Here is a 57,671-nt window from a genome sequence, read left to right on the forward strand (position 1 = left end):
ATCAATCCGAAATCCACAGTGTATCTCGAAATCAACCTTTTTATCTTCTGACAATGTCTCATTGTAATATCGAATTGTATAACCTCCAATCAACCGCTGATCCACAATTAACATCCAATCTACAGCCTCAGCAATCAAAATACTATGGACCTCGTTGTTTTCTGGCAACACGCCGTGGTAACGGCCGTTCTCAACTCTGACATTTTCCAACCACACAAAAATTTCGCTCTTATTCTTAAATTTAATGGCCGAATAACCGCAATAACCATCACCAATTATTTCATTGAAATACCAAATTGTGTTTTTTGCCTTATATAATAAGTAGAGATAATCGTCATTTATCTCGAATTCTAAGATATTTTTCATTTAATGGGTCAAACTAGGCGGGGGTTAAATTCTTGTATTAAGATGCCTAAGAAAGCTCCTAACACTTTAAGTTTTTTACAAGATGTATACAGTTTTTATTACTTCACAGCAATCTGCCATCCATCAAAAACACTACTATTCTTTTCTGCTATTTTAGACATTTCTTTTGCCCATCCAACAACTGCCTCTTCGTTAATTGAGACAGGCTTTGTGTAACCAATTACGGCAAAATCCTTTTTATCATGCATCTGCCTATATCCAGCTGTATACCCCATAAGTTCTAAGTATTTATTTAATTTCTTTGCATTTTCCGCACTTGAACTTATAAAGAAGAATTCAATTTTATGTTTTGAATTCCTTTCAATTCCATTTTTGTACAAATCAATAACCGCCTTTCTATCTAACTCCTCTATGGCCTTTTCGGCATCAGAATACGTCGACTCAATAATCTTGTAGTCTACAACAGAAGACGAATCAACAATCACTTTGTCTGTCTTCTTATCGCAAGAAAGACTAATTGCAAGAACAAATAATACAACTAATACTCTAATCATCTCTGCGTTTTTTAAGAAAAGTCTGGATAAACGAAATTATATTTTCCAATCTTTATTCTTTCTACTATAGCAAATGGGGGAATTACAATTCCTACCTCCGCATTGGTATTCTCCCCTACCAGTTTACCTACCTTTGTGAAATCTTTATCATTAATTTTCCACACATACCAGTTTTCGGAAACCTTTATAGGTTCTTCACCGACTTTTTTGCCATAATCATTTGTATCTCTAAATAGAATATTGTCTATGGCAGGATAAACAGTACTTTTTCCCTCCTGCGTAAACAAAGCTTGTTTTACTCCGATATTAATCATTGTATGTGCATGAAAGTCAATCTCTCCAGCTGTTACTTCCGCAAAATCAGGAATTTCATCACTTGGATATTCTCTTTTGAAGGAACGGATAACGTCACTATTTAATTGGGTTAAATCGTTTGCTATATATTGAAAATACTTCTTTTTACCATTATCCAATGTTACTGAAAACATATCACCGATCTCCGTTTTAACTCTTTTTGCCATTTTATTTCTTTTTAAGGTGCTTTAACCCCAAAATTACTCCAATATTTGGGAGCAATTGAATTTATTTTATTTAATAACTGACCTCCATTTTTCTGTAGTCCATACTGATTGATCAAATTCTGTTCTGCTACGCGAGCTTCCTGCAATGTCATTCCAGAAGCACCTTCTATTTGTCTGAAAAATAGACTGCCCTTCTCACCGCCCTTAGCAGCATGTTGAGCAAATCTAGAAGCAAATGGCTGGCTGGTTCTTCCAATATACTTAACTTCCCCTGCAGCATTTAAGCCTTCATATAATCCATGTAGCTTTTCCGTTGTTTCGGTAGCAACTGTTGCCCTTCTAATAATAGCGTTTAGAGCACCTCCTGTTACCGCACCAATGACAGCATCCTGAACTAACGGATTTTCCGCAACAAGTGTTTGAATCTCTGTTTTTCCTCTTGAATCTGGAATTCCGCTTATTGTTGGAGCATTAGGATCGCCAAACATCGCCATACTTAATCCAGGCGCCATATCACCCGCGTGAATTAGGGGATCTAAATTGGTCATAACCCCTAAGGGTGCTAAAAGAGAATTGTTGGTATAAGAACCATTAGCATTTAACGCCGTTGTAGTTCCATTTTCAGTTGTATAAGTTCCCGATTTTCCTAAATAGGTTTCATTAGCTCCAGCCGTGGATTGACTTGTTGCATTGTTATTCCAATAAACAGTATTTGATTCCCTATTATGCACCCAATCAAAAGCCGCTCTACCATCAGGATCAATATTTTTAATGGGATTATTAAAGGCATAATTGTAAGGTGTCCAATTCGAAAACTCCTCGCTTAAAGGATCGGGACTGATCCACCTGCCATGCGTATCACCAATCGGTTGTGCATCGGGATCATCTAAATTTACTTCAATAAAATCAACGATTTCCCCTTTTTTAACATTAAAAGTAACAGAACCAATGGTAACGATGCTATCCTGATCATGAAATTCAAGATACTTTCCCTTGCTCAGCGTAGCTACCTTCGGATAATAGCCATATTTTTTAAATGGGTTACCCGCCTCAATATTTTTTCTTCTTCTTTCCGCCTCAACTGGCGTTAAGGAATCTCTGGTTTTTAGAACCTCACTCATGTAAGGTCTTGCTTTTTCTTCTCTGGTAAGTTTTACCGGATTGACCCACTCCTTTTTACCGGTCAATTTCTTATTCTGTTTTACCTGCGCTTGGTTAAATCCAATAAAAAACAGCAGAATAAATAATAAAATCCTTCTCATATTTAAGTTTGTATTTCGAATTATATGGTTATAAAAATTCCTTTGGAATAGCATACACTTTAGGACTTTCCTTCTTCGGTGTAATTGCTTTTACCTTTTTAGCTTCTTCACGCTGTTTTTGGGCGTTGAGTAGTCTTACCCGTTCAGCAATCTCATCACTTTTTTGCTTATTTTCGGTACTCTTCAATGATCCTAACCATTGTTCATACTGCTCCGGAGGCATCTGGGCAAAACCTGATTGATCGATGTAATCAAAACCAGCCTTGATACCCAGAAACTGATCTTCCAGTGGCGGATAGCTTCTGATCTTTTGCAGCTGTTCTTTATTTTCAGGATCGATACCTAGACGGTTACAGGCCTGCATAAACCTCATTTGGTCAGTATTACTTTTCCATAGAGTTGCGTTAATATTGTTCGGATTCAGTTCCAGCGCCTTCCCCAAAACTTTGGCAACAAACTCATCATAGCCAAACTTGTGGATATACCCACTGGCGAGATCCACATAGGTCTGAGAAAGAACATCTTTCTTTGTTAAATTTTGCATATAAAGCTTATTCTTGAGGGCTTCAGCTTTAATATATCCTGAATTCAGAACAAACGAATTTGCTGAAAACATGCCGTTGGTTAACTCTACGCTTAACACTTCGCCATCATTATCCTTAAAACGTATATAAGAATGGTTAGGTGACAAAACCAAAAAGGCTTCTGCACCGATCTGTTCTGCCAAGATCAAATACAACAACGGCATAGAATGACATTGGCCACTGTTGGTTTTCATCAGTTTGGAAACAAACATTTTACTGTAGTCCTTTGCCCCCATATAATCCTCAAAATCATATTTGACCGCTTTGTGAACAACTTTTCCATTCTGCTTGGTATCCTGTGCAAAGTATTTGAAAATTGAAAGATTTTTAGAAACATTGTCAGATTCATCAATACCACTTTTCTTAATATCTTGCCTGATTAGCGAAGTCGCTTTCTGTATCTGCTGCTGATAAGCCGACTGAAAATTCCTGTCATTATTGTTGTATGCATTTTCAACGATAAATACAGCATCTGCAAGTGTATACCCCTCCGGATCGAGCTTTAGTAAATTATCATAGGCCCTGTAGTAAGAATCAGTTCCTTTCTTTTCGGATAAAGAACTGAGATTATAGCGTTTTGCATCAGCTTCTTCCCTGATTAAAGCCATCTGGCGTTCAACCTCTCTGTTAATCTCTTCCTGATCGTCTTGGTGGGTAGTCTTTTTTTTATAAAGATTTGAATTAGCATTAATATTTGGGGAGGCAGGTCTAGGGGTGGGTTGATTATTCAGACCCGCGGGTATACTGTAAAGATTGGAGACAGCAGGTCTTTGCGGCAGATTTGGAATCTGTCCATAGATATAGGGATAGCATAAAAATAAGCTAAATAATAATATTTGTCTCATCTCATAGGTGTGTTTTTTAAGGTTAATTTTGGCTTCGCAATATATTTTAATTTATAACACTACGGTATCCGTATTTTCACGGAAATAGTATCAGATTTTCTGATAGATTGTTCTTTATCAAAGATATATAAGCGAAATTATACTGTCAGAACGACAAAACATGTCGTATAATGGATAAAATTATAAGGTATTAACCTGATGCATCCCTGGGAAAATACAAAAGGCATGAAACCAGATACGTCATCTTTGAGAGGTACTGCGAAGAACCCATAACCTAATGACGACCTAGCCCATGCCCGTATGACGATGCACAGGCGTAAGTCTGTCAATAGGAGGTTATTTGGAAGTTTCGCAGTTTTCTCAAACCTTTTTGACAGCTTACGCTTTATTTTCGATAAAATTTAGGGTACTAAGATATAAATATTTTTATTAACGATAATTATTATCACTAAAATATGATATAGCTTTCAAAAATTCCGATAAATAACTAAAATCGCCAATAAAGTATAACTGAGTTCAGTGTTTATACCACAACAATGCAAATATATTACTAAAATAAACAATTTTAATAAATTATACTTAAATTTGTAGAACTGCGAAATTCCTAAATAACCTAGAATGCCGTTATTTTCACGTCATACAAATAATCACGATCTTATGTTTCAGCAAATTTATGATACATATTGGAACCGTATTTTTGTTATGGTGGCCCGAAAAGTCAAAGACCGCGATGATATATTCGACGTTATGCAGAATATCTTTTTTCATCTATGGATCTACAGGAATTCACTTACCCAGCACAACGCTGAAAGTGCCATCGTAAAAACTTGCGTTCAGGAGATTTCAAAATACTTCACGAATCTGAATAAGCAACCTTATACCACAGAACTAAGTAATCTCCAATTACCCGATGACTCTGCCGAAATGCTCCAGGCCCAGTTTGAAAAAGACAGAGAACTCGAACTTTTGAAGTTGAATATTGACCAGCTTCCTCCCATAAGAAGGAAAATTTTCACCATGAACAAGTATGAGGGCATTACTCAGGAAAAAATCGCAACACAACTCAATTTATCCACTAAAGCTGTAAAAAAACAGATCGGAAAGGCACTTATATTTCTTAGAGAACATCAAAACCATTCTTAAATTTTGTTAAAATCAGTTAATTTCAGTTAAAGTTCTGTTTACAGCGGGGGCTATTATTGCCGTTTTCGGGTATACATAATAAAGCCCTTTATTATGAACAGGAGAAAACACTCCCAACCAACTGCGATAGATGAAGCAAAAGAGTTATGGGATAGCCTCGCAAATGATTCAGACGCAGATATAGAGCCTCCTACAGTGCAGGAAGCAAAAGAGTTTCATCAAAAACTTTATGCGAGAATAGAAGCACATGAAGCACAAAAGAGAAGGAGAAAGACGTTCCGTTATTCTTCCATGCTGATCGCCGCTTCCCTGGTCATTATTTTTAGTATAATAGCCTACAGAACGTTCTTTCTACCTGATGTATATAGGGCATATCATGATGATTTGAAGGTTACTTTAAAGGATGGATCAACAGCTATCTTGGCAAAGGGAGCTATATTAACGGTCGAGAAATCATTTCCAGCAGCAACAAGAGATGTCTTTCTCAAAGGGGATGCAGTTTTTAATGTAACCAAATCCAAAAATCATCCCTTCATCGTACATGCCGGACTTTATGAAACAAAAGTTCTGGGTACAGTTTTTAAAATCACCCAGCATAAAACAGCCTTCAATGTTGATCTGTATGAGGGCAAAGTGCAGGTTATAAAAACTGAAAAACCAGCAGAAACATTTATTATACATCCGAAAGAGACATTCTCCAATCAAGGCTCTAAAGATGTTGCGACCATTGTTGATACTAAAAGTAAAGGTCAATCTCAAACCAACAATTCGGCGACTGTTTCATTAACTGATTTAGAACTTTCTAATGCCATAAAAATTTTAGAAAATACCTACGGCATAAAAATTCTGTTCCCGTCAGCGGTTGCAAATTCAAAAATTAGTGCTACAAAAGAAAAAGCCACAGCAGCAGATTTGATAAGACTCATCTCACTCAAACTGAACCTAAAAACTACCAAAATAAATGATAAAACATTTCAATTGGAGGAATAGACTATGGTCGATCCATACTCCTGCCCTGATTCCGTACTCCTAATGAAACTGGTGTGGAAGAATACAATAAAGAGACCGACGGGTGCAACCGTCGGCCAAGAAGTATTCAACCAATAACTGTTCGATAGATTACTAATTATAAATACTAATGCAAAAATAATGAAAAAACTTTGCAGAGCAGTACTATTGATTCTCGTCTTATCAATAGGCTGCCAAGGGCTGTATGCCCAAGAAAAACTCTCCACAAAGAGGGTAAATTTTGAAACTGGAAAAACTACTGCATCAGAAGCTGTAGGGAAATTTCTATCAGAAAATGTAAAAGATAAGATTTACTCAAACGATGATCTTAAAGATTATTCAGTTCAGCCAACTAAATGTAAAAATGAACTGGTACTGGACTGTCTCAATAAAGTTTTGAAGGACGTTCCCGTCGAAACTTTTATCGACAATAATAGCATTATCATCAGGCCGAAAAAAATAAATCAACCTCGGCAATTATCGAAAACTCATCCCCTACACTTGCTAAAGCAGATACCACAACCACAGTCTATAATACAAAAGTTATTGATGAAGTTATCCTGAACGCCGGATACTATAAGGTCAGCAAAAAAGAACAAACCGGAAGTATTGCTAAAGTTAGCGTTAAAGAAATCGAAAACCAGCCTATATCAAATGTGCTGGCAGCAGCACAGGGACGTATGGCCGGGGTCAGCATTGTGCAGAGCAGTGGTGTTCCTGGCAGTGGCTTTCAAGTCCAGATTAGAGGTAAAAACTCGTTAAGAAGTGATGGCAACAATCCGCTGTATATTGTCGACGGCGTTCCAATAGGTAATGAAGTGAAAACGTTTGGATTTACATCTGCCATATTGCCTATGTCAAGTATTAGCCCTTTAAATAGTATCAATCCGAATGATATCGAAAGTATTGAGGTGCTAAAAGATGCGGATGCGACCGCAATCTACGGTTCCCGCGGTGCAAATGGGGTCATTCTCGTCACAACGAAAAAGGGTAAATCGGGCAGGCTAAGCGTGTCATTAAACTCATCATACGCACTCACTAACGTAATGTCGAGATTGAAAATGATGAATACTGAACAATATCTCAGTATGCGGAGGCAGGCATTTTTCAATACTGGAATCAGCACATATCCAGCAAATGCTTATGACGTTAATGGTACATGGAAAACGGACAGGTACACTGACTGGTCTAAAAGTTTAATAGGAAATACAGCAACCGCATCCAATACCCAACTACAATTAACAGGTGGTAGTGAAACAACATCATTTCTTCTAAGCTTGGGGCATAATGAACAGTCCACTGTTTTTGGCAATGATTTTAAATATACCACAAATAGTGTCACTACTAATATTGCACACCGGTCAAAAGACAAAAAGCTGAATCTTGCGGTTTCAAATATGTTCAGCATTCAAAAAAACAATGTTATAAATTCGGACATCACCCGAAGTGCATTTTCTCTGTCTCCAAATGCACCTGCCCTTTACAATGATGATGGCACACTGAATTGGGAGAATAATACCTGGAGCAATCCCGTTGCAGCTTACAATGCTACATACTCGAACCAAAACATCCAGTATCTGACAAATCTTAACCTCGCATATGATCTGTTTAAAAATATCACACTAAAACTAGGTGGAGGGGTTAATTATCAAGCTTTTGAGGAATGGAATATCAGTCCAAATACTATCTATAATCCTGCGTATGTAACCGGACAGTCAAGTGCCTATTCAAAGGCTTCCAAAAACAATCAGAATAGACTATCTTATATCCTGGAACCACAGATTAACTGGAAATTCAGCCATGAAAAACATGCCCTTGATATTTTGGTAGGAGGTACATTTCAAAATGAAAATAACTCCTATGGCTCAATGAGCGGTACAGGCTTTGAAAGTAATGCACTAATCCACAATATATCCGCAGCAAAAACAAAAACGATCGAAGATCAATACAACACGCAATACAGATATGTCGCATTTTTTGGAAGAGTAAACTACCAACTTGATAAAAAATATATCCTGAATATCACCGGTAGGCGTGACGGATCAAGCCGTTTTGGACCAAATAAGAAATTTGCAAATTTTGGCGCGGTAGGTGCAGCATGGCTATTTTCCGAGGAGAATTTTCTGAAAAATTCGAGTTGGCTCAGTTTTGGAAAATTACGTGGAAGTTTTGGAACAACAGGTAGCGACAATATTGGTGATTATGGGTATCTGGATACCTATACCGTCTCTTCATCCATTTACGATGGTGTAACAGGTCTGCTCCCTTCCCGCCTGTTCAATCCCGATTTCAGTTGGGAAAAAACCAAGAAACTTGAAGCTGCAATCGAAGTGGGATTATTCAGGAATAAAGTAAATATTAATACCGCCTGGTACCGCAACCGTTCATCCAATCAATTAGTCGGCTACCAGCTACCGACAATGACTGGCTTTTCCTCTGTACTTGCGAACTTGGATGCCACGGTGCAGAATACTGGATGGGAATTTGAATTGAATGCCAGACCATTTTCCAAGGGAAAATTCCAATGGGAAACATCATTTAACATAACTTTTCCCAAAAATAAACTAATTTCTTTTCCGGGACTAGAGGGCTCAACATATAGTAATACCTATGTTATTGGCCAACCTACCTCAATTGTTAAGTTATTTAATCTTGAAGGAATCGACCCTAAAACCGGAACTTATATTTTCACAGACTACAATGGAGACGGCAAAATCTCTTCTGCGGACGACGCCAAAATAGTTGAAAACATCGGAGTAAATTTCTTTGGCGGTTTAAGCAGCAGCTTACATTATGAGAATTGGGATTTCTCTTTCTTATTTCAGTTTGTAAAACAGAAAAGTAGAAATTACAACTACATCATCCCTTCTCCGGGGATAATGAACAATCTTCCAGTCGAAGCGTTGGATGTCTGGTCGCCAGAGAATCCAGCTGGCTTTTATCAGCCATATAAGGCCAATGCATCGCCTAACCATTCAATATTCCAGAATAGTACGGCATCTGTAGCAGACGGGTCCTTTATCAGGCTAAAAAATGTAGAATTGGCTTACAATATCCCTTTAAAAAACACATCATTCAGAAGTATAAGGATATACTTTCAAGGCCAAAATCTCATCACGTGGACAAAGTATTTTGGCATTGATCCGGAATTCACAACTATTGGCTACCTCCCGCCTTTACGCACATTCTCATTTGGTTTAAAATTAAATCTTTAAAATATCTCAAAATGAAAACACACATATTTATATATACAATACTGGCGATTTTACTACTACAGGTTAGTTTATCATGTGAAAAAATGCTGGAAGTAGACGTGCCCGAAAACCAGATTCCTACTGAATCCGTTTTTGAGACCGTGCAGACAGCTAATGCTGCACTTGCTGAATTATACGCTGGATTATGGAACAGTTCACCGCTCGCTGGGAACCAAACAGGTAGATTACTGGGAAGCTATACGGACGACCTTACCTATTATGGAACAAATTCTACGACGGGACTTTACGATATTTTTCAAAATCAGCAGATTGATAGCAATGCTGCAATAAGTACATACTGGGCCTCAGCATACAGATTGGTGTATGTATCAAACGCCATATTGGAAGGAACAGAAAAATCTACAACAATTCCTGCCACTGAAAAGCAACGAATCAAAGGTGAAGCACTATTGGTAAGATCAATACTGTTCTTCTACCTACAACAAATTTTTGGCGATATTCCCTATCCTACTTCAACAGATTATCAGATAAATCAATCCTTGTCAAAAATCCAATCATCAGAAGTGCTGACCCAATTGGAAAATGATCTCAACACCAGCATATCATTACTTACTGATGCTTACAGAAGTACAGAAAGGATCATTCCTAACCGTAAGGTTGCCCAGCTGATGCTTGCAAAAATCTATATGCTACAATCCAAATGGAATAATGCTGAAACTTTATTGCGAACTATAACTCAAAGCTCCCTTTATCAACCTGAAAATGATCTCAGCAAGGTTTTTACAAAAAGTGGATCACATATTCTGTGGCAATTAAAACCAAAAAACAATGGCGATGCAACCCAGGAAGTAACTGCCTATTATTTTACAGGGGCAGCCCCTTCCAATTATGCGTTATCCCAGAACTTGGTAAACATCTTCACTGCTGGCGACCAGCGTAAAAATCAGTGGATGGCAACTGTTACTGTAGGACAAAATACATGGTACAGGGCCGCAAAATATAAGGCACTTACAAATAATACTTCGGAATTTTCAGTTGTATTTAGATTAGAGGAGGTGTATCTCCTTTTAGCTGAAACGCTTGCCCAACAAGATAAAATAGCTGACGCACTTCCTTACCTGAATGTAACACGACAACGCGCAACATTGGCAGCACTTGTGATGCCGATTTCAAAACAGAGCTTACTTGATGAAATCCTATTAGAAAATAGAAAAGAATTCTTTACCGAAATGGGGCATCGATTCCTCGACCTTAAAAGGATGAATAGACTAAATGACCTTCTACCCATTAAAACAAATTGGAAAAGTTACCATAGCTTTTGGCCTTTGCCGCAAAAAGAGTTATTGCTAAATCCTAATCTGAACCCACAAAATACCGGATACTGATTATGAAAAAGATATTAATTTTTCTATTAATCCTTCTAAATATTATAGGAAACGGCCAATCTAAGGTTACTTATGATACTTTACAGCAATGGATATCAAGATATCACACCATAAATAACCTTACCTATTCGCCCGATACAAACTTTGTGGCAATGCGAAAAATATATTCGACCAACAGCGATACCGCTGTAGTATTGGAAGCCAACAGAACAAATAACCAGCTGGCAACCATACTTAAAATGCCAAATAATATGTTCTTAAAAAACAGCAGTTTATTCTCCTACGGAAATGGAATAGCACAGCATAGCAATTTACATAAGAAATCAACGGTTAAATATGAAAATGTGAGATTTGCAGATATCCTTTTTGAACTAAATCAGTACCTCATTATGGATAAAAGTGGAACATTAAAACTGTATGGTTCAGCGAATGAATTATTGCAATCAGTGGCAAATAGCCAAATGTTTACAACAGACAAAAAAAATTTATTATTTCTGAATTTTAAAGAAGGAACAATAAATAAAGTAGCACGCATAGATAGTGATAAAAAAGTAATTTTGTTTGAAACCCAAAAGGAAATTACGCAAATGTTGCTCCCTCCTTCTGGCAAGGATCTCATTCTCTGCATAACAGATCCGAAGACCCGTAAATTGCAGCTGGTATTTATTGATACGCAATATGGAAAACTAACAATATTATCAGGTATTGAGCCACAAAAAGCTGACTTCGTTGAAGTATCTTCGGTTAAAGATGGTAAGGCATATTTTATTACCTTCGCAAGTCGACGAAAACCATCTAAGGAGAATTTTTTAGATATATGGTACGGGAGAGATAATAATCTAGGCGCTAAACAGGCAGGATCAACAGACTACCTTTATTATCTATGGAGCAAGGATACAAACAGGACATATCAGTTACCCAACACTTATCCAATCTACAGTAACATTGACAGTGAGAGGTATGTTTTGGCTTTTAATCCATTGGAGGAATTTAAGAATCTAACATTGCATCCATTCCTTAATCTGAAACTATATGATACATTAAGGGGAACTTTTACCGAAATTTTTCATCAGGTTACAAAGGACATCGTACATTCCTCTGACGGCCGTTTTATTATCGCACTCAACCCAAAAGATCAAAAATGGGACCTCTATGAAGTAGAAATTGACAGACACATAATTATTGATAATCAAAGTTTACAGAATCCTACGTTTTCCGAGGATTTTAAAAACATCCTATTTGAAAGTTCCAATGACGTCTATATTTTTGACATAAAAAGCCAAACACTATTCCCAGCTGGAATTTCAAAAGAACAAGAGGCTAGAATTTTAAATGCTGAGCGAAGAACCACGAATCCTGTGTTTGGGTTTAAAATGAATATGTTTAGCAGTAAGCGTCCACTTTTGATTAGAACAGTAAATAAAATTTCAAATAGCAGTACTTACAGTTCTTTTTACAAAGCCAAAATAAAAACTGTCATTCCTACAACAAAAAATCGGATTAAGGATATTAAGTACGACCAAGATTTGAAGAATTTAGTAACAATCGAAGAGAACTACAATATGGCACCTAAGATATTTTCTTCGAAAGCTGGAAGCAAAAAGAAAATCGAAATTTTTACTACTAAGGATAAGACTGGACAAACTCTAAAACAGGAAATTATACAATATAAAAATTCTCTTGGAATACCTTTGAAGGGTGTCCTTTACTATCCCACAGGATATGATCAAAGTAAAAAATACCCAATGGTGGTTTACATTTATCAAATTAAAAGCACGCTATCCAATTTTTATTCCCTTCCAGCAAATGAACCTACAGGCGTAAATAGACGTACCCTTTTGGAACATGGTTATTTTGTGTATGAACCGGATATCGTCTTTGATGGTGGAGGACCTGGTCTTGCGGCATTGGACTGTATAAATAGCGCACTCGATGCCTTATCCACATACACTGCCATTAATAAAAATAAAATTGGACTAACTGGCCATTCCCTGGGCGGATATGAAACCAATTTTATTGCCACGCACTCCGACCGATTCGCCGCTTTTATTGCAGGTGCAGGATATAGTGATATAACTTCCCGCTATTTTTCCTATGATTATCATGAACAAAAGCCTAATCACACCAGATTTGAGACCGGACAGTATGAAATGAACAAACCTTTTTCGGAGGATAAACAACTTTATCTAAAAAACAGTCCAATAAATTACGTGGAAATGGTTAAAGCGCCTGTTCTGATCTGGAACGGTGTTAAAGACGATATTGTACCTGCTGAACAGGCTATGGAATTCTTTATGGGACTAAAGCGGAACAATCTTCCTACAATCGCACTATTCTATCAACAGCGAGAACATGATCTGGGATGGAATACCAAAGAAAGTATGGATATGAACAGAAGATCACTTGAATGGTGGGATTATTTTCTAAAAAATAAAACCAATATTCCTTGGATCGAAAAAGAAATTAAAAGGGATGCTACATAGCATCCCTTTCACATTTAAAGCCAACGTCTAAGGTAAGATTTCGTGCAGAACCTTTCCACATTCTGTTGGACTGATAAATCTTTGCAATTCCACAGAATTATCAGCAGACCAGGTACAAACAGGATTGGTTTCCTCTTCACCACACATTTGTTCGGTCTCAATACACAGCCCTTGGCTTTCATCAAAGCGATAAGCTGTTTCGTTAAATTTTGCCATGTTTCCGGCAACTGCTGCTCCGGCACCCATTGCTACAATGAGTGCAGGCAATAATAATTTTTTCATCTCAATTTGTTTATAATTTCTCTGCCTACTCTTAGTGGAGGTTTTCGGCTTCCCCTCTTACGTAATTTTTTTTGATAATATCGCGAATGCGGTACCTTACCACTTCGTCTCCACGTAGAACATACATATATTTCTCAGTTATCAAAAAATCATGCATTTTCATTTCCTTTTTATTATATATGTAAAAGCTTCCAATGTATTCCTGTCGGTCGGTTCTATACATATCTATCACCTTCGCGGCTTTCCAAGCTTCCCTCGATTCAAGCTTACCCATGAGATCAGATTGGTTAAAGAGTACTCCACCGAATGCAACACTCTGACGGTTTACCTTCAATGGGGGTGCGTTCATTTTGTGTCTACCGTCAGCAAGTTTTGTTATTTTGATCTGGGCAATACGTGTTGTATCAATAGTATTGAACGTATTCTTTAACCTAAACCAATTATCCATAATTAGGTACTCATTTCTATAGAGGTAGGTGTAAATCAAGTTGTTTTGAGACTTGTCATAAGTTATGTTTCCATCTACATCGAACACACCATCTATCTGCTTTTTTAAAAGCTCTGGAAATAACTTTATCTTTGGGTCTGAATTTAGATCAAGGAGTGCCAGTGTAAATTGTTTCGTCGCGCTGCTCTGTGTTCTCAGCGCAAACCGTGCTGAATCTAAAACAATAAGCTGATTAAAATAGGCATCTTGAAAACTTAAAGTTTTAGCGTGTGGATTTCCTAATCTACCACGGTAAATTATTGGTATAGTACCGTCATAAAAATAGTAAAATCCATTATTGACCTGCAACCTCAAATTAGAAAATTTATGGTTCATATTGTCTGGCTCGATCTTCATTAACTGCATGCTATTGAGTGCTGTATCTGCGGTCTTCAAAATCTGCGGAAAGATCCTATTTCCAAGATAGATATGTTCATCATCATAACCAGCAAAATAATAGTCCGGTCTGTCCAGGTCAAGAATCTTTTTTTCTTCAATAACTGGATGAACCAGGAAGCGTCTTGTGAAATTATTTTCCTTTTTCACAATGTGCTCTGACCCTAGAAATAATAAAATCACAATTCCGCAGCTCAGCACAGTTGTAATAGTCGTAAAAGCTAAAGTTGTGCGGATTTTAAAACCGCTGTTCCTACTGAGCGCCACGATTGCACCAAAAGACAATAAAACAAAGCAAATATTGAATATAAGATGTTCTTTCCAACCCAATTTTTCCAGTATACCTCCACAACTACAGGGTATGAAATCACTATAATTCAATATGAGGTAGATGTAAATAGTGAAAGCGGCCATTAATGCCAGTGATGCATATAATGCTAGAAGCCTGCTTATGGGTAAACATAACGCAATTGCTACCAGAAATTCAATTATCAGGATCAGGTATGATATAATTCCCGCGTAAGCACTTAATAAAGGAGACTGAGCAAGTTGTACCTGGAAGTTTGCAAAGTCCAACAGCTTACTGGCAGCAGCATATATAAAAAGCAATGCAAGAAGAATGCCTACCGCCTGTACAAAATACTTTTTTATAAAGCTTATCATAATCACTGGCATTGATTATGACAAATTTCGGTCTTGTGCTAAAAATAAATATTGACAATATCAACAATTATATACCAATATGCAATAAAATTATACCAATATGCAACAAAAGTATGTACAATAATAACTGAAGGAATTATAAATTAGCTAATCGAGGAATTGTTGTCAGACCGACACCATGACGCGTAAAAGCTTTATACATATTCTGATAATCTAAAAATCTGTTTTTAAATGCTACTTCCTTTAAGCTCATGGGCGTAAATATTATATCGCCTACAGCGTCCAGCATCTTTCCCTTTAACCAAAAACTGTAGAAAGAATCACCAAAGCAAATTTTACAGTCACGTTGAAAATGATTATAATTATAACCTTGGTTTTCAATAAATTCCTTTAAAGTTTGGCTATTATTGGGATTATAGGATTTCACTATCTCCTTAACATAAATAACATTTTGAGGGGTGTTTTTAATTTCTTCTTTAGGCAAATTGAGATCAACTATATGCAAAAAGCCCCTCTTTACACTCTCTGCCTGGCATAAACCTACTACCAAATGCATATTACTTTTATCCGTATAACGCACTTGAACCGGAAATACATCATTAAATGCAGGCCTAGTCTGGTTAAGATTACTTACCACCTCTTTAATCGACCGATCATAACCATTATCTTCCGCAAAGCTATAATAACCGAAATGATCTTTAGTAAACGCATTTTCTGGTATGAATTCAAGGTTTTTTAAAAAAGAAAAATAAAAATCAGTAACGACTTTAAAATGCTTAGATATTACATGCAGATCAGAAAAAAGGACTGCGGACTTCACAAAATTTAGTTTACAAAAAACAGATAGATTTTGCTCAGCTAAAGCATCCAATAGTGAGACGATGTAGAAATTCATTGTATCTTATTTTGTTATCTTAAAAGACCGATGTCAGCGTCAGCAATAAAATAAGTTTCCGTATAGTGTAATTTATGGTCTATCGTATGGTCAATTTAATATTTTTGCCCTAATAATGAAATAATAATGTACAAATCACATTTAATGTGCCCGAACTTAATCGCCAAACTACTAATTGTAACAAGAAAGGACAGCCTAATGGCTGTCCTAACAAGCATGCTTCCACTCTGGTAGTGTATGGTTTCTGCTTTACAAATATCAAAAAATATATGAAAACAATTTATCTAACTGGCCCAATAATGATCGGACCTAGCTTTTTGTTATTGAATTGAAAAGAAATTTGCTTTTCATTACCAAAACTATCAACTATCCACACGTCAAATTGTTGTGAAACTAAAGATTCTGATGTATAATACAGGCGAAATTCTTTTTCCGCCAATGGATACAAATCGTTTGGCAAGTAAGGTTTATATCCTGCATAATTTAAACTACCTTGCCCATCATTTTGAAAATATCTTAGCCTATACGTATTACCAGTATAGTTTCCAGAGGAAATTATGGAAAAGCGTATTTCCACACTTTCACCAATCCCGATCTCCTTTGGAACAGGCATGACTTTCACCTCAAAAGGAAAGACCTCCTGCACATCCAAAACCTCTTTCTCACAACCGGAAAGTAATGTAATACCAAGAATGGCAATAAAGCCTAGAAAAGCCGAACCTATCGACATTTTCATCGTATTAAATATATATTTCATTTTATTCTCTGATTTTTAAAAGTTAAAACGTAAGCCTATACCTGTCGATGGTCTAAACCGCTCAAGATCGGTTCCCCATAAAACCCTTATACGACCTTGCAGCATAAATACGATTCGGTCTGAAAGATACGTCTCGAGCGACAATCGGCCGCCCGTCCCAAAAACAAATCCATTATTGTTTTTTAGAAGGCCGCCATCAAAAAGGACGCTGTCGCCCCTATTGACAGATTCATAGCCTGCAACTGCTGTTACACCTCCGTTTAGCGTAATAACTTTCCTTGCATCCGATAGAAGCTTCTTACTATACCCTATCTCTCCCAGAAAGTCCTCCAAAGGAATTTCCCAATATTTGTAATCTATGGTCTTTCGTTGATATTCCAGTCCCCAGATCCAGTAGTTGCCATGTTTTGCAAAACTGTTGAGTGTCAGATTTAAATAGAAATTTTTGCCTATCCTTTCTGTATTTACAAATCCCGTATTAATTTCCAAAGATTTCTGTTTATACACCATTCTCTGAGCATGTAATTTGATGCTCAAAATGGCCAGTACCAAAAAGATGATATATTTTTTCATAATTCGCTGCTTTATTGATTGACCTTAATTTTCATTTCAGATACGGGCTTAGCGGCAACCAGATCTGAATTTTCAATTTCCAGAACCTGGTTCCTTGCTCCGTTCCTTTCAAAAATTTCAATCCGGAGGACCTGTTCATCGGTGATTGTGAACTGATCCAGAAGTATGACGTTTCCAGCGATCGAATTATCTGAGATTACATCAAGACCGGGATATTGCCTTAAAGGGACTAATTGTTTTTCCTGAGAAACCGTTCTTTTTGCAATCTGCTTATCCACTATTTTGTAGGTGCAGAAATCAACGACAAACGGAACATTTGATCTGTTCTTCATTTCAAAATGAAAATAAAACTTTCCATTGTGGACATAGATTCCCTTAAGAATTGACTGAATCCCGTAAGATCTAGCAGCGATATGCCGTACATATCTTTTATTTTGCTGATAGATGGTTTTCAGTACAACTTCTGTTAAAGATGGTGGATTAAAGCCGAGCTCTTCAAACTGAACGTTTCTTCCTTCCTCACGCTCAACATCAGTTTTCATTTTCTTTAGATCATAACTCAACGTATAAGGATCAGCATTATAAATAACATTAAAGCTATAAAATTGCCCATCCTCTGTGATGACGCTAAAATTGGTTTCCTCAGCAAAGTCCTTAACCGCGGCCTTTATACGTAGGACATTCTGCGCATCCTCAGCTTTCTCCGCAATCAGATAATTCGATCCCAGGTCTGTGTACCTGATCGCTACCGGAAAAATTAGGTGGCAGGTTTTATTATAGGTAACTTCGAGCCTATAAGGTTCGACCCTTCCCGCTTCAAGTGACTGCTGTCCAAAAGTCTTGATGAACAGCCCCACAAAAAGCAGGATCATAAGTATATTTTTAATTGTCATCATAGTATGATTATTATAGTTATTACTTTATTTTTTGGTCACCAGCAGTACTTGATGCCCTGATCGCACTGTTACCTTGACAGCTCTTAATTTTTTTGAAAAAAAACCTGAAACGCCCTGTATCAGTCCCCTGCTCAGGTCACTTGCAACCTGCTGTCCCGCCGAACGCGACATCGAAATATTCATTCCGGAACTCTGGCTCATGTTAGCCGCTATTTCTCCTGCGGCATTGATCTCATCTGTTCGTGGGACAAGTAATCCAAGCTGACCGTCCGTGCCGTAAACAAGGATTTCAACCGGAATTATATTTCCGGATACTTCAACTGCGCTGATCTTTAGCTGCAACCTGTTTCCCTGAAATTTGGTATCGGCAACGAGTTCTGTTCCTTTGGGAACATGATGTCCGCCAATGGTTGCATTTTCGGATAACCTCAACTTTAGTGATCCATCGCCTGATATTGTTTTTGTTTCCATCACCATTGCATGTATACTGTTGCCGACAATATCGCTTTGGGTAACCTGTCCGGGCGTTATAAACGCCATGTTACGCTCACTGGTCCCATTTAAAATCTCCGATGCGTCCTCTTCCCGATAGAGGGCTGAAACCACACTCTTTTTGACCGCCTTCAAACTTTCGGTTTTCCCTTTTTTGCCTGTTAAAGCAGTTGTTTTAACTGCAGTTGAATCCATATTCTGACCAACATTGACCGTAGGGCTTACGGGGTCCGTATTTGCTGACGGAAGATAGCGCGAAGCCATTTCGTATGATTTTTCCATTAAAGCGAGCTGATCCTTATAGGTAGGTGCCTGCGGGACATCTTTTTCTGAAAGCCTATCTTTGAGTTCATCTACCTGTTTGCGCAGCGCCAATTTCTCACGGTCATCATCCCTGTAAAAAGAGCCCAGAGTTTGCTGAGCATTCTGATAACTGCTCAACGAACTATTCTGTGCACCGGCGATCCCATATTCCCCGGAGCTGCCTGCAATAATCTTCGAAACTGGAGCTTCAGTGTTAACCGATGTGTCTGCAACACTCCAATAATCTGACAAAGACATCAGGGAATTACGCTTTGCGGCTTCCCTTTCTTCAACCATCTCTTTTTCATATGCTTTTTGTTTATCGGCCTGCAGTCCTTTATCCGTTGCCTCAGGAACGGCATTTTTTAAACCTTTGTCTTTATTTTCCCCACCACTATTTTTAGGCTTAAATATTAAGTAAAGACAAGCGATAAAAACGATGGCCATCAGGCCAAAGATGATGGGCTTTTTAAGCTTGTCACTTTTTTCTAGGGAAATGCTTTCCGAATTTTCTGTGGAATCTTCATCCACAATTAAACTGATCCTCTTATTCTCTTTCTCTTCCATTGTCTATAGTTTTGGGATTTCTAATAGAATCTTTCAAAGAAGATTCATTATGAATTACTGCGGGCACCTCGATATGGCTTACATCGATTTTATCCCCTTTTCCCAGATCATAAAATACCTTGACCAATACGCCTACGCCCATAAGTAGGTAGAATGCGAATAGATAAAGTACATATCTGATCTGTTTGCGCACGGGTAAATTCCGCCATCTCAGATCGAGCTTCTCAAGCTCATGATCAATTGTTGTTCTAATATTTTTCATTTTCTAAATTTTGAACAATAACGCCTCCCCCTTTTATGGAGAGAACTAATTTTCTCTACCGCTCTATCACTTCCTCATCTTTATTGGAAAGGACTGAGAATTTTAAAATCTGGAAGCCCTGTGGATTGGTATCAGATCGCACACTGTTAAGCAGATTACACGAAGTGACAAGACTTCTTCGGGTAAGATTACTCGATCGTATGATGAACTGTTTAGCATAGGTAGTTACAGAATATGGGTACGAATTAAAATCACAGATCACACTGTCTACTTCTACACGTTGCTGCACATTTCCTGATATGATCCGATTGTAATAACCTTTTTCGGACAGATCACGATAGTAATCAAAGGCACTTTTGTCAGCAAGATCAAAAGCTCGTTTCATATTACTTTCAATGGCAGCCTTATCAGGGGCCAGCGTAAAGAATAGCTCATGAAATCTTCTGACGTGCTCACGGGCTTCAACAGGTCGATTTATTGTCGCATCCTGAGAAAGTGCCAACATGAGTGACTTTCCATTGTCCAATACGTAAATCTTTTCACGTTGCAATGCAGCGAAAGAATAAGACTTCCAAACCACAAATGCTGTTATACTCAGGCACAATACAGCAAAGACAATTGCGTAAAGCCTAATCTGTTTAAAACTATTTTCAATGTTTCTTAGCGTTCTGAATTCCATAATCAATTGCTTTTTTGTCCTTTTGCATTACTTTTATTATCCAGCAGCTGACCTCCAATATTTCCCACTGCTGCTCCAGCCGCAGCTGCACCAACATTTCCTGTGCGCATGGCCGCCTGACTTACGTTACGGGTAAAGTTTCCGGCACCGCCAGCCTGAATAATCCAACTGGTAACAGTTGGAATGGTAAAGTATCCAACAATTCCTATGATCATAAAAATCAGGTAAACACTATTCTCGGGATCTGGAACAAATGAGGGATCACTTAATAGTTCTATATCCCGCTGTACACTCATCGCGTTTATTTTCGCAAGCATGGCACTGAAAAGATCGGCCACAGGAAGCCACAGATAAACACTTATGTATCTGCTGAGCCACTGGGTAAGAGTGCTCTGAAATCCATCCCAGACAGATATGGCAAATGCGATCGGCCCCAGTATCGAAAGAACGATTAAAAAGAAAGTCCGGATCGTATCAACCACCAGCGCCGCAGCCTGAAAAAGCAGTTCTAGGATTTCCCTTAATTCTTTTTTGATTTCCTGCTTGATATTGTAGACTGCCTGATCCCTGTACATACTGACCATCGTTGCGATATCATCAAATGACCATCCCAGATCATCAAGCTTTTTGTCAAACTCCTCGTCTGATACCAAATAAGCTGTTGCAGGATTCCGTAGCATCGCTTCCTTTTCCAGTACATCTTTTTGCTGTTGCAAGGTATTGAGATCCAGTACCTGCCCTTCCAACATTGAATGAGTTCCCTTAACAATTGGACTAAGTACTCCGTTAATTGTCCCTAGTACGATTGTAGGGAAAAACATAATGCACATGCCTATCGCAAATGGTCTTAACAGTGGAAAAACATCAATTGGCTCTGCCCTACTTAATGCCTGCCAAACCTTTAGCGCCACATAGAATAGTGCGCCCAGACCCGCCACGCCTTTTGCTACAACAGCCATCGTTTCAGAAAGGGGCATCATTTCATCATAGAGACCTCTTAGGATCTCATGTAAGTTGTTAAATTCCATAACTGTGAGAATTTGTTACCAATATTTTTGATTAGCTGTGCCATATAAGTCCATGACGCGCTTCGTGTCATTCTGCTTTTTAGCTCGTAGGATGCTCACAGAGATATTTTTATTGGTGTAATATCTTACAAGGCTATGGTATTCTTTAACCTCTTTATACACTCGGTCAATAATCTCCATACGCTCCTTATCATTCAATGATAAGCTGCTTGAACTAACAATCTGCTTAAGTTCTTTCAGCAGTTCAGTACTCTCGTTAAGCAACGCGGAATAACCGTTTCCTATCGCTACCAGCTCGGCAGTAGAAAAATTCTTATCATTCAGCATTTTTCCAAAATTGTTGACGTACAAGTTGCTTACATCCCCGACCAGTAAAACGGTCTGCTGAACTTTTCTTGCATCTTTAACCAGGTTATTGACTGCCTTCAGCTTGTCGTAGTATTCTTTTCCCTGTTCATAAACTTTCTTAACTTCATTGAAGTTCTTGACCACATTGCTTACTGTACTTGAGGTTTGTACTATTTCATTGGCGGAGTTCAATATTCCTGAAGCCAGGTTGCTTGGATCAGTAACTACCCATTGTGCATTTGCCTTTTGTGTGATGACAAGTGATAATGACATCAGCACGGTCATTAATAAATTTTTCATTCTTTAAAATTTTAGGATTATTTAGTTTTTTGAATTGTCTGTGGCCGAAAGCCCTTTGATTTTCCGAAGCGAAATCTTTTTGATGGCTGCTTCCACATCGCCGCCCATTTCGTGGGCTAGATCCATCACTTCCATTTTCTCCGATTCCTCCGTGGTGTATGCCAGATACTCCTGCTCGCTCACTTCTGTCGCGTAGACCGCCGAATGCGTTCCTCCAAGTCCGATCCATACTTCCTTATATTGCGCTTTGGATCATTGTCCTGATTGATCGAAAGTATCTGCGATTTTTCGCGTTCCGTAAGTCCGAGCATTTTTTGGATATCGTCAAATTTGTTGGCGTATTTACGCTGGTCGAGTAAGATCTTGCAGTCACTGTTGTTGATGATTGTTTCCTTGACTATCGGAGACTGTATGATATCATCCACTTCCTGAGTCACCACGATAGCTTCACCAAAAAATTTCCTGACGGTCTTAAATAAATACTTTATGTATTCAGCCATTCCTTCTTTCGCTATGGCCTTCCACGCCTCCTCTATAAGTATCATTTTACGGATTCCTTTTAACCGCCGCATCTTATTGATAAAGACCTCCATGATGATGATCGTAACCACCGGAAACAGGATTTTGTGATCTTTGATCGCATCAATTTCAAAAACAATAAATCGCTTATTAAGCAAATCAAGCTCTTTTTCTGAGTTTAGTAAGTAGGCGTATTCACCGCCTTTGTAATATGGTTCCAGCACATTTAAAAAGTTCGCCAGATCAAAATCCTTCTCCCGTACTTCCTTGTCCAAAAGAACCTGTTTGTAGTCGCCTTTCACATATTCGTAGAATCCGTTAAAACAGGGTATTTCATTATTGTTTTTAATTCTTTCGATGTATCCTGCGACTGCATTGGACAATGCCACTTCCTCACTACGTTTAGGAGCTTCGTCGTCCCTTTTCCACAAGGTCAGGATCAAGGTCTTGATACTTTCCCTTTTCTCAATATCAAAGACATTATCTTCGGTAAAGAAGGGATTGAACGAGATCGGGTTTTCTTCCGTGTAAGTAAAATAAACCCCGTCCTTTCCTTTTGTCTTACCTTTGATCAGCTCACAGAGCCCCTGATAGGAATTACCTGTATCCACTAACAGTACATGGGTTCCCTGTTCATAATATTGTCTCACCATATGATTGGTGAAAAATGATTTTCCACTTCCATTTTTTGGGTGGGCTGGCGGGCTACTCAATTAAGAATAGCCCGCCAACCCCCAGATGGCCCTAAGATGAAACGGTTTCTATTCGTGATAATCCCCTTTTTCATGGGAAGATCACTGATATCCAAATGCACCGGTTTCCCAGTCAGCCTGTCCGCAAGCTTGATCCCAAAAGGAGAAAGTGAATTCTGATAGTTGGTCTCCTGCGTAAAAAAACACAATGCCGGTTCGATGAAAGTGTAAAAGGATTCTTCGGCTGGAAAATCACCGGCATTGCCCGGAATTCCCGCCCAATATAGAGTGGCTGCATCTACGGTATTATGGCGGGGCTTACATTCCATAAGAGCAAGTGCACTTCCGACATCATTTTTCAGGTTACGCAGATCATTTCGGTCTTCACTCCACGCAAATACATTATAATGGGCCCTGATCGATGGTGAACCGTGGGAGTGTGCTTCATTCAGATAACGTTCTATCCATTCTTTATTGATCTGGTTCGCCCGACTATAACGTGCCAATGAGTGCATATTTCTGGCGGACTTCTCAAATTTTTTGAGGTTCTCAGAACTATTATCGATGAACAGGTACTGGTTATAGATATGGTCGCAACTTAGCATCAGTCCCACAGGACTGGCAAAAGACAACATACAGTCACTGCGATCCGTGGAAAGCCTATCATAGCGATTGCAGTCAGAAACAGCTCCCGGAAGATCGTCTGTACTGGATAAGGTATGAAGTACCATCCTCTTACTTCCTATCCTAAGTTCCTCTGCTCCCAGAGCCATATCCTGCAGAACTGGGTTGGCATCACGTGACAGTGTAAAATACTGTTCAAGGATTCCGGTTTTCCCTTCGCTCCCCAATATTTCAGCTTCACTCAGCTGATCCATTGTTATATGACCACTGTCATTGATGATACGCTGGAACTGGCTTACCGATTCCAGAAAACGCCGCATTCCTTCCTTATCCCTTATTTCTTTTGGAACAAGATTGCCCCTGCACAAACTGCTAAAATTGCTCTGGGACTGCATCCTTGCTTTTGTGGTCTTTGTCAGGAAAATATAACAGTAGTGATTAAGAAACGGTCGCTCATTAAAATGCAGCTGGAAAGAACGCGACAAAAAACTATGTTCAATTCTTTCAAGATCCGGCTGGTAGTTTTCCTTTAGATACCAGTCCTGTTTGTGCAGGATACTATAATCCGGCAAAGTCTTGATCGCTTTACTCCATGAGGAATGAATGGATTCGTACACATCCGTGCCCACCGTAAAAATTTCCGGTAGCCTTACACGGAAACACACCGTAAGGTCTCCTTCTTTCGATATAATACAATCGTTCTCAATTGCAAGGAGGGGAAAACGGCTTTCTAACGTAGTTGTTTTAGAGATATTTCTCATGATAGCCTTGAAGATTTAGTGTTAAAATTTTGAATTTTCTCACCTTTTGCAACTGGGTATTTAAGGTAAGATTGCACGGGTTGACGGGTGATGATATATCGTGGATGCTTTCTTTTTGCACCTAATTTCATCAGTCCATGTTCACCGTATTTGTTGTTCAGGGTGAAAGTTTTCCAGATGATCAGGGAAGCAGAAATAAATCCTATCGAAAGGCATATATACATATTTACGTCTGCCATGTACAGCACCATGACAAGGATAAGTACCAGTAATAACCCTCCGGCAAATCCAAAAAGGTATTGGGCTTTCAAACCTTTAAATTCAACTGTACAGCCGATGCCTTTATTTATGTTCCAGGTTTTCATTTCAGTATGATTTAAAGTTTATGGTTCCCTGCACTAAACCCAGGTCATAGTTGGCGGTAAGCACTTCAATCTTTTTCTTTGGTATTTTGCCTGAATGTTTATCGACTAGTACCTCTTTCTGCATTTTGACCGTGTGCCAGTCAAGATCCTTGCTGAATTTGTTTAGGATATCACTTGGATAGCTACTCAAAAGAAACTTTCCCTTCGCATTGGATAGACATATTAGTAGAGATTCAAAATCATGTTTGCTGTACCCATCGTAATGACCGCAGTCACTGTTAAAGTAAGGCGGATCAAAATAATGAAAAGCCTTTTCGTGATCACGTGAATTGATGATCCTAATGGCATCCGTATTTTCGATCTGAACATTCTGAAGTCGTATAGCATAATCCTCACAGAACGATACTCGCTTATTGCTCAATCTTCTGGTAGAAGTCTGATCCCGAACATCATAACCCCATGAATCACCAATCTTCGCGCTAAAAGACTGATTGCATAATACCCAGACCGCCCAGGCGCGTTGTAATCTGTCAAAGAGATGGGGACTGTTATAGATCACGAGCGCATCGCTATGAAGAGATCTACTGTGAAGCGTTATACGGATCATTTTCTCCAGTTCAACAAACTGATTTTTAACCATCTCGTAAAAATTGATCAGTTCACGGTTGTAATCGTTGATCACCTCAACCTCAGATCTCGGTTTCGACCAGAAAATTGCGCCTCCCCCCACAAACGGCTCTACGTAGGTATAATGTGGTGGAATAAGCGGAATAATGATCCTGGCCAGCTGTTGCTTTCCACCATAATAGGTCAATGGGGTAACCATCTTATTTTTTGCCATAATTGAAAAAAATTAATAGGGTTAGCCTAAAGGAAAAATGATCGCAAAATGGTCGCAGCAACAATCAGGAATATACAGGCGCCGAACCAGCTCGCCGCTGTCTTTGAAGTGTCAGGGTCACCCGAACTAAATTTGTTGTACACTTTAACACCTCCGATCAGTCCGACCACAGCACCAATAGCATAGATCAGCTTTGTTGCCGGATCAAAGTAGCTTGTAACCATCTGCGTTGCCTCCTGAATACCTGCAGCGCCATTTCCCTGCGCAAAAGCCCCATTGCTGATAAGCGAAATAAACAGCAACGCTAGCAGAATTTTTTGTCTTGATTTTTTCATGTTTCATTACATTTTAAGTTTGTAATACCCGCCTTTGCGGGCTTGGAAACAAAGGTGTTCGAGATTAGATCAAATTTGGAGGCAGGTGGTATCAGACGTACTAAGTTTGCCGTTGATGTCCTAATCGGCTTTGCAAAAACACAAAAAAACCGCCAGATTGGAAAAGTCTGGCGGTTGTACTATTATCTGCTACAATTTCCGTCCCTTCTTATTTTCTTTATTTTCATATTTTTTTTTTACTTCATCCTTGATGGGTTGTTTGAGTTTATTTTCAGAAATAATTTGATCGATTCCTGACTTATTCCACGGGATCACATCGGCCTTAAAGTCAAGCCGAAGACCCGTTTCTTTTAAGCCTTCTATTTCCCCCCACCCCCATTTTCGATTCCACCCTACGGGATCAAGGGTCTTCACAAATGGTATTTCAACAAATAATAGGTCTTTTGGATATTCTACAACTTTATCCCATTCGATCTTCCCTATTTCATGTGTTTGAGGGTCATAAGGAAATGCATAGGTATTTTTTTCGTCAACATACCAGTCCTCCAGCTCATCAAAACTTATCCCCATCGTCGAAAAATCATCTTTAGGCCGTAAAAGATCTATCCGGGCATCTGCATAAAAGATATGGCCACCAATTTCAATTGTTGGCAGCTCACCATTTTTAATGCGTCTTGTTAATGCTTCCTGATCGACCATAAGCTCAAAATCGCTCAGTAAAAGGATTTCCTCAACAGCTTTATTGTATTTCTCTGCCATCTGCTCTGGGGCCAGTGTAACAAATTGCGGAGGAATTATAGTTAAATCCTGTCTACTTATCTTGTCGAAATGATCAAAGCGGTATCCTGCTTCCCCCAGATCGATCATATCCTCCAATTTGTAGCGGTTTTCTGGATTAGCCCTTTCTCGAAATTCGAATTTCTCCACATCAACGATAAACTCAATTCCGTAATCTGGATCTGTATAGATCGGTAGTTCTTTTTCCATAACTCAGCATTTTATTATTTTTTATTAATGTAATTGCTGAGCTAAAGTCTGCCGTAGAGGTAACTATTTTGTGAATTGGAGAACATCTAGGTACCATTTTTCCTGAATATTCCTATCTAATTCCAAAATTTCAAAATTTTGGCAGCATCCCTTTCTTGGGATTCTCTTTGAAACAGAAATTTTTATTCCTATATATAATTTAATAAAAGCCTAAAACGCCATTTTAAGATTGAATTATCTTTTATAAAAATGAGCGATACTACACTATGTGCGATCTGCTTTACGCAGGCCTTTTTTCGTAAGAAAACAAATCAAAATGCAATTATGTTAAAAACCAATCCTTACTGGTCAATATCCGACCATATTTAGCGCTTACCAGTTATTAATTTTGATACAACATAGATCGTTACTTAACCTTTATTCAGATTATGAATTTGACAGCACCTTTTTTAAATGCCACCTTTAAGGGTATTTTAGTCATTGTTAGCTTAGTATTGTTCCTTTGTAACGGCCAGGTTTTTTGTCAAGCTAAGGTTGGTGACCAAGGTAGTGGTAAAATGGTCCTTAAGTGGTATCTCTCGCATGTCGACCATCAAGACAAAATGGAACTTTATTATAAGTTCACGTACTACATTAAAGGTAATTTAGTTTTAAGACAAGAACTAAAAAATGATAGCAGCTTAATTGAAAAGAACAAATCTGACGATCGATACTTGACTATAACTAAGTTTACACCCACTTATCTTATCAATCTCTCGAAAGAGCTAGTACGATACAATAGTGAAGCAGATTCTAACAAAATAGAAGAAGTTGCTTTGGCTAATTACGAACCCGAGCTGTTTTATAAATGTGCAGTAGCACCTCCAAAAATAACACACCTTGATACATTAGGTAATCAAACTATAACAGTAGCAGGTCAGCGGTGTATAATAGGTAAAGCACATATTCTAAATTCTGATTTTGAATTTGCATATACCAAATCACGACTAAATGTTAAATCCCCTTTAAATCTATTTGTTCCTAATTTTCCTTATCAAATCCTTTGGATTAAAATTCCTCTTGACAATAATCCACAGGGCATACAGACCTTCGTAATTGAAAGTACTTCCGAAACAATACCTGAAAATATTAAAAATTCAATAACCTGGTAATCGATCATTATTTAACTTAAAATATATTATTATGAAAACAAAAAATCTGGTATTGACAGCAATGTCATTATCCCTCCTCCTTGCGTGTAAAAAGCAAGAAACAATCACAACGGAAGTTGATTACAAAAGGAAGCTAGAGCAAGAATTTAACTTAACTTCTACGACTTCTTCTGTTAAAATGTCTAATAAAGAAAGTAAGCCAGTTCATAATTTTGCAACTTACGAGGAGCAATATAAGTATCTAAAAGAATTGGTCAAGAATACTGTCATTTATGATACTGTAATTATCTATCCATCAAGCAAAATTAACTCTAAATCGAGTTCAACCGATGGGCTTAAATTGGTTGGAAAAAATAATAAAGCTTTCGAAGCCGGCGATAAGGGAGTTGAGCAAAACTTTTATACGCGCTATATCTCAAAATCAGCAAAATCTTCTGTTACTAATACCTTTACACTTTCATACTCAGTTTCAACAACTGCGAACTGGCCTTGGAAAAGGGAAACACCAAGTTCGCCACCAGCGTATCTTGGATACTGCTACCTTTCAGACACCAATGCTTACGGCCCGTATGTAACATATGCCGGCTTTATGCAATTGACCAACTACAATGTAGTCCTTAGCGCAAACGGTGGGGGTGGCTCAGCTAATGGCACCGCACAGCTGTACGCGACCACCGGGGGTTTTACAAATTCTGTATCTGTAGGCTTACAGGGTACTTTCACATTAGTTTCACCGGCAACACCGCAAAGCCCGCTAATGATCTATTATACCTTTACAGCAACGGAACCTACATTACCTTAATGGTGATTGAAACCTAGCTTTTGTTTAATAGCAATGTTAATCCACTTCTTTATTTTAAAGAAGTGGATTAATGTTAAATAATGTCTATTTATTTGGGGTTCCTCAGATTCTCCTACCCTTTTTCCCTGATTTAATTGGTGACTTCGCCTCTTTATTTTCCATTCTTTTGTAAGCGACCTCAGATAAAATCTGGTCCACAATTTCTTTTATCGGCTGGGGAACAGAAACTGACCTATCTTTCACTATGTCTTTTTTATTGGTCACTTCTGATAGCCAATCAATATAACTTCTGGCATCAGCCATATTAATAGGTTCCATTTTCCTGTAGCCTACATTTTTAGAATCATCAAGTCCTATATAAAAACCATGATCGGGAAAATCAAGCTTATCATAAACGATGATAATATTATCCATTGATTTTTGTGAAACATTATTTTTATGACTGGCTATTATCCGGCCTTTGTATTCTTCGATCACATAATCGGGATCATTCTTTGCTATCATGTCTGTTTACTTTAGTAATTATTGATACTTAATGCTTCCAACTAGTATTGAACGAATACATTATCAGATAAAATCTACGATGTCGAAATCGTCTAGTGCATTAGGGTTGTCTTTTGGAATGACACTTTTCTCTTCCGATATTGATTTATCCAAAAGCTTTGCAATTTTTTGGGATGCGCCATCGATAGAATCCCGCATCATATTAAAAAACTCAGTCCCCTCAATTTTTTGAATAATCCCAGCGGTTTCTCTTTCCTGAACTGTATCAAGACTGTCCTGTTGCAACAACTTTCCAACTTTCGTCAGCTCCTCTACAGAAACCGCCTGAACAAAACGATCATCATCTGGTGGGACATCATTATCATCATCTTGCTCTATAACATCACTGGATTTAATGTCATCATTATTTTTATTCTTGATAGCGTCGGTATCTTCCTGTCCTGCTTTAGTGGCGATCAATTTTTCTACCAACTTTTTCCGATTGGCCAACCACGCAGGCATCGTTTCTTTCTCAGCAATTACGACCTTTCCTATGACATCTGGTAAAGTCTTCTCTTCGACCTGCTGACCCTTACGTTCGGCTCCCCCAATTTTCACTTTCTCAACCAGCAGTAGTATAATCACCACTATCAGACAGATCAGTATTGCAATCTCTATTAAATTGTCCATGATCCTAAAAAAGTGGCTTAGATTTGTTAATGAATTCATTTATCAGCATATCTTCAAATACCGTGAAATGATGCCTCAATATGTTATCCAGCAAAGCATAGAGTGGTATTTTATCCTCTCCTATAACATTCGCGATTCTTGACAATCTGGTATGATGCTCACTGCTTACATAGATACTTTTATGACCCCGTTTATACATAAAAGTATCTGATAGGAACAGTGATTCGTAATTCACATTATCATAAACTACCTGCTGACGTAGTTTTACGGTAACTTCAACTTGATTTTTTGGCTTTTTCATCTTATAAAATGGGTTTAAATTTTTTATTGAAATAATCGGTAATCTCCTCGCCATATTCACGGAAATGATTTTCCAGTATATTGTCTATATAGGAATACAGCGTTACTTTGTCCTCACGGGTCAGCTGCACTATGCGCAAGAGCCGTTCGTGATATTCAGACCGTATATAGACAACCTTCCCGCTCCTGCCCGTAGGGAAACGGTTGGCAAGAAAAAACTCTTCGTAATCTACCTTTTTGCCGGACCTTGTCCTGGACTTCTCGGCTTTGGCCGTAGGATCTGCAATTTTATCCGCGCTCTCCTCTGTATTTCCCGCAGGTAAAGGTTCATCGCCACTCATGATGTTCATCAGGTACTCCTCATCGATGATCGGTTTCTCAAATTCTTTACGATCTTTCTTCATCTCAGATATGAATTATTTTTAGAAACTCCTTAACAAATTGATCCACACGCGTTATTTTTAAAATTTGTGGATCAGCGGGTAATAATGTTGATTTAAAAACATAATTTCCCGTATCATCAATTTCTTTCCGGAAACGTTTACTGTCCATGATCCGCGTTGCCATAATCGGAAGTGATAATCCGTCTATTACTCTTTCATAAGCATCGTACAGGCCTGTTTTCTCTCTACCGTCAACCTGGTTCCAGAATAGGAATAAAGACTGCTCGATCGGATTTTTATTCTGCGCGGGAAGTCTTAGGAAAACCTCACTGAATGCCAGTGTGCTCTCCACAACAAGGCGGTCTGCCGTAATAGGTGAAAAAATGTAATTCATCCCCTTTAAAGCACCGATAACCCCCTGGGTGTTGGCTGTACCCGGTAGGTCAAAAAAGATAATATCCGGCGGAACGGAGCTGCTCTCACAGTAGTCAAAAGCCTTTTCAAGTGCGTTCTCCGCCTTACACTTAATGATCGGATAAGCCTTTTTATTGATCGTATGGAATTGTTTAACGGCCTGTCTTTTGTGAAAATCACTTTCCATTACCGTACGCTTATCTCTTTCACGAATACCGATCAAGCTATATTGCGGAAAATCGCAATCCAGTACCAGGATATTATATCCAAGGCGGTAATGCAGAACGCTCGCTAGCAATATCGTCATCGTAGATTTACCCACTCCCCCCTTTTGCGCATAAATGCTTACCTTTAAAGTTTCTTTCTTTTTTTCCATATTATATTATTTTATAGCTTCTTAATTTTAAAGTTGTATTAAAGAGCAATTGCCTAAGTTTACAGATGCACAGTAAAATATAGGTAGAGTCAGTTATACGAGTTAAAAAAGGACCTTATATAAATACTCACATCTTATCTGTAAATCATACATACTTCTTAGAATTCCGTAAACTGATAAAAAATCTACCAACATTTATGACTTCATATTTTACCGTTTTTATCCTTTTACCCTTTTATAGTTTTACGTTTTTATAGTTTTATGCTTTTACATTTTTAAAACCTAACACTTTTATGCTTTTACAATTACTTGGTTTGTAACTGGCTAAGTTAACCATAGTCACTGCCCACATGCCGTATGCAAAAGAAGGCAACTGTAGGAGCTGTAAAGCAGAAGTTTTACTACCTTTCCTCTTTTTACCTACGGTTTCCGAAAGTTTTTTATGATGCGAGCTTTATGCTATTCTTTCTCATATCTGTTCCCAAGAACAGAGCAAGTTGTGTTTTGAGTGCCTCAAAACTCGTTTTGTGCCCCAAAACTACTTGCTCTGCCGAGGGCTGGTTAATCCTCCAAAGTCGGCTTTACCTTTATGATTTTATTGTTAATGGCTGTGAATTTTTAGGAAAAGAAAGGCTTCCAAAAGCTATTAAGCAATATATTAATTGATCTTTTGATAGGTTTTGGAAAAAAGTATATGGTAACAAATCGTAAAGGTGGTCGCAAACCTAAACTTGAGAAAGCAACACACAGGTACGTTTTCCGTCTTACGGATTCGGAGAATGCAAAATTTCAAACGCTATTTGAACAATCCGGGCTGGATAAAAGAGCAAAGTTTATCATATCCCTTCTATTTGAAAGGAAGATAAATTCAGTTATTGTCGATAAAGGTGCTATTGACTATTGCACAAAATTATCACAATTTTTTGCTCAGTTCAGGGCTATCGGAGTCAACTACAATCAAATTGTAAAGATCCTCCACACTAATTTCAGCGATAAAAAAACAGTGCTTTATATCGGTAAACTTGAAGAGCAGACCAAAGAACTTGCTGCGATCTGCCGCGATGTTTTAATCCTTAGCAAAAAATTTGAAGCGGAATATCTTGTCAAAAAAGGAAAGTTATGATTGCGAAAATAGGACGTGGGTCAAATTTATATGGTGCTTTGAATTATAACAACTCCAAAGTAATTCAAAGCAATGCCTCAATATTACACCTTAACAATATTTTTGAAACACCTGATGGCAACTATACGACAGCTCAGCTGTTGTACTCATTCCTGCCGAATCTTGCGGCAAATAAAAATACAGAGAAGACAGCAATCCATATTTCTTTAAATCCCGATCCAAATGATATGGTGTCAGATGAAGATTATGTCGGCATTGCTAGGGAATATATGACGAAAATGGGATATGGTGATCAACCATATGTGGTTTTTAAACATGATGATATCGACCGTAGCCATATCCATATTGTTTCATCAACAGTGAACCAAAATGGAATCAAAATATTTGATGTTTTTGAAAAGAGAAGATCAATGGAAATCTGTCGCGAAATTGAAAAAGAATATAAGTTAATACGAGCAGACGAAAGAATTAGTTCCAACGAAAGTCTCGCTTTCGTACCTGTTGATCATACTAAAGGAAATGTAAAGAGCCAGATTACAGCTGTTGTGAGATATCTCCCGAAATATTATCATTTTCAAAATCTTGGAAGTTATAATGCGTTGCTATCGCTATTCAATATCTCGGCTGAAACCATCAAAAAGGAATATAATGGTGAGATTAAAGAAGGCTTGATCTATTTCGCGCTAGATAAGAATGGGGAGAAGGCCACAAATCCCTTTAAAGCATCTCTGTTTGGGAAGCACGCAGGGCTTTCAGCCTTGCAATCTCACTTTCTAAAATGTAAAGAAGACCCAGCCGAAACTAAAGAAGAAACCAAAATAATTATTTCACAAGCCCTCGCTATTGCACAAAGTGAAAAGGACTTTAAAGCGTACTTAATAGAACATGGTATTAATGTAGTGATACGAAGGAACCAGCACGGAAGATTGTATGGAATTAGCTTTGTAGATCATAACGCACGCACGGTATACAATGGCTCACATCTTGGCAAACAGTATTCTGCAAACGCAATCGATGAGATTTTTTCCAGGACCAACAACTCTCCAGTACCGACGGGCATAGAATTCCCACAAAAAAGCGATACTTCAAGACCTGTAATTCCTCATAAAGATACACTTCACCCGTTATTCGATTTTATGCTAAATAGCGTTTCTAGTTTTCCTGACTGGGGAATACTGAATGACTTTTTACTTAGCGGAAACGCAGAAGATCCGGAAGAACAGCTATTTGAATTTAATATGAAGAAAAAGAAAAGGAGGCAAAACAAAAGATAATTTAGCATTGATCCTGCATAAATTACATACCCATACCAAGCTCCTATTTTAAAAACCCTTTGTTAAAATAGTTAATCAAAGTAAATAGGATGGTACTGCGATAGTGCTACGGAATTTGGCCTTACACTGTTTCGCCAGCTGATAGTTCTATGACGGGATGATCCCTCCTGACATTTTCCTAGTCCATCTAAATCCTCTACGAATCCATAAAAATAGATCTTATGCGCCGGAAATATTACTTCCTGTTGATAAATGACAGGCTGCTCCTGCAAGCTGTGGCTCAGTTCCTTCAATAGCATAATTGGTTCGGAAAGAAAAACTGGAAAACCCATAAAATTAAGCTTTTTACAGTTCTCATCCGCGAAGATTTCTGTAAGCGCACCAGATGTATATTCGAAAGACAAACCGTTTGGCCTGAACTCCAGAATTGTATCATCCCTTACTTGCCCAAACTCTGCGATCGCGTCCGAAACAGCTATATAATCTTCAGCACTAAAAAAGTCAGGAAACATTTTGTACAGTTCATCCAGTCCAGCTTGCTGGCTTTGAACTGTATCACTTCTGTCAATTTGAACTGGTCCAATATCTGCACTGAATTGATCAACATCCGAACGTAACATTGAAAATTTAATCTGCCCAAGCCCTTCTAAAGGATGTATTTGCCAAATGGAATTAGTATTTTTAGACATAAACCTAAATCTATATAGTTTAGACTAATATAATTAATTTTGCTTAACTGATCTTTTATCTGGCGTACTTCCTAGTTTAAACATCATTATATCTTGCTCGTTCGCAAATTTGAAAAGATCATCATTGCCGTGTAAATAATTGGAATTACAATCTGTAGCGCAGTGCGATGTGACGCCAGATATCTTCGGCGAAATCCTGATCTTCGCCATGTTCAAAATGCCATTTTCCATTTGTTTTAATCAGCTTTTGTACCAGACCATCCAAGAGTATCTGAAATTCAGTCATATTTTTAGTCAAATCTCTGCTCAATAATACGACTTGAAAATCACGATTTTTAAAGGTGATTCTGAATACCTGTTTATTAAATTGCTCTTCAAATTGTCCTATAGTATCAAACATAATCCACTTCCGAAATTCAGTCTAATTATAGGAATTTTATCGCAGACAAAAAACTTAATGGCTAATCTAAATCTTACAATATTTCAAAGGTATTGGAAGTTATAGGCAAATGTATGCCATCTTATGCATTAGCAGAAAAATTGTTCGTCAGGACTAATATCTATGGTGAAACTTTTCATATATGCAAGAAGACGATTTAAGAGGCCTCGCAAAAATTATGGCTTTCATGCGAGCTGTAAGCATTCTCCTAGTTTTGATGAATTTCTACTGGTTCTGTTACTCCTTTTTCTTTGAACAGGGATGGACGCTCGAAATTGTCGAGCGAATTCTCAAAAATTTCCAAAAAACCTCTGGTTTATTTACTAATTCCACATATAGCAAACTGTTTGCCCTAATCTTATTGGCACTGAGCTGTCTGGGAACTAAAGGCGTGAAAAACGAAAAAATTAAGTGGAAAAATATCAATACATGTCTATTTGCTGGATCAATACTATACTTACTCAATTTCCCGCTTATTGAAATATCAGGCATTCTATATATGCTTTCTACATCTGCAGGCTTTATCCTGCTTATGGTTGCTGGATTATGGATGAGTAGGCTGCTTAAAAACAAATTGATGGATGATCCTTTCAATAATGAAAACGAAAGCTTCATGCAGGAGACAAAGCTTTTAGAAAATGAGTTTTCCGTTAACCTGCCCACAAAATTTTATTATCGTGGAAAATGGAATGACGGATGGATTTCGGTGGTGAACGTCTTTCGCGCATCTATCGTACTAGGTACTCCCGGAAGTGGTAAGAGCTACGCTATAGTAAACAACTACATTAAGCAACATATCGAAAAAGGATTCTCGATGTACATTTACGATTTCAAATTTGATGATCTTTCACTAATCGCTTACAACCATCTCCTGAAGCACAGTGACAAGTACGATGTAAAACCCAAATTCTATGTGATCAACTTTGATAATCCACGCAAAAGCCATCGCTGCAATCCCTTAAATCCTAAATTCATGACTGACATCTCTGATGCATACGAAGCATCGTACACCATCATGCTAAACCTCAATAAGACGTGGATTCAGAAACAAGGGGATTTTTTTGTTGAGTCACCAATCATCCTGCTAGCAGCGATCATCTGGTTTTTAAAGATTTATGATAATGGTAAATTCTGCACTTTTCCGCACGCAATCGAACTACTTAATAAAAAATATGCTGATATTTTTACAATACTAACAAGTTATTCTGAGCTTGAAAACTACCTTAGTCCCTTTCTTGATGCTTGGGAAGGCGGGGCACAAGATCAACTACAAGGCCAGATTGCCTCTGCTAAAATCCCACTATCAAGAATGATCTCTCCGCAGCTCTACTGGGTTATGTCCGGGGATGATTTTTCATTGGACATAAACAATCCGGAGGAACCGAAAATCCTATGTGTTGGTAATAATCCTGATAGACAGAACATCTACTCGGCTGCCCTCGGCTTATACAACTCCAGAATCGTAAAAATGATAAATAAAAAGGGAAAATTGAAAAGTTCCGTTATTATTGATGAGCTTCCCACAATCTACTTTCGTGGATTGGATAATCTGATTGCAACAGCCCGAAGCAATAAAGTGGCTGTCTGTCTTGGTTTTCAGGATTTCTCTCAACTGGTTCGGGATTATGGTGATAAAGAAGCAAAAGTCATACTCAATACCGTCGGAAATATATTCTCAGGTCAGGTCGTGGGCGAAACAGCCAAAACACTTTCAGAAAGGTTCGGAAAGATTGTCCAAAAACGTCAATCGATATCTATCAATAGAAATGATACCAGTACATCTATATCAACACAATTAGACAGTCTGATTCCGGCGTCTAAAATATCTACTCTTTCCCAAGGAATGTTTGTAGGAGCAGTTGCTGACAATTTTGGTGAGAAAATAGAGCAAAAAATATTTCATGCCCAAATCGTAGTAGATACGGAAAAGGTTGCCACAGAAACAAAAAACTTTAAGCCTATTCCAGAGATCCGTGGTTTTATTTCAGAAACTGGCGAGGATAGTATGGACAAAGAAATTGATCAAAATTACCGGCAGATCAAACTAGATGTTTCAAAAATTATTGCAAGTGAGCTTTCGCGCATTCAGAACGACCCAGAATTAAGGCATTTGATAAGATAGACTGACTATTAATTTAAAAAAGACAAATAATATAATTAAAAACATACAACATGCGCTTACGGTATATTCCCGCTCTCATTTAAAATAATAGTAATAGGTTTTAAACCAAATGATAATGATAATTACAAAATTAGCCCTGACATCATTATTCATAGAAGGCAGACAAACGACCATAAATTAGTTGTAATCGAAGTAAAAAAGGACAGCCATACAAAAAAACATAAAGAATTTGACCTGATTAAACTTGAACACCTAACAATTGATTTTCTTGGTAATCATTACAATTACAAATAAGGTATAGCAATAATTTTTGGAACTAAAAAGAATACGGACAAATACGATATTCGTTTTTTCCAAAACGGCAGGGAATTCCAGGAAGAAAACTTAGTCTAGTACTTATAGTCTACGTATTTTAGAAGTTGCATTACTGAATAGTCGATTCTCATAATGTATTCGTCTTCTCCGCCATAGTCTCTCAGAAATCTTTCAGAGAAACCGTAACCGCCATTAGCTTTTGCTTTTTTTAACACATCGCTAAGTGGGTAAAAGGTATTTCTGTATTTCCCTTTATTAATTGTCAATGATGGCAGACAATCTTTTGTATCGCATATAATCCAATAGCCTTTTCGCTCACCGAATCTTACGGCGGAATATGCCGTATTTGTAAAGCTCGCAATGTACTCTGCTTTAGACTTTCTCGGAATGCTTCTGATGAGTATAGGTTGTGTCTTTGGAATGAAATTTCTTAATACAATATCCCATACATCATAATATGCCTTAAATTTTTCACTACGGTCAGTAGAGATCCAGTTACAGATAAAAGTCGTTGTATCAGCTGAAGGTTCAGAATCTTTCTCAAAAATATCAATTAGGTTTTGAGCTATTTCTTCTTTTTTGACAGCTGTTAATCTATAATAATCTTTCATAATCTAATTTAAAAATCTGATGGCGAAAATTTAATTACTTATAATTCCTATCAAGATGGGATAATCGTTGTTCAACTGTCATAATAAGTTGTTATTTAATGTTTTTAGGATATACCTATTTATGGTGAATCCAGTCTTCCTCTGGTATTAATGCTGATGCATTTAGTTCATTTGGTGTAAAGTCTTTTATACCTTCTGGCCCTCCATGATGTATACCTATTATATAGTATTTATCCATCACTTTTACCCAAAGAGGAGCTCCGCTATCACCACTACAAGTGAAGAGTGGATATCCTACAAGCTCATATTCTTTGGGAAAAATAAGTTCTTTAATTGATGTAGATTTATTAGAAAGTATATCGGAATGATCCATTCCACTTTCTGCCAGATCCACAGGGTAGCCAGTTAAGGTAACTATCTGATCAGGGTGTAAATCTAGAAGTTTATAATTTGTCACTTCAATACTTCCCGAATAGATTGGCTTTAATTTGCGCCTGCCGGTTTCGGAAAGTATTATCAAAGAAATATCATCACTAAAATAGTTTCCTTTTTTTCTGGGAGCGTTTTTTATTATCATATCTTCTTTAAGCAAAGTAACTTCAATTGTCTTGATTTTCCCGTTCTCGAATAAATTTTTGTAAACAATAATTTTATTCAATAGCCATTTATCAACGACATGTCTTGCGGTAATTAGTGTATTTTCATCAATGAATGTAGCAGTTCCCCAAGATTTTTTCAATCCTCGAACATTTATATGAACTATCGAGTTGTAAGGTTTAAAATTGAGAACCTCAGACTCAACAAAACTTCTTGTATTTAAATATCTTTCTGGTCCACAGTCTCCATGTATTTTTATTTGGCAATATGTTAGATTACCAAGGAGAAGAAAGAGAGCCATAGAAAATAGTCTTAAATCTTTCATATAGATTAATATTAGTATTGTTAACGTATAAATGAGTTGATTCTAAGAGGCAACCTGAAAGCATTAATTTACCTTTATAAAATTGTCTTTAATAGAGTTGAGTTTTGCAGTTTGAATTTTAACTGCTGTAGGATCTAATTTTGCTTTTGGGTTTTTGGAATAGTCTTCTATAATTTTTATATAACCATCAATATAGTTCGCCATAGCTTTCACAACACTCTGATTGAATTCTCTGACTTCTGGAAGTTGCTCAAGAGCATAGTCTGAAAGCGATACAGCTTTCTTAAATTTGGGGTCATTCATCTTATTCCTCATAAGTTCAGAATCTTGTATATTATATGTCGTTTCAAAATCCTGAACAGCATTTTCTCTAGAAATTGAAAGAAGATTACAGATTTCTGTTCTACTTCCTTTTAATGATTTTTTTATAATACCAGCGTCTATGTAAAGTCTTTCTGTTATAACACTATGTTCATTATTATAGCGTTTCAGTTCATCATAAAAGGAAATCCTCTCTTGTATTTCTGCGTAAAAGTTCTTTAATTCCTGATCTCCAAAAGTTGGTCCATCTGCATTTTCCAAATTGACAGGTAATGTCAAGTCATTTTTGTCTTTAAATTGCTGCTTAGTTATGGCTACACTTGTATTTCTCTTTTGAAAAAGTGCAGCTTGCTGGATAGTTGAATTGATTATACTTGATATAGGGTTGCTATTTAGTACAGATTGAGTTATTGGACTATTTAATATCGCTCCTAGAATTGAGGAAAATTTTGTTTTTGCCTTTAGATTATCAGTGTCTTTACTGTATTTGGGAAGCAGATTCTTTGATGCAGATTCTATAACAAGATCTGAAAATGAAGTTCCTAAACTTTTGGAAGTAGGGTTGTTAATTTCTGCTAGGGTTTCACTGAGATCTTTGGCTGCTAACAATCTGGTAGCTGCGGGCACAAGAATTTCGATTTCCGTTCCGTTAACCAGACCTGTTCTTAAAGAAATTAAATTCATTTCATACTTTTCCTTTACGCTCTTTCGCTTTTCGTCATTAAAAGTGATTTTAGAATCCTCAAAGGACTTTTCAAGATTAAACATCCTTTTTTTTAAGGAATCCACAGCCGCTTCAGAAGTAAGGTCTTTGTTTTTTTCTTGTGCAGATAGAAAAACAATGGATAGACTCATTGCCATTAAGGTTAATAAAGTTTTCATAAAATATGGTTTTAGTTAAGTATCACTAATTTACAAAAAAGATTGAACCGATTTTTTTTAATTTTGAAACAAGACCAAGGTTTTGCATTTCAAAGAGTAGTTATGAAAAAAGCACAGAAAAAGAGGTTTCCAATTTTTTGAAATTTTGGCAATTGATTTAAAAATTCTATATCCTAACTAAAGATATTAAAAAAAATTACACTCGATTTTTGGGGAAATATTCGCGACATTTTAACAAATATTTTGTCTTTTTTAAATTTTTTGTCCCTTAAATTTGGTAGTGGAATTATTGCTATCACTATCATCTTTTACCTTCAATGATGACTGTATTTTTCTTTCCACAGCGGCGAGTTCAGTTTTCAGAGCTGCAAGCACTTTTTCTTTGTTCCAACTGCCATTCACAATATCATTTAATACAATCTGGTCAGCTTTTAGCTGATTTATCTTCTTTTTCTCTTCGTCAATGAGTCCAGGAAGTTTTTGAAGGGCACTAATAAAATTTAAGCTTGCACGCTCGGGATCGCTTGCCATAATACCATTGTTGTGCGTATACTTGATATTTCCTTCACCACAGACAAAGAACCTATTATCTCTTTGAATAGGGCTAGATTCATCTTTCTGTGTCATTTCCGTTTTTACAAGCAGTTTAAAGCCATACAATGAGCCTATCTCTTCGTAATAACCGCCGGTCCTTGAAGCCGCTGCAAGTTTAGCCAGCTTTGCACCAATTTCTTTAACATCTGGATCCCGGCGCAAGCCATCCAAGACGATCGGGTTCAAAACTTTTCCGTCTTGCGATTTTTGGACACGATTTTGATAGTTTTCCCAGTCTGCATTTAACCTTGCTAACCGGGACTTTCTCCCTTCAAGTTCTTCTTGCAGACTTTCCAATTTTGAACTGGAACTCCACTTTGATCTTAAGAAAGCATGTTTCTCACTTTCAAGAACAGAAATTTTCTTTTCGACTTTTGCTTTTTCCAATAGATCGGTATTACCTGACAATAAAGCCACATACTCGGAAAAATTCATACCCGAAACTTCATCCATTCCCCCTTCATCAAGTATCCGTACTGCGATGGTATTACTCTTTAACTGTCCGATAAAACGCTGCTTATTTGCTAGTGTATTAAATTTGTAAGCATCCAATGATTTTTCTACAGCATAAATAAAAACATCGACCTTATTGTCAGCAAAAAATTTAGCAATCTCATTGCCTTTTCGTACAGCCCGACCGTCTCTCTGCTCCAGATCCGAAGGCCGCCATGGAATATCCAGATGATGCACAGCTACTGCCCTCTTTTGGGCATTTACCCCCGTTCCGAGCATTTCTGTCGATCCAAAGAGGACCCTAATTTTCCCTTCATTGGTAGCTTTGATCAGTTCTTTACGCTGATCCTCCGTTTTTGCTTCCTGAATAAAGCGGATCTCCTCTGCCGGTATCCCATGATCTTCAACAAGTTTCCGCTTAATCTCGCTGTATATGTTCCACTCGCCCGGTTTAAAAGTGCCGAGGTCTGAGAAAACAAATTGAGTGCCTTTTTGCGCATTGAAATTTTTATAATATTTTGCAATATTTGCTGCACAAACAGAAGCTTTGTTTCCTGGATCGTCCGTATACCGAGGAGATATAAGCCGCATATCAAGGGACATTTTCCTTGCAAAATCTGTCGCGATCAACATCTTGGCTTTCTGCTCTGTCGGCGTTAGTGGAGCTCTACCAAGTAACTCAGCATTGCCACTCTTTGCAAACTCCATCAACTTTTTAATGAAAACTTCCTGATCCGGAGTCGGCGGAATATTGTAGAGTATCTCATTTTTTATCGGTCTATCAATTCCGATATCAGCCGCAGTGCGGTAATCGGTGATTTCAGTGTAAAATTGGGACAGTTCGGGCACTTTTATAAAATGTCTGAACCGCTCCTTCTGAACGATATTATTGGCAACAGAGAATTCATAATCGATCGATTTACGGGCATAGATAGCAGCCCATGCATCAAAACAATTAATCCTCTGTCTTTCCAGTGCTTTTGGTCTTAAAAATTTAAAAAGGCAGTATAACTCTGTAAGTGAATTTGAAATAGTGGTTCCAGAAAGAAAAGTTGCGCCAAGATCTTTCCCATTTCTTTCCTGAATTGTACGGATGGCAAAAAGTAGGTTGAGTGCCTTTTGGCTGCCTTGTACATTTCCCAATCCAGCTACGCGCTCATGACGCGTATTGAACATGAGATTTTTGAATTTATGGCTCTCATCAACAAAAATATGATCAATACCCATCATTTTAAAGTCGACGACATCATCCTTTCGATTTCCGATATCATGCTCCAGTGTCTTAAGCTTCACAGCTAAGTTTTTCTTCCGGATTTCTACGCCTTTCATCATTGCACCAGATACATCTTTCCCCTGACTGCGCAGTGCGTCAAGATTTTGCTCCACAGACATCAGTTCCGCTTGAAGTATCTCTTTCTGCAATTCTGTTGATTGGGGGATCATACCAAACTGGTCATGTGTGAGGATAATGCAGTCCCAATCATTGTTCTTGATCTCGCCAAAAATCTTAAGCCTTTTCTGGGGTGTGAAGTCCTTTTTACCGGGGTATAATATCTTTGCGAAAGGATAAGCTTTTCGATAGGTTTCTGCAATTTCGTGAACATTGGCCTTTAGCGCTATGATCATTGGCTTGTGAACTAGCCCCAACCTTTTCATTTCCTGCGCTCCTGCACACATAATAAGTGTCTTGCCTCCCCCAACTTCATGATCACAGATACCGCCATTATTACTTTTTAGCATGTAAATAGCATCTTTCTGACTTTGATACAGATCCTCTATGCCTACTGCCCTGCGGTCAAGTGCTGGAAATGTTTGATGGCTACCATCATAATACGGTCTGACATGACAATTAAAAAGCTCGTTATATCTTCCGGTAAGTTCCCTTTTAAAATTATCGTCCTGTTGATAAAGCCAATCCGTAAATTCATGGCGGATCTCATCAATTTTGCCATTGGCCATCTGGATAGCATCCATATCCTTAACCTTGATGGCAGTCCCATCCGCTAAGTACTCAGTTTTGGTGATATCCGGAGTGGTATTAACAAGAGCATGCCGCAGCAGGTTCAAACCATCAAATGTCCGGTTCTCAGATTTAATAGCGTATTTTTCTGAAATCCTAATATTGCTGGATTTTGCATTTACAGAAAAATCATCGCTGCTCTCTGAATAGTAAATCCGTACATCGGTATCAAAGAGATGGCTTGCGAAACGGTTATAAATTTCTGTGCCGATCCACCGCTCCCCCAGGTTAAAATCAAGCTCCTCAAATTTAATCGGTTCAGGAATGACTTTTTCAAGCGCTTCCAGACTCTGCCGGGCTTCCATGTCCTCTGGATGGTTAGCAAGGTAATTATTCAGTTGCGTCGCTTTTAAAACAACATTTCCAGCAAGAAATTTCTGAGATACTTCCAATTCACCAGATAACGGATTCAAGAAAATTTGGCCCTGGAGATCTTTCCGTAATTCGTTTTCGGAAAGGCCGCTCACCTGAATCATAAAAGCAAGATCTACGGAGCCCGTTTGATTAAGTGAAGCCGACAAAGCCTCTGAAGCGCTGCTTACAGCAACTTCTGCCGTGGAGAAACTAACTGGATGTGTAAAAATATCTGCCTTATGGATGACACCACCAACCACCCGCTCAAGAAAAGGAACTTCATTTCCGGAAGAGTCCATTTTAATGAATCTAATATTTTCGGCTGTATTTAAATTTCCATACCGTCCAATAAACTCATCATAGGTCCTATTTAAAAGCTGGCGCCCCTCTTTATCCTCCGCTCTACTTTTAGCTTCAATTTCATATAGCGAATGGTAGCTATCCCTTAGGTTGATATAGCTCTGGATTCGCTCCTGATCCTTTTTGGATAATTCAAGTGGATGAAAAATATAGGTCCCATCACGACGGTTAATTTTTAGTTTCCCGATACTGCTACCCGAAACAATTATAGTATCTTCGCGGTAAAACGGCTTCACTTCACCGTCAAAGGCCCTTACCTCATTTTTTAACACCGAATCATCTGGTAGTTCATGGAATAACGATGCGACCTCTGTAGGTTTCGTTAAGTTTGTTGATAGAGGCTTTTTTTGCACACTTTCTTTCTGATCCGATCTACTTGCCCGTCGCGGTTTATTATGACTTGTATTGACTTCATCTGCATCAAAGAAGGAAAGCTGCTGAAAATTTGTAACCTTACTTTGGCTTGTGCTTTTTCTACTTTTCTTTGCCTTTTTAACCGATAAGTCATCAATAACCTGATCGGAAAAAAGGCTTAGTTGGATCACTATTTCAGAATTACTAGAATCAGGATTTACGCTTATTGGAGTATTTAGAATTCGTTCTGATGTCAATTTATTAACAACCTCTTTCATGCTGTGTTCATCATAAAGCTCGCGGTTGAAATACTGCAGGAAAGCCTCTGAAAGCTTTAGATGAACATCCTTTGCAATTCCAGCAACTCCACCATCATGCACATGCATTGTTGTCGGCTTCCCATATTGATCAGTATCCTGAAAAGAACTTGTAGCAATAATGTGGTTTGGATTATAAAATAAGAGGTTGCAATTTTCTGTGGTCCCCATAAAATCCCTTGCACGCATAGATAAGGAACGAGGCTGTGTATTTTTTTGCAGAACAATGAGATCTGTGCCCACAGATGTGCCACTTTCTTCAAATAGATTATTCGGTAACCGTAGCGCAGCCACGAGATTGTGCTCATGCATCAATGCTTCACGGATCGGATAGTTGGAGGGACTGTTCAGAACACCCTGCGAAGTTATAAATGCTAGCAACCCTCCTTCGCGCAGTTTATCGGTACCTTTTAAAAAGAAATAATTATGGACGCTCTGTGCAGCAAATTTCCGGGCCTTATCTGTACCCCTTGAATAAGTTAGATCAAATATTGAAGTGGTTCCGAACGGAATATTACCGATAACGAGATCATATCCTGTATCTCCTTCGCCAATATTCTCAAAGCTGTCTATTCTGATATCAACATGGGAACCATACAAATTTTTCAGAATTTCCCCCGTTATTAAGTCCTGTTCATAAGCACAAATTTTTACATGATCCAGTTCTCTAAAGGGTTCAATAAAAGCTCCTACACCGGCCGATGGCTCAAGCATGCTACCAATATCTAATCCCGTTTCCAGTATTGCCTTTGCTATGCTGCCGGTAATCTCTTTCGGTGTGTAAAATGCATCTAGGATAGAACCCTTAATTTTTGCCACATAGTCGGCATACTTACTTTGATCTTCTGTATTTTCTCTGATGAGCGTAAACAATTCCTGCGTCATCGCAAAATAAGGCCGATCAGTAGCCTTCCAGCCATTGATGTCATCCGGTAATGAGACGGGATTTAAGATAAATTTCAAGCCTCCAAATCCCGCAAAATTACGTAGCAGCAGTTTTTCGTGCTCAGTTGCTTCCCGCCCCTCCTTTTCAATACTGAAACTTGTTCTGATGGCATCAATGTTCTGCCGTAAATGGCGCTTCTTATCGAATACCATTTTGCTCAATCCAAATAGCAATAAAACCTGTTAGCTCCGTATACAGCAGATCGTAATCAGTTGTATAGGCGAAATCATCAGTCAATTCATAATGCTCAAAGCATTCCTGGCATTTTGGAAGGATCTTCAGTGCAAAATCGCGATAATCGAGTTCATCAAAAACATCAGAAAATTCGTAGGACAGAACCTCAAACAGAGAATCAAATTTAGAAAAGTGCAATCCCTCATAAAGAATACCGTTAGCGATCTCATTACATTCGTTAATAGGATTGCCTGCCCTAAATGCGCCATCGTATGCGTTTGCTGCCCACCTGGCGCGCTGTTCAATAAAATTTATATCAGCAGATCTTTCTGGAAAACTTGAATCAATGTGATCCTGCAACTTTAATTTGTAATAGGAATAGTCCTGGTTATGGTTTTTCATATCGCTATAATTTTTATAAGTTTTATAGCGGTAAACCTAGCTTGGTTGAACTGCACTGTTGGCATTGTGTCCTATCCGTTCCTATTCTTGCATCGATATTCCTAAAACCTTATAAAAAAAAAGAAACCCGGAACCATTTAAGGCTCCAGGCTTCACTAACCAAATCACATCATGAACTATTTGTATTTATGTTTCTTTTTTTCTTCAAATTCAAAAGTGGTCGAACCAGATCCGTCCAGTAAGATATAAGCACTAAATGGTTTCTTATTTCTACCCACCATTTTTTTTATTAAAGGTGTCCGCCGTTTTGTTAAAAGCGCTTCAATTTCTTTGTATTGCAACTGGACACCGCAAATGTTCCGGAATAATTTCCAGCCACACTTCTGATCTGTACATTTGATTATTTTTTCTCCGAGAATTACTGAGGAGCTGCATTTTGGGCAGTTGAGATGAACGGTATTCGCTGATTTTCTTTTAATATTCAGCAGCTCATGGGTAACCTGCTGTACCATCAGCTCTACCTCAGTATGAAAAATCCCAGCATCCAGTTCTCCATTTTCGATTTTCTCAAATGCAATTTCCCACTGCGCAGTCATTGCCGCGTCAGCAATTTTCTTATCGGCTACAATTTCGTAAACAAGCATTCCCTTATCTGTAGGGACAATAGCCTTGCTTTCTCTTCTGACGTACCCGCGGTCAATTAAGGTTTCAATCACGGCAGCCCTTGTTGCCGGCGTTCCAATACCTAAGCCTTTGAGCATCTTGCGCTCCTGTTCATTTTCTACCGTAGCGCCAATATTTTCCATCTTAAGAAGCAAATCGGCGTCCGTGTATAGTGTTGGAGGCTTGGTCTTCTTTGAAAGTACCTCTAAACTGTCTATTTTAACCTGTATTCCTACTTGCAGATATGGAAAATCAGTAACCAGATCATCACCTTCCTCATCAAAATCACCGTTAATAACTTTCCATCCTGCAGAAACAATTTTGACAACCTTCAAATTGAAATCATAATGGAGAATACCAAATTTCACATCTGTGATTTCTTTATGGCATGTAGGCGAAACAGCTTCAAGCACGCGCCTAGCGATCATATCATAGAGAGCATCCTCATCAGCGTTCAATCGGGTCGGAATATTTTCCGTAATCAGGATACCATGATGGTCTGTGACTTTAACATCATTTACAATGTGTCTGTTGTAGCGTTCCCACTTGATATTGGCAACAGAATCTTTGCAGGAAGATCGTGAACCTAAGGCTAGAATAAGTGCAGGTATTTCGGGCCAGACATCTTCGGGAATATATTTGGATCCCGTTCTAGGATAGGTTATAAATTTCTTTTCGTAAAGCTGCTGGGCAATTTCCAGGGTTCGCTGAGCAGAATAACCGAGCTTTTTATTCGCCTCTTTCTGCAGTCCTGTCAGATCAAATAGCAGTGGCGCTTGACTTGTGCCAGCTTTCTGTTCTACCTGTTTTACTTCTGCCACTCCGACACGTTCCAAGGTCCTCCTTACTGATTCAGCTTTTTCTCTATCTTCAAACTTATCTGTCGAAAGACTCTTAATACGAGTACCTTCTTTTATAGAAGAAAGTTCAAGCTGAAAATAGTTTTTAACCTCAAATGATTCACACGCTAGAAAACGCTGACAAATTAGTGCAAGAGTGGGCGTCTGTACCCTTCCAAGAGAAAAAAGTCCATCACCTAAGGCAACGGTCAGCGCCTGCGTAGCATTGATTCCAACAAGCCAATCGCATTCAGACCGCTGCTTACCGGCCAGATAAAGACCATTGAAATCGCTTCCCGGCAAGAGATTTTTGAATCCATCGATGATCGCCTTTTCGGTAAGGCTGTTAATCCATAGTCGCTCAAAGGGCTTTGTGCAGCCGAGGTATTGATAGATAAACCGGAAGATAACTTCGCCCTCACGCCCTGCATCAGTCGCCACGATTATACTTTCGCACCGCTTAAATACAGACTCAACTACTGCAAGCTGCCGTTTTGATCCCTCATCATCAATAAGGCCTTTACCCGACTTTATTTTTCTTCCTATTAACTTGAATCTTGATGGAATAATGGGAAAGGACTCCCTATTGAATCCCTTAATCCCATAATCTTCCGGCATAGCAAGACCTACCAGATGTCCCAGCGCCCAGGTCACCAGAAAACCTCCGCCTTCACAATATCCGTCTTTTTTATCTGTTGCACCTACAATACGTGCAAGCTCATAAGCTACTGAGGGCTTTTCCGCAATAATTGCTTTCATCAGGATCAATTCATTTTTTGTTTTCTGGTATTTTCCTTCTTCACAGTACCGTTCTGAACCGCATTTTTATTCGTAGAAGTCCCCTCTTTTTCTTGCCCCTGCCCCTGTTTGTGTATCTCTGTCTGTTTTTGAGATTTCTCCTGATTGGGATGATCAAAATCGAATTCTAATCTTCCGCTCTCTTTATTTTGCCAGACATAGCCTGAGTAAAGTTTTGTGCCTTCTTTATTGACAATATCTTTCACATGGATCACTTCACCATCCTGCAAAAGCTTCTTTTCCTTTTCATCCAAAACCTTACCTCTAAATTCATCAGGGATGCCCTCAACCTGTGCCTGCTGTTGGCTCTCCCCCTGTCCGACAAAAACGAGTTTTTTCGCGTCGGCGTTATATTGTAGATGCTGATTGAAGACTTCTCCCGTTTTCGAGTTTACCATACCTTCCACAAGGACCTGTTTACCCTCCAGCAGTTCAGTTTTTTGCTCCGGACTGAGTTTCACACCACCAAATTTTTCACTGATCTTGATCAGATCTACTGGAAAGGACACAACCTCATTGGTTAATTTGTCAATACTGATGAGAGCCTTCACCTTCGAGCCGTCGGAATAATTTGTAAGTTCCGCAACGCGCCCCATGTTTCCTGTTTTCTTTAAATTATCCCGATCTTCAGCTGTAAAAGAATGGCCATAAAACTGATTTTTAAGATCTGGTTCCACTCGGACTCCATGAGCCATCACGACAACTTTGTCCTGTACTTTACGTAATGAGAGGCGTGCATCTCCTTTCATCACAACACCATCAAAATTCCCTTCAATTCGGTAAATCCCATCAGATTTGTATCCTTTCAGCAGTTTCTCAAGTTGTCCGTTTTTTTCAAGCAGTTCACGATTTAAATTCAGTTTTTCAAGTGATGTCCAGTCGATCTCCTGAGCATTGTACTTTTGAGGTCTACTCTCTGTTGTAGGTGCTGTGCCCTCCGATGTTTGATTTGTTTCCATATTTTTATTATTTAACTTATTGTCATATTTGATTTCAAGTGCATCAAGAAGCTTATTACCCTCGGGAGTGGGATGGTCAATGGCTTTCTGTAGCTTCTTAGCAACTTCATTCAGATTAATTTCAGGTGACCTGAAAAACCGGAAGGATAATGGATCATTGAGCCGGCGCCAGAAGTTCGAAAAGAAATTGCTTATAGCGTCCCCCTTATCCACACGCATAAAATCCAGAAGATTTGACTTCTTAGGTGTAGAGGTTTGCAGATTCCCTTCCTCATCCACACCCTTTACCGCCTCGATACGATTCTTTTTTTTATCAAGTACTAAAAGAATATCGGAAAGAGCTTCAAGTACTTGCTGCGGCTGGTTTTCTTTAGAAATAGTTTGTTCGTTCATAATAGAAAGTATTTAAGTGCTTGAAATTATTGGAAGGATTCTAAGAAGGAATTCCGCTATCTTTTGCGTTCCTACATAGGCGTAAACTTTCCTCCATGGTAACTGTCACGGATAAACTGGTGGACGTCAGAACTCTTGTAGAAAACTTTTCCGCTTATTGTAAAGTATTTGATCTTACCAATGGTACGATAGCGTTGCAGACAACGGTAGGTTATCTTTAACATTTGCAGAACGTCCTGGTTGTCCAATAATTCTTCGCCGTCGATACTAAGCCTTTTTTTCTCTCTATTTTCGATATCACCGGCAAGGACGTCGAATCTTTTCATGATTCGTTCCATCCAACTCAAAAATTCAACTCTGTCAATATTCATAGCCTTTTGCTGTTTGGTTTACAGAGCCAAAATTGGCCTTGTTTTTCCGGCAAAATCTAACAGTGCACATACCAATATGCTAGTCAGATATAGTTTTTTTTTCAGGCTTTCTTTGTGTGACTGTTGCCTGGGAGAGGGGATTAGAAACATCTACATGGGTAAGATATGACTAGGTATGGGTAAAAAAAAGAAGGATAACCCGTTGGATTACCCTTCTTATATATTAATTCTCTTCCAATCTATAAATCATTGTCCATATATTGTTCAAGATTGTATTTTAGCGAATTTAAAAAGCGAGCTCTTTGACCTGCTCTAAATTTCATCTGGTAAAACGCATGATGAATGTCACCGAGACTTACCTCGAATATATCCTCAAAAAGCTGGCTGATCTTTCGAATTCCAACACGGCCATTTGAAACACTTCTTGAAATGTGAAGCGCATAAATAAGCTCAATAAGAGCATTCTTCGAATCAGTCCAAGAAAATTCGGCATCTTCACTGATATCTAAATCATCGTTATTTGTAGGTTCAACTCTGCCAAATTTTCCCGAAAGGTAAGAATGATAAAGATCGTAAGCCTTGATCTGCGCGACCTTATAATCGTAGTAAGTCGAGAAATCCCTGTCAACCTCAAAGAAGAAGCTATCGACTCCATCAAAGTAGTTTATATTTCCTAGTCTATAATAGAACTCATCTTTGTCTGACCTACCGGTACGATAATAACTGTAGAAATCTGAAGAAGCTATATTTTTTTTATATTCCTTGTTGAGTAACTTAAGCTGCTCCGTATAGTAAGCTTCGGTCAATTCCGAATTTAAAGGGCTATATGCTTCAATTTTTACTACCTTATTGTAAAACATAAGCCTGCCCAGAATTTCGGGCTTTACTCTTTTAAAGAAAGTAATTTCGTCCAAAATACTTTCAAAACCTTTCTGATTGATTTGTGCTTTTAATTCAGATAGAGTTTTATCAAGAAATGAAACCATGTGAAAAGCTTCATCAATTGCACTTTTTGTGCTCCTTGATATACTTATCTCTTCCTTTTCAATAGTTAATAAAATGTTTTTATATGCCTGTTTCATATGATTGTTTTTTAAAGTGATTATGCCCCACACTTTAAAATATATCCCACTGTGATGAGATAAAACAAAAATAAATATACACTATAATTTATTTCTTAATCATTGATTATGAAGGGTTTTAATTATTCGTAGTGAGTTAATTATTATCCGCTCGCATCTAACTAAGATTTGAGTACATAACAGAAGTTGCTTGATTTGGCAGATAAGTTTTAGGTATTACAATAAAAAATAATAATACTATAAAGAAATACATATAGCGTATTTGTATTAATTCTAGAAATACAGTGTACTTTTTCTAACAGATCTTTTTCATAGGTCAAAAATTGCAGTGTGGTTTTCATAATAACAAATTAAATACTATTTCCCACCATTTTTTTTGACAAAAAGCAAAAAAAATCATGTTTAATTGAAATTTTAATCGTAAATTACCTTTATCATTAATAACCACCAATCCAACTTCTGCAAAGTGTAAATGAAAAATATGGTAAGTACATTGGAAGAAAATTCAGCAAAAGAAACTCTCTTAAAGTTTCTTGATAGTATTCATTCCATGTCGCCAGAACTCCGAGACGCTTTATTCTTAAATACATATTTGCAAAAAGTAAACAAGAAGCATATTCTACTTAATATCGATGAAATTCAGAAGTCACTTTTCTTTGTTGTCAAAGGTTTAGTACGCTCCTACTACCTTGACAGTTTTGGATAGGACGTCTTGGCTACTCTTTGAAGGGGATCTAGCAATTTCTGTATATAGCTTTTTCAGTCAGAAACGATCTTTTGAAGTTTTGGAAGCTATAGAAGAAACAAGTTTTCTTGTACTTAGCCATGAGAAGCTCATGCAGCTCTATCAGCAGTTTCCCGAATTCAATTATATCGGAAGAATTCTTACTGAGACCTATTATATAAAAGCCGAAGAGAAGGCCAATGAATTACGTGTTTTTAGTGCAACAGAACGCTATCAGCATTTAATAAGAAAATACCCGAATATCGTTGCGCGCGTCCCTTTAGGTATGATTTCTTCGTACCTCGGAATAACGCAGTCTACATTAAGCAGAATCCGTTCAAAAACGGTACTTTAACCTATTTAGCACATTAATTTTGTTCGCTAATTTTTTTTTTAGGACACTCTAGGAAAAGATAGGTTAGGTTAACTATCACAGGCCGATCTAGTTTGTGACTTTTGTAGTATAGCAATTATTTCTAAAAACGGAACGGATATTATTTTTTATCCTCCAAATATTTATTCTAACGAATTCACTTAAAACTATTTATCAAATTAGTAACATAAAAGTTGGACAGCTAACTTGTGAGATGCTAGAAATACGTTATACCTGTTAACTTACCCAAACCAAAATCTTAAACTAAAATTAAAGAAGATGAAAAAAAGACGTAAACGACCACCACCTAAGTTGCTCAATCCCCGTAGAGGAGAAAATTCTAAACAGTTAATGCCCCACAAATCTGTTAATCTCAACTACACCCGAACCTAATAAGCAATTTGCAAAAATTTAAAAATCTATGGATAAACAATTGAAATATGATCCACAGTTTTTGAAGATAAAACAAAATATAGAGTTGGTCCTTTGCCAACTCTATAAATTCCTTAGATACTACCATGAGTTAAAAACATGCCAAACAAGAGGTACACAAGATTTTTCAAATTCAAAAAACAAATTTTGTAATTTAGATAGCTAAACATTTAGAAATGGCACATGATAATTCTCCACTAAAAAGCCAGATTCCTAATCAAGGTTGGAAACAATTTCTTATAGCAAGGGATGAAATGCTTTCCGCATATGATAATGCAAAGGAGCATTCCAATAAACGGCAGGTAAAGACAGGTCACGGTAACGTAGCAGAATCAGCATTCCGCAAATGGCTCACCAAATTTTTACCAAAGCGGTATGGTGTTACAGCCGGTTACATCATTTCGCCTGGAGTACCAAATGCTGAAAATTTTATTCACTATGACGTAATTATATACGACCAGTTAGAATCACCAGTACTGTGGATAGAAAACAATGCCGATTCTTCTGAACTAGGACGGTTCATGGCAATTCCTGTGGAATATGTTCGTGGAGTAATTGAGGTTAAATCTGCATTCAACAAAAAGGCAGTCAAAAAAGCGGTAGAGCAATTGACAAAACTCAAACCGCTATTAGCTTATACGGAACCTGCGAACCACCCTATGAAATTATATCTTCCGCCAAACTTCTTTTTTGCGACGGTCTTTTATGAGCTTCGAAAGAAAGACGAAATGGACTTCGCTGCTCTAGATGAATTAGTTGAAGCCGCAGCAATGAGGGGATTTTATGGAGGTTATATACTCCGTGGCGAAACCATAGAAAAATATTATAGCGGCAAATTAATACTGCTTAGAGAGTCGCAAGAAAGAGTAAGAGATAATCAATCTCTTTTGTTTTATGCACACTCGAAAAGCTATAAGGTAGCAGATGGTACTTTTAGAAAAATACAGCTCGATTATGCAGAATCATACTTTTCAGAATTTGCTTTCGATATAATAGCTTTATTAAAAGGAACATATAATCCAAATGTATTGTCCAGTATGTACGGTATGGGATCAACGCAATGGGAAAATGGCAGTGCAGTAGATATAAGATATTTTAAACCCGAAGACGTTAAAAAATTTGACGAAGAAACTGCCAAGTTCTATAGAAAATAAGAATCATCTTATCTCAAAGCCAGAAAGTGAACTCGACAATTTTATTGTACTGGTCCAATAAATTTCAAATTTGGCATAGCGCTAAAATTGTATTGGAGTTGCTATATCAACTCCAATACAAAAATTAAATCATGATTTGATCGTTAAACAAATAACTCTAAAGGATTCGAACTCAAAAATATAAAAATAATATGCTGTATACCAACACTTTACAATATTTATTACAATTTATGCATTGATAAAAGTTCGAAAAATAAATCCTTTTAACATAAGGCTACAGGATTCGAACATTTTTTTATAAACCATAAATACCTGTAAGTCAAATACATAATCGTAAAATCCAGTTTAAATCCATAAGTAAAGAGTTCGAAGATAATCCTTTCAGGTTCACTTAATGACACCATTAGGACAATTTAGGCCAAATGGTGTCATTTTATTTATAAATCCTTGTTATTCAGTCTATTTATATTACTTTCCACCCTTTTACCTTATTTTTTAAAGCAAAATTTTTTTCTTAAAAAACAAATATTTTATCTTTTTTAGACGATTTTTCGATTAAAGCTCCATATCGTTGCTACGAACCTGACAGGATTCGAACCTTTTCAAAAATATTAAATAACTGAAAATCAACTATATATTAAAATAATTTTGTTTCTGTGGTACAAAAGGTTCGAAAAGTCAAGCCCACAAAGTTATCTGTACAGGATTCCGAACACTTCAAAAGTTCCACAAAAACCTGTTTTCCAGCACTTTATATAAATATAATTTAAAATATCAGCTTTACTCTGAAAAATCAAAAACTAATCAATCAATTTTTAGATATTTTTTAAGTTTTGTTCATACCCTAAAAAATATAATTCTTTAAAAAATTCAACTATTGCTTGCTCTGTCTGCTGACCGTGGATTTCTTTTATTTTCGAAGCTGAAGCAGTTAATCCAAATATAGTCTGAACACTTTCTGATAGCATTTTTTCAATATTCCCTTCTATTACTTTTACTTTATCCGGAAAAAACAACCTGATAATTCTCTGTTTGGTTATAGTATCTGAATTTTCATAAAACTCCCCTAAGTGGTTAATTATGTAATCAGTTCCCTTTTCTGTATGTTTTTCAGCCACTATTTTTAAAGCCTGCTGTCTCAATTTATCAGTATTATCTTTTAAAGATTCCTGACAACGACTTCTTATTAGTATATAATCATCATAGTCAATATTCCCATTTGAAAATAGCTTTTGTGCATTGAATCCCCTATCAATCAATTTTTCCATTTCTTTCTTTATCTCCTCTTTTTTCTGAATATAATCATGATGTTCTTCACCGTAAATTTCCTTTGAGATACTATTGGTAAGTTCTAAAAATGGTTCTACCACTCTATTATTCTTAAGGAATGAAAGAAAACTCAAATTGATAACGTCAGCTCTTACCCGGTATGAACAACGTCCCATACAATGGTAATAATAATATTTTTTAGTATGTCCCTGCGAGCCACTTCCTGTAAGCGTATTTCCACAATTAGGACATTGTAGGACACCTCTAAAAATTAAATTTTCATTGACTATCCTTTTTGAAGTTAGTTTCTTAGGATGGTTTAAATCTGCGTCTTTTATTATTCTTTGAACATGATCAAATAAAACGACAGGTATAAGACGCTCATGAGTACCCTCAACAATTCTTTCAGATTTATCTTCGAATGCCGGAATTTTTATTTTACCACAATAAATAGGATTTCTTACCAACCGATAAAAAGCACTTCTACTACAACTAAGCCCATTTGATACCGCATCCTTGTATATTTCAGTTAAACAATATTTATTTTGTCTCACTATAGCTGTAAAAGCCTCACGGATAATATATGCTTCCGGTTCGTAGAGGGCTATATATTTTTTCCCATCAGATGTGATTTTATTTCTATATCCTATAGGAGCCTTATTGATCCATCTTCCTTCCAGTCTTGCTTTTTGCATTCCCAAACGTACATTACGGCTTCTTTTATCGTTTTCTACTTCAGAAGTAGCCCAATACATTGCCAACATAATTTTACTTTCCGGGATTGAGAAGTCTATCTGCTGTTCAATTGCCTGAATTGAGACTTTCATATTCTGCAATCTTTCTAACATCTTATAAGCGTCCATAATATTGCGGCTGAATCGATCCCAATAAGTAAAGAGAATAAGTGAAGATTGGTTCTTAGTGAGCTTAAGTTCAGCGAACAACTTGTTCCACTCCGGTCGGTTAAATGTTTTTGCAGAATAGTCTTCGAAAATAGTTTTGGCAATAATGAGATTGTGATCTTTACAATAATGCACAAGTCGATCCAACTGGCTGCGTTGGGAATATCCTTTTACAGCCTGTTCATCAGTACTGACTCGTATGTACAGATAAACGGCTTGCATGGCGTAGTATTAATTAAAGTCCTTTAGTTAAAGTTCCTATATAATTTAAACGAAAAACAGAAGAATTTATTTGACTAGTTTATGTACATATTTTAACAAAAATTTTATGCTTCGGTTATATTCTGTTTTACCGGAATAGTATGACTAACGATGGAGAAAAAGACTCATATCTGACCTATACTGACAAGCTTTATTTACATAAACATTAGAATGGATGACAGGACAAAGTAACAGCTAAATGATTTGATCAACAGTTATGTTTTAAGTTATAAATACTATTAACCATGTCTAAAATTGCGATTCGCATTGGAATCAATAATGTTGACAGGTATACTCAACTGGAGGGTGCTACAAGAGGAGTTCTTCATTTCTTCCAATGTGCATAAAACACAGCTATGAAACCAAACTTTTTACCGATGATAACGGGCTAACCGCTCAAGTTCTTTTAGCACTAAATTTAATCATTAAATATTTTCATTTTATTACGTTATCAAACATTGCTCACTCCAAAATCAATAATACAGTTCCACCAATAATTAATAAAGCCCCGATTGCCGTTTTTAAGGTCAATGTTTCGCCTAGGAATAATACCGATAACACTATGGTTAGTGATACACTAAGTTTATCCACTGGTGCAACTTGCGACACTTTGCCTATTTGTAACGCTTTAAAATAGAATATCCAGGAAAGTCCTGTCGCAATACCAGATATCACGAGGAAAATCAAGTTCTGTTTTGATAATGTTGTAATTCCTCTTGTTTCGCCTCTGGCTAAAACTATTCCCCACGCAACAATTAATAT

The 57,671-nt window shown here is 37.6% G+C and carries 50 protein-coding genes and 1 pseudogene (2 of these 51 running past the window's edge); 12 read left to right on the forward strand and 39 right to left on the reverse strand.

Annotation, left to right across the window (positions count from 1 at the left end; all coding sequences use genetic code 11):
- The 5 genes from CGB83_RS07135 to CGB83_RS07155 all read right to left on the reverse strand — a co-directional run.
- Positions 1–366, reverse strand: the 5' portion of a protein-coding gene (locus CGB83_RS07135) for a DUF2314 domain-containing protein (protein ID WP_100075192.1). 402 nt of this gene lie to the left of the window's left edge; 366 of the gene's 768 nt are visible here — the first part of the coding sequence; its start codon is at positions 364–366; the stop codon falls past the left edge of the window.
- 98 nt (positions 367–464) lie between these two features.
- On the reverse strand, positions 465–920 hold the full coding sequence (locus tag CGB83_RS07140; protein WP_100075193.1) for a ribonuclease E inhibitor RraB: 456 nt from the start codon (positions 918–920) through the stop codon (positions 465–467).
- A gap of 11 nt (positions 921–931) precedes the next feature.
- Positions 932–1,441 carry a hypothetical protein gene (locus CGB83_RS07145; RefSeq protein WP_100075194.1) on the reverse strand — a complete coding sequence of 170 codons (510 nt, stop codon included), beginning with the start codon at positions 1,439–1,441 and terminating at the stop codon, positions 932–934.
- Between the two features lie 11 nt (positions 1,442–1,452).
- Positions 1,453–2,703, reverse strand: a complete 1,251-nt coding sequence (locus CGB83_RS20445) for an RHS repeat domain-containing protein (protein ID WP_228420124.1) — start codon at positions 2,701–2,703, stop codon at positions 1,453–1,455.
- A 28-nt stretch (positions 2,704–2,731) separates the two neighbouring features.
- Positions 2,732–4,132, reverse strand: coding sequence for a hypothetical protein (locus CGB83_RS07155; RefSeq protein ID WP_157761368.1), 1,401 nt, complete (start codon positions 4,130–4,132; stop codon positions 2,732–2,734).
- A gap of 657 nt (positions 4,133–4,789) precedes the next feature.
- Between CGB83_RS07155 and CGB83_RS07160 the strand changes: the two genes are divergently transcribed.
- The 6 genes from CGB83_RS07160 to CGB83_RS07185 all read left to right on the forward strand — a co-directional run bounded on the left by CGB83_RS07160 (position 4,790) and on the right by CGB83_RS07185 (position 13,366).
- On the forward strand, positions 4,790–5,275 hold the full coding sequence (locus tag CGB83_RS07160; RefSeq protein ID WP_157761369.1) for a sigma-70 family RNA polymerase sigma factor: 486 nt from the start codon (positions 4,790–4,792) through the stop codon (positions 5,273–5,275).
- 93 nt (positions 5,276–5,368) lie between these two features.
- Positions 5,369–6,265, forward strand: coding sequence for a FecR family protein (locus tag CGB83_RS07165; RefSeq protein WP_100075197.1), 897 nt, complete (start codon positions 5,369–5,371; stop codon positions 6,263–6,265).
- A 159-nt stretch (positions 6,266–6,424) separates the two neighbouring features.
- Positions 6,425–6,847, forward strand: coding sequence for a hypothetical protein (locus tag CGB83_RS07170; protein ID WP_100075198.1), 423 nt, complete (start codon positions 6,425–6,427; stop codon positions 6,845–6,847).
- Positions 6,844–9,498 (forward strand): SusC/RagA family TonB-linked outer membrane protein, encoded by a 2,655-nt coding sequence (locus tag CGB83_RS07175; RefSeq protein ID WP_236847233.1) that lies wholly within the window; start codon positions 6,844–6,846, stop codon positions 9,496–9,498. Before CGB83_RS07170 ends, CGB83_RS07175 begins: the two co-directional genes overlap by 4 nt.
- Positions 9,499–9,509: 11 nt before the next feature.
- Positions 9,510–10,883 (forward strand): RagB/SusD family nutrient uptake outer membrane protein, encoded by a 1,374-nt coding sequence (locus tag CGB83_RS07180; RefSeq protein ID WP_100075200.1) that lies wholly within the window; start codon positions 9,510–9,512, stop codon positions 10,881–10,883.
- A gap of 2 nt (positions 10,884–10,885) precedes the next feature.
- A complete protein-coding gene (locus CGB83_RS07185; protein ID WP_100075201.1) occupies positions 10,886–13,366 on the forward strand; it encodes an alpha/beta hydrolase family protein in 2,481 nt (826 codons plus the stop codon).
- Positions 13,367–13,393: 27 nt separating this feature from the next.
- Here CGB83_RS07185 and CGB83_RS07190 read toward each other — a convergent pair whose 3' ends face one another.
- The 16 genes and pseudogenes from CGB83_RS07190 to CGB83_RS07265 form a co-directional block, all read right to left on the reverse strand.
- Positions 13,394–13,648: a hypothetical protein gene (locus CGB83_RS07190; protein WP_100075202.1), complete on the reverse strand. Its 255-nt coding sequence runs from the start codon at positions 13,646–13,648 to the stop codon at positions 13,394–13,396.
- Between the two features lie 31 nt (positions 13,649–13,679).
- Positions 13,680–15,194: a MauE/DoxX family redox-associated membrane protein gene (locus tag CGB83_RS07195; RefSeq protein ID WP_100077528.1), complete on the reverse strand. Its 1,515-nt coding sequence runs from the start codon at positions 15,192–15,194 to the stop codon at positions 13,680–13,682.
- A gap of 136 nt (positions 15,195–15,330) precedes the next feature.
- The gene (locus CGB83_RS07200; protein WP_100075203.1) at positions 15,331–16,089 is read right to left on the reverse strand and encodes a helix-turn-helix domain-containing protein; all 759 of its coding nucleotides are present in this window, start codon (positions 16,087–16,089) and stop codon (positions 15,331–15,333) included.
- Between the two features lie 280 nt (positions 16,090–16,369).
- A complete protein-coding gene (locus CGB83_RS07205; protein WP_100075204.1) occupies positions 16,370–16,846 on the reverse strand; it encodes a DUF3872 domain-containing protein in 477 nt (158 codons plus the stop codon).
- A gap of 15 nt (positions 16,847–16,861) precedes the next feature.
- Complete coding sequence (locus CGB83_RS07210; protein WP_100075205.1) at positions 16,862–17,419, reverse strand: conjugal transfer protein TraO; 558 nt, start codon at positions 17,417–17,419, stop codon at positions 16,862–16,864.
- 11 nt (positions 17,420–17,430) lie between these two features.
- On the reverse strand, positions 17,431–18,315 hold the full coding sequence (gene traN / locus CGB83_RS07215; protein WP_100075206.1) for a conjugative transposon protein TraN: 885 nt from the start codon (positions 18,313–18,315) through the stop codon (positions 17,431–17,433).
- Positions 18,316–18,339: 24 nt separating this feature from the next.
- Entirely contained in the window at positions 18,340–19,677 is a 1,338-nt protein-coding gene (gene traM, locus CGB83_RS07220; RefSeq protein ID WP_100075207.1) for a conjugative transposon protein TraM, read from the reverse strand.
- On the reverse strand, positions 19,658–19,939 hold the full coding sequence (locus CGB83_RS07225) for a nitrogen regulatory IIA protein (RefSeq protein ID WP_100075208.1): 282 nt from the start codon (positions 19,937–19,939) through the stop codon (positions 19,658–19,660). The genes traM and CGB83_RS07225 overlap by 20 nt, the downstream gene beginning before the upstream one ends.
- A 55-nt stretch (positions 19,940–19,994) precedes the next feature.
- Positions 19,995–20,618: a conjugative transposon protein TraK gene (gene traK, locus CGB83_RS07230; protein WP_100075209.1), complete on the reverse strand. Its 624-nt coding sequence runs from the start codon at positions 20,616–20,618 to the stop codon at positions 19,995–19,997.
- Positions 20,619–20,620: 2 nt separating this feature from the next.
- The gene (gene traJ / locus CGB83_RS07235; protein WP_100075210.1) at positions 20,621–21,646 is read right to left on the reverse strand and encodes a conjugative transposon protein TraJ; all 1,026 of its coding nucleotides are present in this window, start codon (positions 21,644–21,646) and stop codon (positions 20,621–20,623) included.
- Between the two features lie 15 nt (positions 21,647–21,661).
- Positions 21,662–22,294 (reverse strand): DUF4141 domain-containing protein, encoded by a 633-nt coding sequence (locus tag CGB83_RS07240; RefSeq protein WP_100075211.1) that lies wholly within the window; start codon positions 22,292–22,294, stop codon positions 21,662–21,664.
- 21 nt (positions 22,295–22,315) lie between these two features.
- Positions 22,316–24,890, reverse strand: a pseudogene (locus tag CGB83_RS07245) (TraG family conjugative transposon ATPase).
- Positions 24,887–25,255 (reverse strand): DUF4133 domain-containing protein, encoded by a 369-nt coding sequence (locus CGB83_RS07250; RefSeq protein ID WP_100075212.1) that lies wholly within the window; start codon positions 25,253–25,255, stop codon positions 24,887–24,889. The pseudogene CGB83_RS07245 and the gene CGB83_RS07250 overlap by 4 nt, the downstream one beginning before the upstream one ends.
- Position 25,256: 1 nt before the next feature.
- Complete coding sequence (locus tag CGB83_RS07255) at positions 25,257–26,096, reverse strand: DNA adenine methylase (RefSeq protein WP_100075213.1); 840 nt, start codon at positions 26,094–26,096, stop codon at positions 25,257–25,259.
- 26 nt (positions 26,097–26,122) lie between these two features.
- Positions 26,123–26,431, reverse strand: a complete 309-nt coding sequence (locus CGB83_RS07260; protein ID WP_002981486.1) for a DUF4134 domain-containing protein — start codon at positions 26,429–26,431, stop codon at positions 26,123–26,125.
- Between the two features lie 189 nt (positions 26,432–26,620).
- A complete protein-coding gene (locus CGB83_RS07265; RefSeq protein ID WP_100075214.1) occupies positions 26,621–27,418 on the reverse strand; it encodes a hypothetical protein in 798 nt (265 codons plus the stop codon).
- 428 nt (positions 27,419–27,846) lie between these two features.
- Between CGB83_RS07265 and CGB83_RS07270 the strand changes: the two genes are divergently transcribed.
- Both CGB83_RS07270 and CGB83_RS07275 read left to right on the forward strand, forming a co-directional pair.
- Complete coding sequence (locus CGB83_RS07270) at positions 27,847–28,569, forward strand: hypothetical protein (protein WP_100075215.1); 723 nt, start codon at positions 27,847–27,849, stop codon at positions 28,567–28,569.
- 31 nt (positions 28,570–28,600) lie between these two features.
- A complete protein-coding gene (locus CGB83_RS07275; protein WP_100075216.1) occupies positions 28,601–29,371 on the forward strand; it encodes a hypothetical protein in 771 nt (256 codons plus the stop codon).
- Between the two features lie 102 nt (positions 29,372–29,473).
- Here the strand turns inward: CGB83_RS07275 and CGB83_RS07280 are convergent, their stop codons facing one another.
- The 5 genes from CGB83_RS07280 to CGB83_RS07300 form a co-directional block, all read right to left on the reverse strand.
- The gene (locus CGB83_RS07280) at positions 29,474–29,875 is read right to left on the reverse strand and encodes a hypothetical protein (RefSeq protein ID WP_100075217.1); all 402 of its coding nucleotides are present in this window, start codon (positions 29,873–29,875) and stop codon (positions 29,474–29,476) included.
- Positions 29,876–29,938: 63 nt separating this feature from the next.
- Positions 29,939–30,544, reverse strand: a complete 606-nt coding sequence (locus tag CGB83_RS07285) for a hypothetical protein (protein WP_100075218.1) — start codon at positions 30,542–30,544, stop codon at positions 29,939–29,941.
- Between the two features lie 4 nt (positions 30,545–30,548).
- Positions 30,549–30,899: a DUF3408 domain-containing protein gene (locus CGB83_RS07290; protein WP_100075219.1), complete on the reverse strand. Its 351-nt coding sequence runs from the start codon at positions 30,897–30,899 to the stop codon at positions 30,549–30,551.
- Positions 30,847–31,248 (reverse strand): DUF3408 domain-containing protein, encoded by a 402-nt coding sequence (locus tag CGB83_RS07295; RefSeq protein ID WP_100075220.1) that lies wholly within the window; start codon positions 31,246–31,248, stop codon positions 30,847–30,849. Before CGB83_RS07295 ends, CGB83_RS07290 begins: the two co-directional genes overlap by 53 nt.
- A 1-nt stretch (position 31,249) precedes the next feature.
- Positions 31,250–32,017, reverse strand: coding sequence for a ParA family protein (locus CGB83_RS07300; protein ID WP_100075221.1), 768 nt, complete (start codon positions 32,015–32,017; stop codon positions 31,250–31,252).
- A gap of 694 nt (positions 32,018–32,711) precedes the next feature.
- On the opposite strand from CGB83_RS07300, the gene mobA reads away from it, so the two are divergent.
- Entirely contained in the window at positions 32,712–33,140 is a 429-nt protein-coding gene (mobA, locus tag CGB83_RS07310) for a conjugal transfer protein MobA (RefSeq protein WP_100075223.1), read from the forward strand.
- Positions 33,137–34,414 carry a conjugal transfer protein MobB gene (gene mobB / locus CGB83_RS07315; RefSeq protein WP_100075224.1) on the forward strand — a complete coding sequence of 426 codons (1,278 nt, stop codon included), beginning with the start codon at positions 33,137–33,139 and terminating at the stop codon, positions 34,412–34,414. Before mobA ends, mobB begins: the two co-directional genes overlap by 4 nt.
- Before the next feature lie 71 nt (positions 34,415–34,485).
- Here the strand turns inward: mobB and CGB83_RS07320 are convergent, their stop codons facing one another.
- Together CGB83_RS07320 and CGB83_RS07325 are read right to left on the reverse strand one after the other, a co-directional pair.
- A complete protein-coding gene (locus CGB83_RS07320; RefSeq protein WP_100075225.1) occupies positions 34,486–35,103 on the reverse strand; it encodes a hypothetical protein in 618 nt (205 codons plus the stop codon).
- A gap of 145 nt (positions 35,104–35,248) precedes the next feature.
- Positions 35,249–35,503 carry a hypothetical protein gene (locus tag CGB83_RS07325; protein WP_100075226.1) on the reverse strand — a complete coding sequence of 85 codons (255 nt, stop codon included), beginning with the start codon at positions 35,501–35,503 and terminating at the stop codon, positions 35,249–35,251.
- Positions 35,504–35,684: 181 nt separating this feature from the next.
- Between CGB83_RS07325 and mobC the strand changes: the two genes are divergently transcribed.
- A complete protein-coding gene (mobC, locus tag CGB83_RS07330) occupies positions 35,685–37,664 on the forward strand; it encodes a conjugal transfer protein MobC (RefSeq protein WP_100075227.1) in 1,980 nt (659 codons plus the stop codon).
- Between the two features lie 389 nt (positions 37,665–38,053).
- Here the strand turns inward: mobC and CGB83_RS07335 are convergent, their stop codons facing one another.
- The 9 genes from CGB83_RS07335 to CGB83_RS07375 form a co-directional block, all read right to left on the reverse strand.
- Positions 38,054–38,590, reverse strand: coding sequence for a hypothetical protein (locus tag CGB83_RS07335; protein WP_228420128.1), 537 nt, complete (start codon positions 38,588–38,590; stop codon positions 38,054–38,056).
- A gap of 115 nt (positions 38,591–38,705) precedes the next feature.
- Positions 38,706–39,512, reverse strand: a complete 807-nt coding sequence (locus tag CGB83_RS07340; protein WP_100075228.1) for a trypsin-like serine peptidase — start codon at positions 39,510–39,512, stop codon at positions 38,706–38,708.
- Between the two features lie 63 nt (positions 39,513–39,575).
- Positions 39,576–40,715, reverse strand: coding sequence for a zinc-binding metallopeptidase family protein (locus CGB83_RS07345; protein WP_100075229.1), 1,140 nt, complete (start codon positions 40,713–40,715; stop codon positions 39,576–39,578).
- 252 nt (positions 40,716–40,967) lie between these two features.
- Positions 40,968–46,265, reverse strand: coding sequence for an N-6 DNA methylase (locus tag CGB83_RS07350; protein ID WP_100075230.1), 5,298 nt, complete (start codon positions 46,263–46,265; stop codon positions 40,968–40,970).
- Positions 46,252–46,689 carry a DUF1896 domain-containing protein gene (locus CGB83_RS07355; protein ID WP_100075231.1) on the reverse strand — a complete coding sequence of 146 codons (438 nt, stop codon included), beginning with the start codon at positions 46,687–46,689 and terminating at the stop codon, positions 46,252–46,254. The genes CGB83_RS07350 and CGB83_RS07355 overlap by 14 nt, the downstream gene beginning before the upstream one ends.
- A gap of 176 nt (positions 46,690–46,865) precedes the next feature.
- A complete protein-coding gene (locus CGB83_RS07360) occupies positions 46,866–48,950 on the reverse strand; it encodes a type IA DNA topoisomerase (protein WP_100075232.1) in 2,085 nt (694 codons plus the stop codon).
- A gap of 5 nt (positions 48,951–48,955) precedes the next feature.
- Positions 48,956–50,341 (reverse strand): DUF3945 domain-containing protein, encoded by a 1,386-nt coding sequence (locus tag CGB83_RS07365; protein ID WP_100075233.1) that lies wholly within the window; start codon positions 50,339–50,341, stop codon positions 48,956–48,958.
- Between the two features lie 71 nt (positions 50,342–50,412).
- Positions 50,413–50,667: a helix-turn-helix domain-containing protein gene (locus CGB83_RS07370; RefSeq protein WP_446661297.1), complete on the reverse strand. Its 255-nt coding sequence runs from the start codon at positions 50,665–50,667 to the stop codon at positions 50,413–50,415.
- Positions 50,668–50,951: 284 nt separating this feature from the next.
- Positions 50,952–51,794 carry an RteC domain-containing protein gene (locus CGB83_RS07375; RefSeq protein ID WP_100075235.1) on the reverse strand — a complete coding sequence of 281 codons (843 nt, stop codon included), beginning with the start codon at positions 51,792–51,794 and terminating at the stop codon, positions 50,952–50,954.
- Positions 51,795–53,499: 1,705 nt separating this feature from the next.
- Between CGB83_RS07375 and CGB83_RS07390 the strand changes: the two genes are divergently transcribed.
- Positions 53,500–54,477 (forward strand): DUF6602 domain-containing protein, encoded by a 978-nt coding sequence (locus tag CGB83_RS07390; RefSeq protein ID WP_100075238.1) that lies wholly within the window; start codon positions 53,500–53,502, stop codon positions 54,475–54,477.
- An 815-nt stretch (positions 54,478–55,292) separates the two neighbouring features.
- Here the strand turns inward: CGB83_RS07390 and CGB83_RS07395 are convergent.
- Positions 55,293–56,870: a recombinase family protein gene (locus tag CGB83_RS07395; protein WP_042723209.1), complete on the reverse strand. Its 1,578-nt coding sequence runs from the start codon at positions 56,868–56,870 to the stop codon at positions 55,293–55,295.
- A gap of 501 nt (positions 56,871–57,371) precedes the next feature.
- Positions 57,372–57,671: the 3' portion of an EamA family transporter gene (locus CGB83_RS07400; RefSeq protein WP_027374786.1), read on the reverse strand. It continues 117 nt past the right edge of the window; the window shows 300 of its 417 coding nt (coding positions 118–417); its start codon lies beyond the right edge, outside the window — the gene reads right to left on this strand; its stop codon occupies positions 57,372–57,374.

Origin of the sequence: Chryseobacterium camelliae (assembly GCF_002770595.1) — a bacterium.
GTDB classification, from domain to species: Bacteria; Bacteroidota; Bacteroidia; order Flavobacteriales; family Weeksellaceae; genus Chryseobacterium; species Chryseobacterium camelliae.

Excerpts from the sequence above, each read along its gene's own strand:
- CGB83_RS07210 (WP_100075205.1), bottom strand. The coding sequence starts at position 17,419 with ATGAAAAAATATATCATCTTTTTGGTACTGGCCATTTTGAGCATCAAA.
- CGB83_RS07355 (WP_100075231.1), bottom strand. The coding sequence starts at position 46,689 with ATGAAAAACCATAACCAGGACTATTCCTATTACAAATTAAAGTTGCAG.
- CGB83_RS07195 (WP_100077528.1), bottom strand. The coding sequence starts at position 15,194 with ATGATAAGCTTTATAAAAAAGTATTTTGTACAGGCGGTAGGCATTCTT.
- CGB83_RS07255 (WP_100075213.1), bottom strand. The coding sequence starts at position 26,096 with ATGGCAAAAAATAAGATGGTTACCCCATTGACCTATTATGGTGGAAAG.
- CGB83_RS07185 (WP_100075201.1), top strand. The coding sequence starts at position 10,886 with ATGAAAAAGATATTAATTTTTCTATTAATCCTTCTAAATATTATAGGA.
- CGB83_RS07160 (WP_157761369.1), top strand. The coding sequence starts at position 4,790 with ATGTTTCAGCAAATTTATGATACATATTGGAACCGTATTTTTGTTATG.
- CGB83_RS07205 (WP_100075204.1), bottom strand. The coding sequence starts at position 16,846 with ATGAAATATATATTTAATACGATGAAAATGTCGATAGGTTCGGCTTTT.
- CGB83_RS07180 (WP_100075200.1), top strand. The coding sequence starts at position 9,510 with ATGAAAACACACATATTTATATATACAATACTGGCGATTTTACTACTA.
- CGB83_RS07360 (WP_100075232.1), bottom strand. The coding sequence starts at position 48,950 with ATGAAAGCAATTATTGCGGAAAAGCCCTCAGTAGCTTATGAGCTTGCA.
- traK (WP_100075209.1), bottom strand. The coding sequence starts at position 20,618 with ATGGAATTCAGAACGCTAAGAAACATTGAAAATAGTTTTAAACAGATT.
- CGB83_RS07165 (WP_100075197.1), top strand. The coding sequence starts at position 5,369 with ATGAACAGGAGAAAACACTCCCAACCAACTGCGATAGATGAAGCAAAA.
- CGB83_RS07250 (WP_100075212.1), bottom strand. The coding sequence starts at position 25,255 with ATGAAAACCTGGAACATAAATAAAGGCATCGGCTGTACAGTTGAATTT.
- CGB83_RS07340 (WP_100075228.1), bottom strand. The coding sequence starts at position 39,512 with ATGAAAGATTTAAGACTATTTTCTATGGCTCTCTTTCTTCTCCTTGGT.
- CGB83_RS07190 (WP_100075202.1), bottom strand. The coding sequence starts at position 13,648 with ATGAAAAAATTATTATTGCCTGCACTCATTGTAGCAATGGGTGCCGGA.
- traJ (WP_100075210.1), bottom strand. The coding sequence starts at position 21,646 with ATGGAATTTAACAACTTACATGAGATCCTAAGAGGTCTCTATGATGAA.
- CGB83_RS07270 (WP_100075215.1), top strand. The coding sequence starts at position 27,847 with ATGAATTTGACAGCACCTTTTTTAAATGCCACCTTTAAGGGTATTTTA.
- CGB83_RS07300 (WP_100075221.1), bottom strand. The coding sequence starts at position 32,017 with ATGGAAAAAAAGAAAGAAACTTTAAAGGTAAGCATTTATGCGCAAAAG.
- mobB (WP_100075224.1), top strand. The coding sequence starts at position 33,137 with ATGATTGCGAAAATAGGACGTGGGTCAAATTTATATGGTGCTTTGAAT.
- CGB83_RS07145 (WP_100075194.1), bottom strand. The coding sequence starts at position 1,441 with ATGGCAAAAAGAGTTAAAACGGAGATCGGTGATATGTTTTCAGTAACA.
- CGB83_RS07335 (WP_228420128.1), bottom strand. The coding sequence starts at position 38,590 with ATGAAAGATTATTATAGATTAACAGCTGTCAAAAAAGAAGAAATAGCT.
- CGB83_RS07290 (WP_100075219.1), bottom strand. The coding sequence starts at position 30,899 with ATGGCGAGGAGATTACCGATTATTTCAATAAAAAATTTAAACCCATTT.
- mobC (WP_100075227.1), top strand. The coding sequence starts at position 35,685 with ATGCAAGAAGACGATTTAAGAGGCCTCGCAAAAATTATGGCTTTCATG.
- CGB83_RS07275 (WP_100075216.1), top strand. The coding sequence starts at position 28,601 with ATGAAAACAAAAAATCTGGTATTGACAGCAATGTCATTATCCCTCCTC.
- CGB83_RS07320 (WP_100075225.1), bottom strand. The coding sequence starts at position 35,103 with ATGTCTAAAAATACTAATTCCATTTGGCAAATACATCCTTTAGAAGGG.
- CGB83_RS07285 (WP_100075218.1), bottom strand. The coding sequence starts at position 30,544 with ATGGACAATTTAATAGAGATTGCAATACTGATCTGTCTGATAGTGGTG.
- CGB83_RS07200 (WP_100075203.1), bottom strand. The coding sequence starts at position 16,089 with ATGAATTTCTACATCGTCTCACTATTGGATGCTTTAGCTGAGCAAAAT.
- mobA (WP_100075223.1), top strand. The coding sequence starts at position 32,712 with ATGGTAACAAATCGTAAAGGTGGTCGCAAACCTAAACTTGAGAAAGCA.
- CGB83_RS07280 (WP_100075217.1), bottom strand. The coding sequence starts at position 29,875 with ATGATAGCAAAGAATGATCCCGATTATGTGATCGAAGAATACAAAGGC.
- CGB83_RS07395 (WP_042723209.1), bottom strand. The coding sequence starts at position 56,870 with ATGCAAGCCGTTTATCTGTACATACGAGTCAGTACTGATGAACAGGCT.
- CGB83_RS07390 (WP_100075238.1), top strand. The coding sequence starts at position 53,500 with ATGGCACATGATAATTCTCCACTAAAAAGCCAGATTCCTAATCAAGGT.
- CGB83_RS07260 (WP_002981486.1), bottom strand. The coding sequence starts at position 26,431 with ATGAAAAAATCAAGACAAAAAATTCTGCTAGCGTTGCTGTTTATTTCG.
- CGB83_RS07240 (WP_100075211.1), bottom strand. The coding sequence starts at position 22,294 with ATGAAAAATTTATTAATGACCGTGCTGATGTCATTATCACTTGTCATC.
- CGB83_RS07365 (WP_100075233.1), bottom strand. The coding sequence starts at position 50,341 with ATGAACGAACAAACTATTTCTAAAGAAAACCAGCCGCAGCAAGTACTT.
- CGB83_RS07155 (WP_157761368.1), bottom strand. The coding sequence starts at position 4,132 with ATGAGACAAATATTATTATTTAGCTTATTTTTATGCTATCCCTATATC.
- CGB83_RS07325 (WP_100075226.1), bottom strand. The coding sequence starts at position 35,503 with ATGTTTGATACTATAGGACAATTTGAAGAGCAATTTAATAAACAGGTA.
- CGB83_RS07265 (WP_100075214.1), bottom strand. The coding sequence starts at position 27,418 with ATGGAAAAAGAACTACCGATCTATACAGATCCAGATTACGGAATTGAG.
- CGB83_RS07350 (WP_100075230.1), bottom strand. The coding sequence starts at position 46,265 with ATGGTATTCGATAAGAAGCGCCATTTACGGCAGAACATTGATGCCATC.
- CGB83_RS07345 (WP_100075229.1), bottom strand. The coding sequence starts at position 40,715 with ATGAAAACTTTATTAACCTTAATGGCAATGAGTCTATCCATTGTTTTT.
- CGB83_RS20445 (WP_228420124.1), bottom strand. The coding sequence starts at position 2,703 with ATGAGAAGGATTTTATTATTTATTCTGCTGTTTTTTATTGGATTTAAC.
- CGB83_RS07370 (WP_446661297.1), bottom strand. The coding sequence starts at position 50,667 with ATGAAAAGATTCGACGTCCTTGCCGGTGATATCGAAAATAGAGAGAAA.
- CGB83_RS07225 (WP_100075208.1), bottom strand. The coding sequence starts at position 19,939 with ATGAAAAATATTAGAACAACAATTGATCATGAGCTTGAGAAGCTCGAT.
- CGB83_RS07295 (WP_100075220.1), bottom strand. The coding sequence starts at position 31,248 with ATGAAGAAAGATCGTAAAGAATTTGAGAAACCGATCATCGATGAGGAG.
- CGB83_RS07170 (WP_100075198.1), top strand. The coding sequence starts at position 6,425 with ATGAAAAAACTTTGCAGAGCAGTACTATTGATTCTCGTCTTATCAATA.
- traN (WP_100075206.1), bottom strand. The coding sequence starts at position 18,315 with ATGATGACAATTAAAAATATACTTATGATCCTGCTTTTTGTGGGGCTG.
- CGB83_RS07375 (WP_100075235.1), bottom strand. The coding sequence starts at position 51,794 with ATGAAACAGGCATATAAAAACATTTTATTAACTATTGAAAAGGAAGAG.
- traM (WP_100075207.1), bottom strand. The coding sequence starts at position 19,677 with ATGGAAGAGAAAGAGAATAAGAGGATCAGTTTAATTGTGGATGAAGAT.
- CGB83_RS07140 (WP_100075193.1), bottom strand. The coding sequence starts at position 920 with ATGATTAGAGTATTAGTTGTATTATTTGTTCTTGCAATTAGTCTTTCT.